We start from the raw sequence: 54,510 nt of genomic DNA on the forward strand, positions 1-54,510 counted from the left end.
TGCCCGCGCGTTCGTCTCCGAGCTGCGGGAGGCGCTCGAGCGTCCGGTCCACCCGAAGCCGCCCGCCGCGCCACCACGCGCCGCGCCAACTCGCGGCGCCGCCCCACCCACGAGCACGGCGCCCGCCCCCAGCAGCAGCGCGAGCACCAGCGCGATCCACTCCAGGCGCCGGACGTCCTGCGCCGTCTGCACCACGTCCAGCGGCAGCCCCGAGGTCGTGTCCGTCAGCGTCACCCGCAGCGTGTCCGGGATGCGCGCGGCGAGGTCGGGGCGCAATCGGTCCAGCGCGTCCGCGAGCAGCAGGCCGACGTCGGCGACGGTCAGCGTCACGGTCGTCGCGTTCGCGTCGAACGCGGAGCGGTGCACGTCGCGGACCGCGCCGCGCACGATCGCGCCGAACGCGCCCGACCGCACGACGCCCTCGGCCACGCTCAAGACCAGTGGCCGGATCGCCACCAGGTCCGGCTCGGCCCGTATGGCCGCGTCGGTCAGCCGCCGCGCGACCTCCTCGCTGACCGCCGGCGTGCGCAGCGCCTGCTCGGTGCGGGCGGCGAACCCGTTGGCGTCGAAGACCTCGCGGCCGGCGTACGCGGCGACCACCGCGGCCATCAGCGCGACGGCCGCGAGCACGGCCAGCGTCCAGGAGATCGCGCCACGCATCGCCCGTAACGCTACGGCTTCACTCCACCTGGACGATGTGCGCTCACCCAAACCGCGCGCATGATCCGCTTGTGGCTCTGCACATCGACATCCCCACGCCCGCGCAGCTCGCGACGCTGCTCGACACGCGGGCCCCCGACTGCGTCTCGATCTACCTGCCGACCAGCCCGCTGCCGCAGGACGCGGACGCCGCCCGGATCGAGTTCAAGAACCTGGTCGCCGAGGCGGGCACGAGCAACGAGCTGCTCACCGACCTGGCCGAGGACCCGATCGCGTGGCTCCTGCTCGCGCACAGCCTCGCGGTGTTCGCGACGCCCGGCTCGCTGCGCAGCTTCCGGCTGCCGAACCGGCTCACCAGCCTGGCGGTGGTGGCCGACCGCTTCCACATCAAGCCGCTCCTGCGCGCGGTCACGTTCCCGCAGGCCGCGCTCGTGCTCGCGCTCTCCCAGCACGACGTGCGCCTGATCGAGGTCGCGGGCGACGTGCCGCCGTCCGAGGTCGAGCTGCCGGAGCTGTTCCCGCTCGACACGGTCCACCTGCACCGCTACGCGCGCCAGATCGACCGCGCCCTGCGCCCCACGCTCGCCGGCCTCGGCCTCCCGCTGATCCTCGCCGCGACCGAGCCGCTGGACTCCTTCTACCGCTCGACCAACACGTACCCGGCCCTGCTCGACGAGGGCGTCCCCGGCAACCCCGAGCACATGACGCCGGCCGAGCTGGCCGCAGCCTCTCGCCCGATCCTCGACGCCCTCTACGCCGCCCAGCTCGACGCCGTGCGCGAGCGCTTCAAGGCCTGGCAGTCCCGCGGCCGCGCCGCCACCGACCTGTCCGACGTCGCCCGCGCGGCCACGTTCGGCGCGGTCGACACGCTGCTCGTCGACATCGACGACCTTGTCGAGGGCAGCATCGACGACAGCGGCACCATCAGCGACGGGGACGGTCAGGGCGTGGTGGACGAGATCGCCCGCCGCGTGATCGCCACCGGCGGCAAGGTCCTCGCCGTCCGCCGCGACGACATCCCGCACGGAAACACGGCGGCCGCACTGCTCCGGCATCCCGTCTAGAAGCTCCAGAACACCGGCACCAGCAGCACCGCGACGACCCCGAACAGCACCAGCAGCGGGAGCCCGAGCTTCCAGTAGTCGCCGAACCGGTAGCCGCCCGGTTCCATCACCATCAGGTTCGCGGGCGTCGCGACCGGGGTGAGGAACGCGGCGGCCGCCGACACCGTGACGGCCATCAGCACGGGCTCGGGCGCGATGCCCATCTCGGCCGCCGCCGACAGCGCGATCGGGATCACGATCAGCGCCGTCGCCATGTTCGAGATCAGCTGCCCGAGCAGCGCCGTCAGCAGGAAGAGGCCGAGCAGCAGCCAGCGCGGGCCGAGATCGCCGACGACCGACACGAGGCCGTCGGCGAGCTGCTCGGCCGCGCCGCTCGCGACCATCGCCGCCGACAGCGACATCATCCCGCCGACGAGCACGACCGTCGTCCACGAGATCCCGCGCTGCGCCTGCTCGACGCTCAGCACGCGCAACACGATCATGGCGCTCGCCGCGAGCAGCCCCGCGACGGCGGGCGGCACCGCGCCCGTCGCCAGCAACAGCACCATCACGGCCAGCACGGCGAGCGCCCGCTTCGCTCCCTCGCCCAAAGGCACCGCCGCGCGCCGCACGTCCTCCACCGGGTCGACCACGAGCACCTCGTCGAGCCCGCGGTCGAGCGCCGCCCACGTGCCCTGCAGCAGCAGCGTGTCGCCCTCCTCCAGGTCGGTCGCGCCCAGGTCCTCCCCGCCGCGCCGCACGGCCAGCACCGCGAGGTCCCCGCTCGGCGTGATCATGCCCGGGAAGACGCGGTCGCCGGCGAGGTCCGAGCGCGGCGGGATCACGACCTCGGCCACGCCCTTGCGCCGGTTCAGCAGCGCCTCCTCGGGGTGGTCGAGCTCGTACTGGGCGATCAGCGTCCGCGCGTGCCCGCTGAAGTCCGGGGCGATCGAGCGCGGCGTGCGCGAGGGCAGCAGCCGCTCCCCGAACAGCACGACGATCGCCACCGTCCCGATCGTCAGCGGTAGCCCGACCAGCGCGAACGAGAAGTACCCGAAGCCGTCCGGTGCCGCGTCCGCCACGATCACGTTCACCGGCGTCCCGGTCAGCGCGAGCAGCGAGCCGGCGTGCGCCGCGAACGCGAGCGGCAGCATCAGCTGCGAGGGCGAACGACCCGTGCGCACGGCGAGCAGAACCCCGACCGGCACCAAAGCCGCGACCGCACCGTTGACGTTGATCAGCGCCGTCAGCACGGCCACCAGCCCGAGCGTGTAGACGAGCAGCCGCACCCGGCTCTCCCCCACCCGCGCGACGAGCAGCTGCCCCACCCAGGCCGTCACGCCCGCGGCCTCCAGCGCCTCGCTCACCACGAACAGCGAGGCGATGAACAGCACGGCGGGATCGCCGAACCCGGCCAGTGCGTCCTCCAAAGACAGCACGCCGCACGCCCACAACGCCAGCGGCACCAGGATCGCGACGATCGCCACCGGCAGCCGGTCCACGACGAACAGGACCACGGCCGCGCCGAGCACGACGAACGTGATCGCGCTGTCGTCCATGACGGCCTACGGATGGACGGGCGAGCCCGGTCCCAACGGGACCCCGAGCAGATACCACACGACGAAGAACGCGGTCCACGCGATCGAGAGCACGACCACGAACGGCAGCATCAACGACACCACGGTGCCGATCCCCGCTTGCCGGTTGTAGCGCTGCACGAACACGACGATCAGCGGGAAGTACGCCATCAGCGGCGTCAGCACGTTCAGCGGCGAGTCGGCCACGCGGTAGGCGGCGAGCACGGTCTGCGGCGTCACGTCGAGCCGGATCAGCAGCGGGATGAAGATCGGCGCGAGGATCGCCCACTTCGCGATCGCCGCGGGCATGATCAGGTCCACGACCATCGTCACGAGCATGAAGCCGAGCAGCAGCCAGACGGCGCCGATGTCCATCTGCTCGAGCACGTCGCCCAGCGACACCGCGGCGACCTCGGCCATGTTCGAGTACGAGAAGTACGCGATGAACTGCGCGATCAGCAGGAACAGGAACAGCAGGCTCGCCATCCCCGCCCACGACTTCGTGATCGAGGCGAGGATCTCCGCGCTCGTCTTGATCGTGCCGGCGCCGCGCCCGTAGGCCAGGCCGGCGGCGAGGAAGATCACCGCGATGATCACGATCAGGCTGTCCATGAACGGCGAGTCGCCGATCACGCGGCCGGTCTCCGGGTCCTGCAGCGGTGCGCCCGGGATCGCGGTCAGCAGCGCGATCACGGCGACCACGGCCAGCGTCGCCCACAGCGCGTAGCGCAGCCCGCGCGCCTCGGCCACCTTGTCGACGACCGGCTCGTCCTCCGGCTGCTCCCCCGCCTGCGACGCGTCCCACGGCCCCATCCGCGACTCGACCATGCGCGAGGACACGAACGTCAGCACGATCGTGACGAACAGCGCCGAGACGATCCCGAAGTACAGGTTCGCGGCGAGGTCGATGTTCGCGTCGGGGTCGACGAGCGCGGACGCGTCGTTCGTGATCTCGGTCAGCACGCCGTCCAGCGGCGTGATCAGGAAGTTCACGCCGAACCCGGCGGCGACGCCCGCGAACGCGGCCGCGATGCCCGCCAGCGGGTTCCTCCCCACGCTCTTGAACGCGACCGCACCGAGGGGTATCAGCACGATGTACCCCGCGTCGGAGGCGACGCTGGAGATCATGCCCAGCAGCACGATGATGAACGTCAACGTGCTGCTCGAAGACACCGCGACGAGCTTGCGGATCAGCGCGCCGATGAGGCCCGCGGCCTCCGCGAGGCCGACGCCGATCATCACGACGAGGATGATCGCGACCGCCGCGAAGTTGCGGAAGTTGTCGACGAACGACGTGAACAGGAAGCGCACGCCGTCGCCGGTCAGCAGGCCCTCGACCTCGGTCGTCTTCTCACGCACCTGGTAGTCGTCGGCCGGCTCGTGCTCGGTCGGCCCGACGTACACGGAGTCGGTGGAGCCGCCGTAGTAGGTCTCCTCGGCGGTCGCGGGCGGCGGCTCGACGACCTGGTAGGTGGCGTCCACGTCCAGCCACGCGAGCAGCTGCGAGAGCACGATCACGCCCACGCACAGCCACAGGAACAGGATCGCCGGGTCGGGCATCTTGTTGCCCAGGCGCTCGATCCCGTCGAGCATGCGCTGCATGCGGGTGTGCGGCGGCGCCGACGGTGCCGGGCTCGCCAGGGTGTCAGCCACGCTGTGCGCTCCAGCGCTCGGCGAACTCGCCGAAGAACGCGGCTTCGAACGCCACCGCCCGCTCGAGCTCCTCGATCAGCACACGCTCGTCCGGCGCGTGGATGTTCGCGTAGCCGTCGGTCGCGCCGACGAGCAGGATCTCGGCCTCCGGGGACGCGGCGGAGAGGGCGTTGACGAGCGGGATGGAGCCGCCGCCCGCCGCCGTCACCGGCTCCTTGCCCCATGCCTTGACCATCGCCGCGCGGGCGGCCGCGTAGCCGGGCCCGGACGTCGCCGCCGCGAACCCGTTGCCGGTCGCGCCCGCGGACACGGTGAGCGAGATCCCGAACGGCGCCTGCCGCTCCAGGTGCGCCACGAGCGCCGCCTGCGCCTCGGCCGCGTCCTGCTCGGGATGGACCCGCAGGTTGATCACCGCCCGCGCGCCCGGCGAGACGGCGTTGAGCGCGTTGTCCACCGACGGCACGTCGATCCCGGTGACGGTGATCGCCGGCCCGGACCACACGCGCGAGCCGAGCCCGCCGCTGCCGATCAGCGGCACGCCCTCGCGGACCTCGGCGAGCTCGCGGAACTCGTCGTCGCTGTAGGACTCGCCCGCCCACTCCTCACGCCGCAGTCCGTCCACGGCCACGTCCCCGTTCTCGTCATGGAGCGAGGTGAGCGCGCGCAGCAGCGTCAGCAGCGCGTCGGGCGCGGCGCCGCCGAACTGGCCGCTGTGCTTGGCGCCGGCGAGCGTGGAGACCTCGACGGTGACCATCGCCATCCCGCGCAGCGCGACCGTCAGCGTCGGCACGCCCGGCCGCACGCTGCCCATGTCGCCGATGATCATCGCGTCGGCGCTGAACGCCTCCGGCGCGGTCGGCGGGTAGGTCGTCAGCGCGCCGCCGCCGACCTCCTCCTGGCCCTCGATCACGAGCCTGATGCCGACCGGCGGCTTGCCGTCCCAGGCGCGCAACGCGCCGACGTGGGCGACGATGTTCGCCTTCGAGTCGGCGCTCCCGCGGCCGTAGATCGCGCCGTCGCGCTCGACGGCCTCGAACGGCGGCGTGCTCCACAGCGTCTCGTCCCCGGGCGGGACGACGTCGTAGTGGCTGTACAGCAGCACGGTCGGCGCTCCGGGCGGCGCCGCGATCTCCCCGATCAGGACCGGGGCGGTGCCGGGCAGCTCCAGCACGTCGACGGTCACGCCGACGTTGCGGAACAGCGTCGCGACGAGGTCGTAGGCGTCCAGCAGCGGTTGCCGCGGCTCGGGGAAGTCCGGCGCGGAGATCGACGGGATGGCGACCAGAGCGGCGAGATCCCGCTTCAGACCCGAGAGCATGGCGGCGAGCGTCCGTGCGCCAGGGGTGAGTCGGCATCACCCATGCGGGATGATGCGCTTCAGCGTGTACGAGCTGTTGCGGCTGCAGAACCGGGACCGCGGGGAGACGACGGTCTACCTCGTCCGCCATCCGCTTCCCGCGACGCGCGTGTCGGTGCGGCATTTCGACCCGCCGACGCGGCTGGATCACTGGTGCGCGTCGACCGGCCATCCCGAGGCGATGGTCGGCGGGTTCTTCCTGCGCGATCCCTACCGGCCGCTCGGCGAGGTGTGGCGGGACGGCGTCGCGCTCGCGCACGAGCCGGTGGCGGAGCCGTGGGCGCGGCTCCGGGCGTGCGTGCACTTCAGCGGCGGTGTGCGTGTGGCCGCGCGCGAGGAGCTACCCGAGCAGCCGATCGGCGACCTCATCCAGGCCGGCCCGCTGCTCGTCCGCGACGGCGTGTCGGTGATCGACGGCACCGACGCCGAGGGCTTCAGCGCCGGCGCGGGCCAGTTCGACTCCGACATCACGGAGGGCCGCTACCCGCGCGCCGCGCTGGGCGTCAACGACGACGAGCTGCTGGCGGTGTGCTGCGACGGCCGGCGCTCGGGCGTGGACGCGGGGCTGGAGCTGGCCGAGCTGGCGCGGCTGCTGATCTCGTGCGGCGCGCGTGACGCGATCAACCTCGACGGCGGCGGCTCGGCGACGCTCGTGCACCGCGGCCATCTGCTCAACCGGCCGTACTCGAACACGGACCAGCCGGCGCCCGAGTCACGCCCGGTGGTCACCGCGCTCGTGTTCACGGCCTGAAGACCACGAGCGCCTCGGCGGGATGGCCGACCGCGCTGAGCGCGTGCGGCTCCCAGGTCGAGAACTCGGCCGAGTCGCCCTCGCGCAGCTCGCGCTCGCCCGCGCCGACGATCAGCCGGACGGTCCCGGAGAGCACGTGCAGCCACTGGTGGCCCTCGTGCTGGTGCCGCGCGGGCGCCTCGACCGGCACGACGATCCGATACACCCGCGGCCCGCTCGTCGACTCGTCGCCGACGGGCTGCCACACGCGCCCGTCACGCGCCGGCGACGGCTCCGCGTCGCTGGCCAGCAGCGCGTCGGTGGAGAGCTCCAACGCCGCCGCGAGCCGCTCCACCTGCGCGAGCGTCAGGCGGCGCGCGCCGGTCTCCAGTCGGCTGATGGTGGACGCCGTCAGCCCCGCGCGCTCGCCGAGCTCCGCCAGCGAGAGGCCGCGCTCGAAGCGCGCCTGCCGGAGCCGCGCGCGTACCTGTTCCTCGATTGCCATTCCGGCAACGAGGTTGGCAGCGGGTGCCGAGTCCCTCAAGCTCGAGGGCATGCTGATCGACGGACCCGCCGGACCCATCCACGCCGTCTCTGAAGGGGAAGGCCCGCTCGTGCTGCTCGTGCACGGCTTTCCCGAGGGCGCGTGGTCGTGGCGTCATCAGCTGCCGGTGCTGGCGCGAGCGGGCTACCGGGCGGTCGCGATCGACGTCCGCGGCTACGGGCAGTCGGTCGTGCCGGAGGGCGTCGAGGCGTACCGGATGGTCGCCCACGTCGCCGACAACGTGGCCGTGCTCGACGCGCTCGAAGCCGAGACCGCGGTGGTGATCGGGCACGACTGGGGCTCCCCGATCGCGGCGGCAAGTGCGCAGCTGCGGCCGGACCGCTTCCGTGCGGTCGGCCTGCTGGGCGTCCCGTACGCGCCGCGCGCCGACGCTCCCCCGCAGTTCCCGCCGGACTTCTACGTCGGCCACTTCCAGGAGCACGGCGAGGCGGAGATCGAAGCCGACGTGCGCGGCTGGCTCCAGCGCTTCTACGCGGCCCTGACCGACGGCACGCCGGGCTGGTTCGGCGTCCCGATGCAGCTCCCGGACGCGCCGCTCCCCGCCTGGGTGGACGGCTTCGACGCGATCGTCGCCGCCTTCGAGCGCAACGGCTTCGCGGGCCCGCTGAACCGCTACCGGAACTTCACCCGCGACTGGGAGGACCTGGCCGCGTTCGCCGAGCTCCGCGCGCCGTCGATCTTCATCACGGGCGAACGCGACAGCACCCGCCTGTGGATGCCCGACCCCGAGGGCGCCCACGTCATCCCCGGCGCGGGCCACTTCGCCCAGCTCCAGGCGCCGGACGCCGTCAACGCGCTCCTGCTCGACTTCCTACGAGCGCTTTAGCTGCGCGAGCCGCTCCGCCTCCTCCGGCGTGAGCTCCTCGGCGAGGATCCGGGTGATCGTCTTCAGCGGCGCGATCGCCTGGCGCCCGCGCGCGGTGACCTTCGACCCGTCGAGCAGCAGCACGCGGTGCTCGGACTGCTCGAGCATCGCCCGCTTGACCTCGGCCTCGAGCGCGTCGGCGTCCGTCATCACGCCCGACGGCGCGATCCCGGTCACGCTCAGGAACGCGCTGTCGGCGAAGTGGTCGCGCACCGCGCGGACCGCCGACGGGCCGACGTAGGAGCTCGTCAGCCGCCGGAACGTCCCGCCGATCGCGATCACCTCGATGTCGGACGCCTCGCTGCCGGACAGCTCGTGCAGGACGGGCAGGCTGTTGGTGACCACGCGCAGCGCGAGCTGACGCAGCGTGATCAGCCGCGCGAGGTAGTACGTGGTCGAGGAGGCGTCGAGGAACACGGTCTGGCCGGGCTCGAGCAGCGCGTAGGCCGCTTCCGCCAGGCGCGACTTGGCCTCCGAGTGCTCGCGCAGCCGGTGCGCGAAGGAGTCCTCCCCCGCCGCGATCGACGGCCGCACCGCCCCGCCGTGCGTGCGCCGCGCGACGCCACGGTCGGCCAGGATCGTCAGGTCCCGCCGCGCCGTCATCGGCGAGACGCCGAAGCGCTCCTGCAGCTCCGCCACCGTCACCGCGCCGCTCGCCTGCAGCAGCTCCGCGATCTGCGTCCGCCGCGCCTCGCTCAACGCGGGCAGCTCCACCACCGTGTCGACCCCCATTGGCGGGAGGTCTATCGGGCCGGGCGGTCGTTCGCGTCGGGGATTCCCCTACGGTTTGCGCGCTTCGCATAAGGGTCGCGGTCGTCTTCGCGTCCGCATTGCGTCCAATTTCTGCGTTTCACCCGGGTGGCTGCCGACGACATAGGGCATGCGCCTGTTCGTCGCGTCAGTCGTGGGTCTCTTCGCCGTAGCGTTCGCTCCCGCGAGCGCCGGCGCGGCCCAGCGGTGGGCCTCCCCCACCAGCGCGCAGACGTCCGGCGCGTGCCTCGCGGTCGACCCGTGCACCCTCTTCACCGCCCTCGACGGAGCCACGACGGGCGACGAGGTGGTGCTCGAGTCGGGCCGTTACGTGATGGCGGCGCCGCTCACGGCCCGCGCGCGGGTCACGCTGCGCGGCGCGGGCCCGGCGCGCCCGGTGATCGTCGGGTACGAGCTCTCCGAGGACGACGCGGTGCTGACCTTCCGGACCGGCGGGACGCTGCGCCACCTCGAGATTCAGGCCGCCCGCGGCCAGCAGGACGCGCTCGAGCTGCAGGGCGGCGTCGCCGAGGACCTCGTGCTGACCGCGGCCGGCGGCAACGGCGCGCGGATCTTCACCTCCGGTGGCGGGACCGTCGTGCGGGACGTGCTCGCGCGCTCCGCGGTCCAGAACGACAGCGACCGCGCCGCGCTGCGCCTCAAGCAGTCCGGTGGGCCGGGCGAGATCACGTTGCACAACGTCACGGCGCTCGCGCCCGGCGCGAACGGCATCCGCTGCGAGGTCAACAACGGCACCGTGACGATCGTCAACACGCTCGCGCGCGGCGCCAAGGACATCAAGGCGGCGGCCTCCAGCCACTGCACCGCGAGCTTCTCGAACTTCCGCACGGCGCTGTCCCCCAACCTCGTCGCGGGCACGGGCAACCAGCACGGTGACCCGCTCCTCGACGCCGACGGGCACCCGCTGGTCGGCTCGCCGACGATCGACGCCGGCACCACGGATTCCTCCCTCGGCACGACCGACCTCGCGGGCTGCCCGCGGACGCTCGGCGGCGCGCCGGACATCGGCGCCTACGAGTACACGCCCGGCGCGTGCGCCGAGCCCCCGGTCGAGGAGGCGCCGCCGGTCGGGGAGGCGCCGCCGGCCGCTCCCGTTCCCCCGGTGACCGCCATCACCACGACTTCGGCGCCCGCGCCCGACACCGTCGCCGAGCTCCCGCCCGGCGTGCCCGCGCCGACCCAGGGTTCCTCGATGGTCGTCAGCCCTCAGGGGACGGTGCGCGTCCGCCAGCCCGGCACGAACCGCTTCGTCGAGCTCGAGGCCGGCGCGCAGATCCCGCTCGGCAGCGAGATCGACGCGACCAAGGGCCGCGTCACGCTCGTCACCGCCGTCGCCGGCGGGCTGCAGGACGGCACGTTCTGGGGCGGGCGCTTCGCCGTGCGCCAGGACGCCAAGGGTGAGGGCATGACGTCGCTCGTGCTCAAGGGCGGGAGCTTCAAGGGCTGTCCGAAGACCGAGCGGGCGAGCGCGGCGGCTTCATCCAAGAAGAAGAAGCCGGTCCGCAAGCTCTGGTCCAAGGACAAGAACGGGCGCTTCCGCACCCACGGGCACAACAGCGTCGCCACCGCGCGCGGCACCAACTGGCTGACCGAGGACACGTGCGCGGGCACCCGCACGCGCGTGCTCGAGGGCGCCGTCGCCGTCCGCAACCTGAAGACCACGCGCACCACGCTCGTCAAGGCCGGCCAGTCCTTCCTCGTGCGCCGTCGATGAGCACCGCCCGCATCCGCCTCGTCCTCGTCGCCGGGCTGCTCTCCGCCGTGCTCGCGGTCGCCGCGCTGCTCTCCGGCGTGTTCGGGGACCTCGAGCACACCACCGTCGATCAGCGCTTCCGCGTGCGTGGCGCCGAGCCGGAACGCCAGCTGGTCGTGGTCGCGGTCGACGACGTCACCTTCTCCGAGCTGGGCGAGGCGTGGCCACTCCCCCGTTCGCTGTACGGCAAGGCCGTGGACGAGCTGCACGACGCGGGCGCCCGCGAGATCGTCCTCGACGTCCAGTTCACCGAACCGACCGAGGAGCGCGAGGACATGGCGCTCTACGAGGCGATCGAGCGCGCCGGCGGCGCCGTCATGGCCACGACCGAGAGCGACGGGCACGGCCACACGAACGTGCTCGGCGGGGACGAGAATCTTGCCGCGATCGGCGCGCAGGCCGGCGCCAGCAACCTGCCGGGCGAGCGTGAGGGCGTGCTCCGCCGGTTCGCCCACGACGTCGTCGGGCTCAAGACGCTCGCGGTCGTCGTCGCCGAGCGTCAGGGCCGACCGGTCGACGAGGGTCGGTTCCCCGCCGATGGCGCGTACATCGACTTCGCCGGGCCGCCCGGCACGGTCCCGACCTATTCGCTGTCGGCCCTGTTGGCGGGCGACGTCCCGGCTTCCGCCCTGCGCGGCAAGACGGTCGTGATCGGCGCCGGTGCTCCGACCCTGCAGGACCAGCAGGTCACGGCCGCTTCCGACGAGCCGATGTCCGGTCCGGAGATCCAGGCGAACGCGATCTCCACCCAGCTGCGTGACCAGCCGCTGCGTGACGCGCCGATCTTGCTCGGCGTGTTGGCGACCGCGCTGATGGCGTTCATGCTGCCGCTGCTCGCGCTTCGTTTGAGGCCGCTGCTCGCCGCGCTCGCCGGCCCGGTCATCGGCATCGCCTACGTGGGCATCGCGCAGCTCGCGTTCAACGGGGGCATGGTCCTGCCGGTGGTCGCGCCCTTGTTCGGGCTCGCGTTCGCGACCGTGGCGACCGTCGCCGCCTCCCACCTGCTCGAGACGCTCGCCCGTCAGCGCATGGGCGTGCGCAACGTCGAGCTGCGCCAGGAAGTGGCCGACGCCGAGCTGGAGATCATCGAGCGCCTCGGCCGAGCGGTCGAGTCGCGCGACGAGGAGACCGGCGACCACATCGACCGCATCGGCGACCTCGCCCACTCGTTGGGGTTGGCCGCGGGTCTCGATGTGGAGACGGCCGAGCGCCTGCGACGGGCCAGCGCCATGCACGACGTCGGCAAGGTCGCGATCCCCGACAGCATCCTGCGCAAGCCCGGTCGTCTGACCGACGAGGAGCGCGCCGTCATGCAGACCCACACGACGATCGGCGCCGGGCTTCTGGCCGGCTCCCGTTCCCCGCTGGTGCAGATGGCCGAGGTGATCGCCTTGACGCACCACGAGCGCTGGGACGGCAGCGGCTACCCGAACGGGATAGCGGGCGAGGACATACCCTTCATGGGCCGGATCACCGCGATCTGCGACGTCTTCGACGCGTTGATTTCACCGCGCGTGTACAAGAACGCCTGGACCGTCGAGGACGCGCTGGACGAGATCGAGCGCGAGAGCGGGCATCACTTCGACCCGGAGTTGGCGACGCTCTTCCTCGCGCTGCACCGGGGTGCTGCTACGGAATCAGGGCGCCTGCGGCAGCTTGTGTGACCCGCGCTTGGCGGGCTTCGCCGAAGGCGGCGGCACCATCGGGCCGATGTCGCCGTCGGGCGCCTCGTCCAGGTCGAGGATCACGGGTGCGTGGTCGCTCGGACCGGACCCCTTACGTGCGAGTCGATCCACCCAGGCGGCTTTGCGGCGCTCCGCCACTGGCTCGCTCGCGAGGATCAGGTCGATCCGCATGCCCAGGTCCTTGTGGAACATGCCGGCCCGATAGTCCCAGTACGTGAACACGCGTTCCTCGGGCCAGCGTTCCCTGACCACGTCGCGGAGCGCCTTGGCGTCTTGGAGTGCGGTCAGCGCGTTCCGCTCCGCGGGCGTCACGTGCGTCGAGCCGACGTACGCCTCGGGGTCGAACACGTCCTCGTCCGTCGGAGCGATGTTCACGTCTCCGAGCACGATGGCCGCGTCGGGTCCGCTCGCGACCATCTCTTTGAGCGCTTCGAGCCACTTGAGCTTGTACTCGTAGTGCTCCGAATCGGGCTGGCGCCCGTTCGGGACGTACACGCACGTGGTCCTGATGCCGCCGGTCGTGGCCGTGACGGCGCGCGCCTCCTGATGCGGGAATCCAGGGCCGTTTGGAATGCCCTTGACGACGTCGTCGAGGCCGACCTTGGAGAGGATCGCGACGCCGTTCCACGCCGCCTCCCCATGAGCCGCAACCTCGTACCCACGCGCGCTGAGCTCGTCGCTGAGGAGGTCCGTGAAGGCCTCGTCGGTGAGCTTCGTCTCCTGCAGACACACCACGTCGGGCTTGCGCTCGTCCAACCACGGCAGCAGCCGAGGCACCCGCTGCTTGACCGAGTTCACGTTCCAGGTCGCGATTCGCACGTCCTTCAGCCTACGGCGGACGTCTGACGAGTAGACCTTTGCCGTGCGAGTCGGCCCGCGTCGGCACCTCCCTGCGCTCGCCCCCGAACCCTTGTCGGCGGGCTGTCTGGTTTGCGGGGCTCTTAAGTGCGCTGGGAGGTACCGCCGCGTGCCGCCCAGAATCGTGGGCTGGCGAACGTGGCGCCTTCTCTTTGACGGGGCGTGCGGAGGGAGGCTCCGAAAGATGCCGTGGCCTTTCGCCTCCTTGGCTTCCCGGAGATCAAGTCAGCCCCCCGCTTGATCGCCACGGCGTCCCTCCGGAACCTGACCCTCGGGCGGGCATTCCCTGACATCTCCGGTCCTTCGGAGCACTCGAGCGCGCCCCTGGTGGCATAGACCCAAGCTGGCAGGCACCGGCGCTACGACACGGGCCCGCCTCGCGCAGATGAGCGGTCGGGACGTTGCGCCAAGTCGAGTGCGACGACGCGGCGGCCACTGTCGCTATCACGCGAAAGGAGCAGTGCGACCGTACGCACGCCCGGCGTCGAAGCGTGAATCAGATCGCTAGGCGGCGTGACGCTTGACAAGCGGAATGATCTCCGCCAGCGCCGGTTCGCTGGATTTGACCTTAGGCCCTTCCCGGGTCCAGCCTTCAAAGTCGTGGACAATCGTCTTGTCGCCGGGCTCGCGCGGCGCCAACTTGCGTGCGAGGATGTCCGCGTATCGCCGATCGTGAGTTGTGACGATCAGCTGTCGTCTCCCGCGGAGTCGGCGAAACAGGTCTCCGAAACCGAGCACCGCGACGGTGTCGAGGGACTGCAGCGGATCGTCGAGAATAAGGAATGGCAGCATCGCGTCGTGAGCGTTGAGCGCCATCCCGAGGAAGTACGAGAGCGCGACGACGTTCACCTGTCCCTCGCTGAAAACAAGCAGTGGGTTGGCTTCGAGTTCACGAATTGGGTCGTACACGACGGGCTTGACCTGATTCGCCTTTCTGAAGACATCCTGTCGCGAGCGCAGCTCAGTGAACGCCGGATTTGGATTCAAGCGGTCGAAGACTTCGGCGAAGCTTGGCTGTAGCTTCGCAAGCGCGCCGGCGATGATCCGTTCAGCGGCCGCGTGGGCACTGTCGTCGAGCGCCTTGGCGCTCTCGTAGCTGCGGTCGAGAGCCGAGAGCTCTGTAGTCATCGCGGCCAACTCGGTTTCGAGCGCGTTGGCCTCGGCGTCTAGCCGCTCTAGGTGAGCCGCGGCACTAGCCTGCCGCAGTTCGCGCCAAAGGATTCGCGACTCTCCAAGTGTTCGCTCGAAGCCGTCGACGGCGGATTGAAGCTCATCGGGATCGTCCGGAACCTCGGCGAGCCGCATCCCGCTCTCGGCGGCGACGGCTTCGCGAAGCGCGGCGCGCGCCGTCGCAGTCTCGTGAGCGATGCGCTGTGCCTCTTCGAGCCCCAGACGCGCGGCGGACAGCCGTGACGACGACGAGGCAAGTGCGTCATTCGCCTCCTGTACAGCCGACACCAACTCGCTTGACATGGCGACGGTCTCCCGAAGACGGTCGGCGAGCGTTGTTCGGTCGACGGACTGACCGCACACAGGACAGGTGTCGTCGGCAAGCAGCGAGAGCGCCGCTTCGGCGAGTCGTATTGCAGCGGGACCGCGGCGGGTTGCCTCGTCGAGGCGTTCGCGGGCTTCCGTGACCTCGCGCTCGATCGACTCGATGCCGGCCGCGTCCACCGCTGGGGCACGCGTGCCCTTGACCCGCAGGTCACGCAGCACCACGAGCGCCTCGCTGACGTTTCGGAGCGCGCGGCCGAACGCTGTGACGTCCGTTGCTGTAGGGACGTCGTAGACAAAACCTCGCGGAAGCTTCCGGCTCAGCCGATCAAGCGACGCGCGAACGGCATCATCGCCGGATGTCGCCGGAACCTCCGCTCGGGCAACCCGCGCACGCTCAACCGCTTCCTGACGGCGATGCTTGAGTGCTTCGAAGGCACGGTTGGAGGCTGTCCGCCGTGTGAGGAGATCACGCGCGGCCTGCTTCGTCGCGGATGAGAACGCAGTGACCCGCTCCAGGCCCACGATGGCGGCAATCCGGTCGTGCATCGCCGCCCCAGCGTCAAGCGTCGCACGCACGGCGTCTTGGCGGAGGATCCCCCACGTGTTCACGCTGACGGCGAGCGCTTCCGCGTCAGTGTGCCCGAACACCTCCGCCAGAATCCGTTCTGCCCCGGGCTGCTGCCGACCATTGCGCACGGCGGTGAGCGTCGACGCGCGGTGTCTACCGGATCGAGTGAACACATACGGCTCGTCGTCGGCGGTTAACTCGATCACCACGCGGGCCTCACCGCCGGCGTACCGACTCACAACCGGATCGTGGTCCTTCCGCATCCCTTTTACCCGCTGGTCGAGGTACTCGAGGTCGCCCGACAGGAGCCACAGGAACCCGTCGACGAGGGATGTCTTGCCCGATCCGTTGTTCCCGCGCACGAGCACGACGTCGGCGTCGAGGTCGAGCGACTGCGCGCGGGTGAATCCTCGGAACCCTTCGAGTTGGATGGACGTGAACTGAACGGACATCAGGGGATTTTCACCTCGCCGGTTGCCTCGAACGAGCGCATCGCGGCCTTGACTAGAGCCTCGTCTTGCCCGTCTGCAAGCAGGGCCTGGCGCACCGCGTCGAGCGGGTTCTCGAGGCTGATGCTCTCCGTCGCGCGCAGGGGCAGCAATGGGAGCAACGCTCGCGTGACTGCCTCGTCTTCTTCGATCGCGGGTCCCGCAAGGATGAGTTTGCGCGCATACCGCGTGTCGTGCTCAAGCTGTTCCCGGATGAGATCGTTCGCAGCGTCAGCCGCCGTCCGGATCGCGACGATGACGTAGAGGTCCCAGCTTCGCGGAGATGGTTCGCGACCGGCGATCTCGGTGAGAGTCGCCTGCGCGTCTTCAACCGTCTGAACGACGGTGTCCCACTCTGCCTCGGTGACGAGCACAAGCGCGTGTGGGGTTTCGGCCAGGAGCGTTGCGCCGAGCCTCTGCAGCGCACGCGTCTCGACAGCGAAGCCTCCTGTCTCAAGAACCCGACCGATTGATGCAAGTTCTTCCCGCAGCTTGTTCATGCCGCTAGCGCCCCTGCCACAGCGTCTTCGGCACGCACCAGGCGAACGTCCCCGACAGTCTCGCTTCCAACGTCGCCGACGGCGACGTCTTCCGCCGCAATGTCGGGCGGAGCGCTGGGTGACGGAAAGCTGCCGCGACCGCCGTGAACCACCGCAGCAACGGATAGGCCTGGCCGAAGACGACCCACGTTTCGACCACGCCGTACGCGCTCGCGCACCTTCCGATCGATATCTGCGAATGTCAACTCAGGCATAGACGCGATCTCGAGATACCGGTACTCCGACCGCACCGTCAGATGCTCTTCGCCGCCGGTGACGTGAACCGTTCCTCCGTCGTGGGAGGCCATCAGCGACACCGCCATCAACGTTTCGCGGCCGCGCTCGTCCAGCACGAACGCACGGCCGTCTTGATCCGATGTCACCCCGTCACGCCACCACCGGAGAATGCCGTTCGCGGGGGCCTGTTCGAACGCGGCACGCACGGTCTCAAAGCCAGCAAGCATGCGCTTCGTCCACTCCGCCTCGTCCACCAACTCGCGAACAGCGGCTCCGGTCCTCGACAATGCGTCGGCCACCAGCGCGCGGAGGAGATCATCGAGAAATGCGTCGGCACCCATCACAATCTCGACGTCGGCCGCCGCTTCGCCCAATGTCTTCTTCCAAGCATCCGACACGCCGAACAGGTCGACCACTCGTACGGTGGCACCGTCGAGCGCCCACAACTCGACGATGTCCTTGATGGGCTCGGTGACGTACATGCCGACTGTTCCGAGGCCGAGGAACACCACCATGCCGGCGGCGACGGCGCGCGCAACCTCAGCCTTCGCCCAGCCTTGCGGCGCGTCGACCTCGGCTTTCGTGACCGCGAGCGTTTGCGGTCGTTTCGCACATCCGTGGACCTTGTAGAGCCGCAGCGCCTGGCGAGGTTGAAGGCGTTCCTGTTGGCTGGCGACCGCTTCAATCTCGAGGTCGATTCGGCGCGCCGCATTCTCGATTCCGCGATCCCAATTGACCGACACGCCGGTAATGACGCCTTCGCGCATGAGGAGTGCAACAGCCTGATGTCCATAGTTGGGCTCCATGGTTCGGAACTCCGCGGCTTCGGAGGCTCGAACCTTGAAATCCGCCATGCGACCGGGCGCCTCACGCGCCACTCGGGCCGCAAGCGATTCGAGATCAGGCTCAGTGACGTCCGTTGTCCGCGCGTTGACAAGCTCCGCGACGAAAGGTCTGAGCTTGTCGGCAACTTGTGTGCCCTTCGGCCCGCAGGACGGATGCGCGATACTCAGCCCAGCGCCCATGTAGAACACCACCGGTTGGTCCTGCGCCGCCCGAAGGATCTCGTAGATCGAGACATCCGGTGGAACCGAGAGCGGTTCCGGAGAATGGCGGGATGACGGCGGTCGGCTCGGCGTGGCGGCGTTCTGCGGAGGGTTGTCCGGTGCAACCTTCCTGCTCAACGGGGAAGTGGGCGTACCCTTAGCGTTCTCCGCTCGTCCATCGCTCGACCGTACCGAATCCATGGCCGCGCAACCCTTTCAGATCGGGCATGGGAACTGCAACCTCGTGCTCCGAACGGCGACGCATGCCGCGACGTTCCGAACGGACCGAGCCCACAACGCCCTGCACCTCCCGCGCGAACGGAGCTGTCTCAGACCTGTCGTGTGCGAGCCGCTGGATGTACGTCGTCTTGAGGCGCCCCCGCGTTATGCGACCTCACCTCCGACCACGCGCAAGGACAGATGCTGCGCGAGCGGCCGCCCGAGCGATACCGTCGCTCTGGTGCACGCAACCGGATCATTTCGTTGGTCGCTGGAATCGCATTGACCGATCACCCTTTGCGCGTCGCCATGCGGGAGATGACAGCCCAGCTTTCGAGCGCGCTCGCAGCCAGCGCCGCCATCGCCCACAACGCCAGCATCGGCGCCGCGCGCGAAACCGTGGTGCGGGAGTTGCTTGCACCCTATTTGCCGGCACGGTTTCAAACGGCAACCGGTACGGCCGTGAATAAGGTCGGGGAAAGGAGTGATCAGCTCGATGTGATGATCGTCGATGGCACTGCCGGAAGGCCGTTCGTGAACGTGGGCGGCCAGAGTGTTGTGCCAGTCGAGCTCATCTACGCCTGCCTGCAGATCAAGACTTATCTGGCGCCGTCGACTGTCGCCGGGGCGGTCGAAAACCTTGCTTCGCTGCTGCGACTGTTTCCGCCCGGTGACGAAGCTGGTGGGGCCGAAGAGCGACCGTTCACCGCGATCGTCACCTACAAGGCGACCCGTGACGAGCGCGAGCTGTTCGAAGCCTTCGTCGAGGCCAACCTTCGGCTGCCTCCTGAAGAGCACGTGAACTGCCTACTCGTTCTCAACAAGTTCGTCACAGTGATGTCCGAGCGGGAGGAAGATCCGGCCAATCCGCACGGCAACTACCACCCGGTGCCGCGTTACGCGGCTGACCATTGGTCTACTGCTTCGTTTGGCGAAGATTCGACGCTCGCGTTTTACGTCCTGCTGAGCACTGAGCTAGCTGGGTACCGTCCGCCGGACTTCAGCCCGTGGACGTACGTGACGACCGCTGAACTATTGCCTTCCGGAACACTGGCCCGCTACTGGGGCCGCTACGACGACCCCGACGAACTGGCCGAACGGCGCAGAAGTCGCCACCCCCGCAAGAGACGGAAGCGGCGCGCCGACTGACCAGATGAGGTCGACGGTGCAGACACCGCTCAGTCGCGACGTCAAGCGGCTCGTAGCCACTCTCATTCCTTCTTGCGGCGATTCGTCGCCTGCGTTTCCTTCGACGTTCGCGGGCGTACAGTGACGTTCGGGGCGTCTCTGCTCGCAACTCGGCTCGTGTATTTCTCTTTGCGCCCCGGCTACGGTTCCGCTTATGGCAAAGGACGAGCAACTCAAGGCACTGCGAGAGGCGACCGTGGCAGAGAGCGAGATGATGTCGCCGCCGTACAGCCTCGAAGAAGCGAGGCGGGCGGATGGCTCACGAAAACCTCCTAACACGACAGGCGCACGCGGCGGCGCGTCACTGACGGAGCTCGTCGAGGGCGACACATCGCGTCTCGTCTCTGACCGGATCGACGCGACGATCAACAAACACGGGCTCTGAAGCTCGCTCACCGCTTCGCCGATGGAGGAGTCCTCCCGAACACACCTGATCCGTCAGCGGAGCGCGCGGCTGATGCGAGACGCATAGTTTCATTGCCGCCTTGCGCGGCGTGCGGTGGTCTCTGCCAAGCTGATGGCGACAACAGCTCAGCGGGTGGTGAGAGCGGTAGATTCGAGAGCGGGAGGCTCGAGCCAAGGCAGCACTGGTAACTGGCGAAACGGAATAGCCCCCTCGGCAGTCTTGAGGGCAATCTCTGAACTCGCTTTTCACGAGGCGCTTTGCGCGGACGGTGTCCCGCAGACGCCGGCCTGCCGTTCAGCTGTCCGTCGTGCGCAGCTTAACTACCCGGGCCTGTACGACTCCTCGTATGCCGTCTCGAATGGTGATGAGGCCGACTAGAGCCGCGGCGAGCGCACCGCCTAGAAGTACGGTTGTCTCGTCGGACGTGAGTGTCTCGAACGCTCCTTCTGGGCCCTCGAGACCTATCTGTCCCTGCGCCAACATGACGAACAGTCGGATCGCGGCCGTGAGGGCGTTGCAGCCGAACCACACGAGCAGACTCGGGCCGATCTCCGGTATCTGCCAGCGGTTCGGCGTACTCCATTCGTGTGGGCCGATCGCGCACGCGAAGAGGATGACAATAGCCAGGATGGTGCCGGCGGCGACCCACGGATCCATATGTCAGGCCGCCGGTTTACGCCAACGTCGAAGGCGAGGTATCGCAAAGCCGGCGATTACACCGACGAGTGCGCCCGCGATCGCGGTCTCCGGCCCGGCAATGCCGGCTGCAATGCTGGCGAGCCCAATAGCGGAGCCGAGAACCGTGCCACCGGTATTGATGAGGCTTCCCTCAATATCATCGACCTTGGCCGCCAGCCGAAGGTCCGCTTCCAGCGCAGGATCGGGATCGGGCGTCGACTCGGGCACCTTCTGACAGATTATCCGCCGAAGCTGACGCGATCAACACGATCAGGCACCAACGTGGCCCGCCTCCAGGAGGGAAGACGTTGCACGTGACGGGAGCGATACCGAAGGGCGACTCGGCTACGGGGTTTCCATTGAGGGTCGCCGAAGTGCTCGCAAGGCAACGATGCCTTGACCACCACGGCCTAACTGCCGGGGCCAAGAAGACTCGGGCGAGTGCCGTGTGACCGCCGCTGCTTTGCGCGAAGCGCGAGGACGAAGCTCGGCCAAACCTGGCCGCCTATCACGGGTGAAGTGCTCACCTATCCGAACAGCGCGGCGCTCGTCGCTAAGTGCTCTCGCGTGCGGAGATACAAGTGTCCGGGCCCACCGGACCGTGCCGCCTCCCTGACCGGTAGATCTTGGGTGATGACAACGTCGCCACTCGATCCCGCCACTGCGGAACGCACTACGAGACTTCGAGGGATGCTCAGGGATGCTCAAGCGCGGGCCGGCGATCGGTCAGTGCTTGGCCAGCATCTCGCCGTGGTCGCGCTGGATGGAGTCGCCGAACTCGCGATGCACCTTTGCGCTTACGAACTATCGCTGCAGCCGGCACGCGAGTGGCTGAAGCTGCTCAAACAGTTGCGCGATGAGCTTGGGTCAAAATGGGACGGCGCTGGAGCTCAGGGAGCGGATGAGCTTCATCGATCACGAAACCTCGTCCAACACGCAGGAGTGCTTCCCCACCCGGACCAGTTGGCTCGATGGGCGGCCGATGTTGAGCGGTTCGTCCGAGGCCTAACTTCCGCTGCGCTCGGAATCGATCTCGCCCACGCTACGTCCGGGCTTGCGATCAAGGATACGGAGCTGAGACGCCTAATTGATGAGGCAGAAGGGCTCCTCCTCGCTGGCGACGCACCCGGCGCATTTGCGTTGACGTGCAACGCTCTGGACGCAGCTCGACGGGCGTGGTCGTCTCGTGGCGGGAGCGCTGACGACCCCTTCGGTGGACCTTTTGGTCGGTCCCCCCAATTCGACGAGTTCCGACAGGCGAACGCGGCGTTCCAGGAGGTCTACGACCGTCTCGATGTGGCGACCTTCACCTCTGATCTCGGTGAGTGGATCTGGCTGCGGCAACAACTCGAGGAAAGCCGCAAGCGGTCGCCGCCGACCGCCGAAGACGCGCAGCGCGCTCTCGCCTTCGTCGTCGGCTGGATCCTCCGATACGAGAGCTATGTCACCCGGTATCCCGAAGAACGGTGGCGTGCTTGGCGGGATTCCCAGCGAGCTCCAACGACGGGCGTGCCCGGAGGGCCTCACATCACCGTGCTCGACGTTCAGCCATGGCGCGCGACGCAGGCTTCAGGAGTCGAGTGGACGTTCGCGTTGTCTGACCTTCCCGCGCCGGACGACATCTTCTCATGGGCGGTGTCCGTGGCGTCAGGCGATCTGCGATCAGCCGGAGAAGCGGGCAGCGCATACCTCGGGCTGCGAGGGGAACTCAAGGTTCGAGTTCCTCCCGACACCACTGAAACGAGAGTCCTCGCGATCGTGCGCAACCTTCTCGCTGACGCCGGGATCGCTCTTCGGCGTCGCGACGAAAGGCTTCGCCAGGAGGAGGAAGACATTGCAGCGCTCGCAGCTCCCTTTGCGTCCGCCCTCAAAGGCTCGGCGCTCCCCGTCAACGCGATCAGCGCACGCGTCGCGGACCCGAAGCATCCACAGCGGTCTCCAGCGGCCGTGAGCGTCGAGTTGGAGCTCGACGACGCACTCAACCGCGAACTACCGGAAGCTCTATCCATCGTCGCAAACGAAATCGGCCTTGCCATGACATCGCCTCCGATGGCGTGGGGCGGAACAGTGTGGTTCGCACCAGAATTGTCTCCCGAGTCTGTAGTGCGCTGGCTTAGTCTCGGTCTCGAGCGCGCCCGCGCGGCGGGCGAGGAACGCGAACGAGTCGCGGCAGAAGGCGAACAGCGGCGGATCGCGACACTGGCGTCGATGCGTCGCCTTCTCGAGATTCAGGAACCACAGTGACCCGCCGCCCGAGCCGTCCACGGCAATCTCTCGCGAACGTGCGGGCTGGTGGAACTCCGCGCAGGGACCTGTCGAGGGACTGATCTCCCGGCCAGACCGACTATCGCTTTGCGCGACGTCCAGCCGCGAATCGGAAGGCGTCAGCGTGTGGTGCGTACGGGGATCATGGGTGCGCGTCGGGCGTGGACGGTGTCGATGATCTCGGCGTTGTCGATTCCTTGGAGGTAGATCGAGGTGATGCCGAGGTTGCTGTGGCCGAGCTGTCGTTGAATCACGATCAGCGGGACGCCTTCGTGAGCCATCTCGACTGCGTGGGCGTGGCGAAGCTGGTGCGGTGCGAAGCGCCTGCGGACTCTCGCCGCGGCTGCGGCGTGCCGTAACTCGTTGCGCGCGGCTGCGGTTGTCCAGCGTGGTCCGCGGGTCGGGCCGGTGATGATGCAGAACAGCGGTCCGACTGGGAGCTCGAGCCGGCTGACGAGCCACGGTTGGAGTTCTTGCCAGGCCCAGTCGTCCCATGCCGACCTCGCGACGGCGACCGCCTTTGCCGCGGCGAACCAGGACCGCCCCGCGGCGCGTCCAGGTCGGACTCAGCGAGCGCGAGGGCTTCGCTGATCCGAAGCCCCGCGCGCCAGAGCACGGCGATCAGCCCGCGCAGCCGCTGACCGTGCAGCGATCACCGGCGGCGCGCATGACCGAGACGATCTCCTCCACTGTGGGCGGATCGGCCGGGTAGCGCAGGCCCTTGTTCCGTGGCGGGCGGCCGGCATGAAAGCCGGGCATCGTGGCCGGCGAACGGCGGCGACCGGCGACATCGAGCATCTGCGACATCGTGTCCTCCCTTGGACCGTTGCGATCCGCCGAGGATGCCGATGGGGCTGGCGGTCCGTCACGGAAGCAACAGTCCGGCGAGGGTGGAACACGCCGGGATCGCACCGACCCTGAGCATGGGAAGCGATAGTCGGATCGCGCGGGCGCCGCGGGCCTTGCGATCACCCGCGTCACATGCAGGTATACAGCGGGCTGTTACGCGACGGCCGGCCCCCTCGTGTTGGGGCACGACGTGACGCGTCCGGCGGACTCTACGCGCCACCAACCTTCAGACGCCCGACGACATCGTAGTTCTCGGCGATGAAAGACGCGAAGAAAGGATCAAGGAGTTCCTTAGCCGCGGGGCCTGGAGAGGTGGCTAGATCCCAGCTGCGAAAAAGACCGGTAGCGGCGTACTCCGTGTCGGCGACCTTGGGCATGTTGTCGTGTGCGGTGCGCCCTCGAGATGCGTGAAACGACACCGAACCGTCGAGGCCTTCGATGCGAACACCGCATCGCAGAATGCCAGCGGTCGCAGTTTTGGAGAAGAAGTGGCCCGCGAACGCGAGTTGCCCCATCAGCTCGGAAGCCCACTGGTGCTCGAACGCACAAAAGCCTATGCCGGATTCCGTGAGCAACGGGCGAGTCGTTACAAACGAGAATCCGGAGGAATACCGAAGTGCAGCAGCCACAAACACGTTGTCCTTGAGCCGCTCGACGTCCTCGGCGACGTATCCCGCTTTCCAGCCGGTCGAGCCGAGAGGCGTCCAGTTGACGAGCCAGTCGAAGGTATTGGGTTGAAGATGCACGTCTATCTGCACAGGTACGAGTTCGCCCGCTGCGGCCCGCACCGATTCCGCGAGGGGGCGGCTGAGCCACGGCGCCGCCGGGTGTCGTGCTTCGTTAAGGGGCAGGATCTGAAGTCGCATACGCCCGATGCCCCGATAGCTGCTATTGCCGGCGTCTGGTGGCCACGTGAACTCGTCCATCGGGTCGCGCTCATCCGCAAGGTGCAGCATCGAGCGCCGTCGGTCATACAGCCGTTCCAGCTCTGGCTCTTCGAGGTATCGCGTCGTCGTCTCGGCTCTCGCGGGGAAGCGGTTCTCGACCATGTGCGGCGCCCACGGTGAGGGCGGCACTTCGAGGACCAGGAGACCATTCGAATCGCCTCTCGTCTTGGTCAGTGCCTCAAGTTCGAAATGCAAAGGCGGCCGCACGCGGCTCGAGATGATCTGCGAGAGCCTCTCGGCGGCGCCTTTCAGTGGGATGGGCGTTGCTTGCGTGGCGAGGCCGTTGACTTCGTCCATACCGATCAAGATCACTCCGCCGTCGATGCTCATCGCGGCAGCGTCCTTTGCGAGATCCTTGGGGTTCGCGGCAAGGTCGCGCTTGAAATCCAGGTCTGAAGCCTCTTCAAGTGCTCCGATCGCGGCGAGCGCCTCACCATATGTCCGTGGTCTCCACACATCAGGAAGCCTCTCAAACCACGAGCGTCACTGCTCCAGCTTCGGTCGTCACGCGGCGGCGGGCATGCGTCGTTCCGGCGTCGCACGGGCGAGAGGGCGAAAGCGCTTCTCACCGACGAAACGGCTGGCGCGGCGGATCACTTTCCCAAGGAGTGCTCGGCTCTCTCATACGCCGGCCCTAGTCCGCCGACGACACGTGAGCAATGCCAACACGGGCGACCTCGGCCCTGTTTGGCGGGGTGGCTGGCTGCTCCTACCGACGATGGGGAGCGGTCCGCGCCGGCGCGGACGTCGCTATCGCTTTGCGCGAGAACCGCCAGCGTTGAAGTGCCCGTCGGCGTTTCATAACCGGAGCGGAGCATCGATGCGCCTGCACGCGCTCGCGGAGACATACGAGGCGACTGGTGGCGGGCTTCGACGTCGCTCGCCCTCCGCGCATCGCGTGCGCGGAGGAGCGCGGCGCAAAAGCTAACGCTGTCCGAGTGCTACGGCGCTTACGGAGTTGAGGCGACGCCCAGGACCCAGGTCACTCCGAAACGGTCGGTGAGCATCCCGAATCCTGCGCTCCACGCCGATGCGGCGAGGGGCTCGACGATCGCCGATCCGGCGGAGAGCTTGTCCCAGTAGCCCTGCACCTCGGTGAGGGATTCGCCTTCGACGGAGACGAAGAACGGCTGGTCGGTGATGGTGACGCCGTTCTCGCGGCGGGTGGCGCCCGCGTTGGCCGGCGAGCCGTCGGTCTTTCCGGGGATGTCGTAGGCGAAGCCGGCGTCGCTCTCGACCTTGCCGAAGACGACGCGATCGGCGCCGGGCGCGTCCTTGGGCATGCCGAAGTCGCCGTAGGTGGCGATTACGGGCAGTCCGCCGAAGACGGACGCGTAGAACTCCAGCGCCGCGCGGGCGTCGCCGTGGAAGTTCAGGTGGGGAGTCGCGTTGATCCTCATGCCTCCACTGTCACATCCATGTAGGACCGTTTTGGTCCTAGACTTGGACTAGATTTGGGTGATGTCGTCGACGACCTCGCGCCTGCTCAGCCTGCTGTCGCTGCTGCAGGCCCGGCGTGACTGGTCTGGCGCTGTGCTCGCCGAGCGGCTGGGCATCAGCCATCGCACGGTCCGCCGCGACATCGACCGGTTGCGCGAGATGGGCTACAGCATCCGGGCCACGATGGGCCCGGACGGCGGATACCGCCTCGACGCGGGCAGCGAGTTGCCACCGCTGCTGTTCGACGATGATCAGGTGATCGCGCTCGCCGTCGCGCTGCAGTCGGCGACCGCCAGCGGCGCGGAGATCGGCGAAGCGGCGGTACGGGCCCTGGCCACCGTGCGTCAGGTGATGCCCTCCCGGGTGCGCCACCGGCTCGATGCGTTGTCGTTCACGACGGTGCCCGCTCGACCAGGGACCGGAGTGGCTGATCCAGAGGTGCTTGTCGCGTTGTCGACCGCGGCGCGCGCCCGCGAAGTGCTGCGCTTCGACTACGCGAGCCGTGAACCGGGCGGCGAGGAGACCTCGAGCCTGCCGCGCAAGGTTGAACCGCACCACCTCGTCACGTCCCACGGTCGGTGGTACCTCGTGGCGTGGGACCTCACGCTCGACGACTGGCGCATCTTCCGCGCTGATCGCATCACCCCGCGTGCCTTCACCGGTCCGCGATTCGTGCCTCGCGAGATCCCGGGCGGTGACGTGGCCGAGTACGTGTCCGCCCGTTTCAAGGGCTCTGATCGGATCAACCGGTGGCCGTGCACAGGACGGGCCATCCTCGGCCGACCGGCCCGCGACGTCCTCCCGTTCGCCGGTGATGGCGTTGTCGAGGATCTCGGCGACGATCGGTGCATCCTCGAGCTTGGTGCATGGTCCTGGATCGGCGTCGCCGCTTCGCTCAACCGCTTCGACACCGATGTCGAAGTGATCGGCCCGCCCGAACTCAGAGTGGCGTTCGAGAAGCTCGCCACGCGGAACGCTGCGACGGCCAAAGGTTCGTGATCCTCTGGGGCTTAGCGCGTGGCGAGCAGGATCACATGCAGCTCTGACACAGGGCCGCACTCTCGCCGGTCGCCTGCTCGGCGAAGTCCGTCAGAGCCTTGCGTTTACGCGCGCAGCGCCGCGGGTTGGTCGTCAGGGTGAATTGACCCGGCGTCAGGTCCAGATGTCCGCAGCGAGATTGGTGGAGCATGAAACTTCCACTCCGCTCAACCAGGACGTATCCAATGTTGCGCCGGACCCATTCCTCGTAGGCAGCGTCGTCGCCTTTGCTGAACATCTGAATCTCCGCTGACATGACGCTCCTCCTGGGCTTCCAGCTGTCGGACATCTGGGTCGATCTAGTCGTCGAGATCCTTGCGGAGGCGGGCGTGATCGACCGGGGGCGCACCGGCAAAGACGGCAAGCACGGCGTCGCGATCGACGACTTGACGCGAGCGAGTAGGGCTCAGCTCCCCGACCGGGACGCCGTTGCAGGTCACCGTGAAGCTCTCCCCCCGGTTGAGCGCGCGCATGATCTCGCCACTCTGGTTCCGGAGCTCGCGCTGCGTGATCGCTCGTCCCACGGACCCAACGTACACAGCGTGCGTGATTCCGTGTACCTTCGGCCGATGTCGTCGCGTATGGAGCAGGCTGAGCCGGACGCCGAGCAGATCGTCGCGCTGTTGGACGCCATCCCGGAAGCACACGCGCGGACACAAGAAGGCATCGCGCAAGCGCGCCGCGGCGAGGGCATTCCGCTCGATCGACTGGCCTGACGGCCACGAGGACTCCGCGCCCCAGAGGGCGCTTTGCGGACCTCAACTCTCCCCACCCGGCGGTCGATCACTAGAGCGTGAAGTTGTCGGTCATCGGGTGCGTCGGCGCCGTCGTGCTGGTCATCGTCGCGATGCTCGTCGGGCTGCTCAGCACGCTCGACGACCTGGAGTCGACGGGGGCCACGCAACGACAGGCGGGCGCGTGGAATCGGAACTCGCTCGAGGTCGAGCGCGGGATCGTCGCGCTCGAGGCGTGGGCGCGGACCGAGACGGTCACGCGCGGGCACGCGGACAAGACCGTCTTCCGGCTGGCCTGCGAGGAGCTGGAGCGCCGCATCGACAAGCTGGTTGCGACCAGCGAGCCGTGGCAGCGTCCGGAGCTCGAGGAGGTCCGGCGCCTGGTGGACGCGTACGTGACCGAGCACGTCACGCCGCTGCTCGCGCGACAGTCCGTGAAGAGCCGCGCGGAAGCCCCTGAAGCGTCGGCTGAAGGCACGCGGCGGCTGACCGCGATGAACACGCTGCTCGTCTCGCAGGAGCGCCGGCAGCGGGTGCTGGTCGCGGAGCGCTACGCGGAGTCGACCCGGCTGCGCACCAGGCTGGGGAACGTCGCCAAGGGCGGGGCGATGGGCGCGGTCGCGCTGCTGTTCGTGTTCGCGTTCGGGGCGTGGCGGTTCGCGCTGGTGCCGATCCGCGGCGTGGCGGACTCGGCCGGGGAAGTCGCCCGCGGCCGGTTGGACGTGCGCGCGCCGACGACCGGCGCGGGCGAGGTCCGCCGCTTGGGCGAGGCGTTCAACGCGATGGCCGCGGCGCTGGAGACTCGCGACGAGGATCTGCGGGTCCAGACCGACCGGTTGCACGGGTTGATGGAGCACACGAGCGCGACCGTTTCTGTCAAGGATCTGGAAGGCCGGTACGTGCTGGTCAACCGCCAGTGGCGGGAGGCGTCGCACCTGGTGGACGCGGACGTGATCGGGCGCACCGACGCGGAGCTGTTCCCGGCCGACATGGTGCCCGAGGTCATGGAGTCGGATCGGCAGACCGCGCTCGCGACGGCGCCCGTGGAGTTCGAGCGGGACATCATCGACGGCCGCACGTTCCGCATGATCAAGTTCGCGCTGCGGGACCCGGACGGCGCGGTGTACGGGATCGCGACGATGGGCACGGACGTCACCGAGCTCAAGCGCGTGGCGGCGGAGGCGGTCGCGGCGTCCGAGTCCAAGTCGGAGTTCCTGGCCAACATGAGCCACGAGATCCGCACGCCGCTCAATGGCGTGATCGGCATGACCGAGCTGCTGCTCGACACCGAGCTCACGCCGCTCCAGCGCGACTACGCGACGACCGCCGGCACGGCCGGAGAGGCACTGCTGCAGGTGGTCAACGACGTCTTGGACTTCTCGAAGATCGAGGCCGGCAAGCTCGAACTGGACGCGTCCGACTTCGATCTGCGCACCGCCGTCGAGGACGCGTGCGACCTGCTCGCGCCGCAGGCCCACAGCAAGGGACTCAAGCTCCGGGCATGGATGGACAGCGACGTGCCCAACTACGTCAACGGCGACCGCGGACGGATCACTCAGGTCCTGATCAACCTGCTCTCCAACGCCGTCAAGTTCACCGAGACCGGCGAGGTGCTCGTCCGCGTGGTCAACGACGGTGACCGCGTCCGGTTCGCGGTCAGGGACACGGGCATCGGGATCGCGCGGAACGTGCAGTCCACGCTCTTCGAGGCGTTCACCCAGGCCGAGAGCTCGACCACCCGCCGGTTCGGCGGCACCGGGCTGGGGCTGGCGATCTCCGGCCGGCTGGTCGCGCTGATGGGCGGCGGCATCGACATCGACTCGCGGGAGGGAGAGGGCAGCACGTTCGCGTTCGCCGTCCGGTTCGACGTCGCGACGACCCAGCCGCCGGTGCCGGTGACGCTGCCGGCGGGAACCCGGGTGCTCGTCGTCGAGCGAGACGCCACCAACCGGGCGATCCTGGAGGCGCACGTGCGCGCGACCGGCGCGCGGGTCGACGCCGTGCCGTCGCTCACCTCCCTGCCCGTGGATGCCTATGACGCCGTCGTGCTCGACGCGACCCTCTGGAGCCAGGGGAAGGCGATCTCCGTGCCGGTCGTCCCCGTGCAGGGGCCCGTCCGGCACCGGCGGCTCGTCGAGGCGCTCCGTGACGCGATCGACGGCGTCCGTCCCGACGAGCCCTCCGCGCCGGCGAACGTGCCGGAACGCGCGCCGCAGTCGGTGGATCCGATCCTCGTCGTGGAGGACAACGCGGTCAACCAACGCGTGATCGAAGCGATGCTGATCCAGCGCGGCCACCGTGTCGAGATCGCCCACAACGGACGCGTCGCGCTCGACATGCTGGCCGAGACGCGGTACGCGCTGATCTTCATGGATTGCCAGATGCCGGAGATGGACGGGTACGCGGCCACCGCGGCCATCCGCGCCGGGGACCTGCCCGCCCGCACGATGCCGATCGTCGCGATGACCGCCAACGCCATCCGCGGTGACCGCGAACGGTGCCTCGCCGTCGGGATGGACGACTACCTGACCAAGCCGCTGCGGCCCGAGGCGCTCGACGCCGCGCTCGACCACTGGCTCCCCGAGCCCCTCGAGTCAGCGCCCGCGTCCGCCCCACTCGAACGCCTGATCGACGACGCTCGCGTGCAGCTGCTCCGCACGCAGTTCGGCGCGGCCTTCGGGGAGTTCGTGAGCCTGTTCGGCTCGTCCACCCCGCCGATCTTGGCCGATCTGCGCGCCGCCGCCGCGACGGAGGATCGCGACCGCGTCCGCCGCGTCGCCCATTCACTCAAGGGCGCGTGCATGAACGTGGGCGCCGACGCGCTCGCCCGCTTCGCGCTCGACCTCGAGCGCGCGCAGCACGCGAGCGAGGAGGAGCTCGACGCGCTCGACCAGCTGTTCGAGCAGACCCACGCGTCGCTCGCCGCCGCCTGACCGAATTGTCGATCAGCGCGAGCGCCGGCGCTCGGCGAGTTCGTTGCGAATTGCGCCCAAGGTCACGACGTCACCGCGATTGAGCTCGGCGAGTCCTGCTTCGATCGCGTCGAGCGCGTCTGGGTCGGACAGGATCTCGTCGCTGTCCTCGCGCGCCTGGTACTGGTCGATCGGGACATGCCGAGCCACCTCGCGAATGTACACGGTTCACCACGCACCGCTCAGCAGCCACGTACCGACGGCGGCGAACACCAATCCGAACAACATCAAGAAGATGATTCGCCCGATGCCGAACGCCGCCCGATCGATCCGCGCGTGCTCGGGATTCTTGGGGTCATAGAGCACGCGGACAGCGGCGCCGTCGCGGTACATGGGCGGAGACGATCCAAGCTGACCCTCGACCTCAAGGACTCGCCCGTCGGGCGTCTGGAACTGGATGACCGGATACGCCCTACTTCCGCTCCAGCGCAAGCGGGTCACGACCCCGTCGGTCCGCTCCCCGACCGCTCGCAGGTGTCGTTCCTTACGCCACTCGAGAAGCGCGGCCACGATCGCAAATGCCCCGATCGCGAGGGACATGGCCACAGCGATCACGACGTCGTGGTCGGCCATCAGGTAGCCCCGTAGGGGAAGCGCGTGGAGTTCATGGCCCTACTAGGCGGCCACGGCTAGAACTCGCCCCCCGACGCGCGACTTCAGCGGTCCGAGAGTTCTCGGTCCTGCTTGAGCCAGTCGATGCCCGCCGGAGTGAGCGCCCAGGTCCCGTCGGGAAGCGGTGCGGCGCGGCCGTCCTCGTTCAGCGACTGCAGGTTGAGCGGCGTGCGCATGTCCCTGCGGCCACGGCCGATCGCGATGTCGAGGTCGCTGACACTCATCCCGACGTTCGGGCGTCCGCCGGACGCCGTCCAGAGGGCATCGAGGATGTGGACCAGGTCGCGTCGACTCACGGACGGATCGTTACAGGCTCAACCGTGCAGGGTCGGGCGGTAGATGAGCTCCTGGATGTGACCGTCGAACGTGCGGGTCTCGAGCAGCTCGAGGTCGAAGTCCGCCGCGCCTTGGAAGATGGGGAACGCGCCGGTCTGGCCGGTGAGCACTGGGAAGATCGTCAGCTGGACGAAGTCGACGAGGCCGGCGGCCATCAGCGCGCGGTTCATCGAGAGGCTGCCGTGTGAGCGCAGCGGCACGTCGGACTGCTGCTTGAGCCGGGTGACGACGTCGACGGCGTCGCCGCTCTCGAGGGTCGGGTCCGGCCAGTCGAGCGGGCCTTCCAGCGTCGTCGAGATCACCGTCGTCGGCATCGTCTTCATCCGGCGGTTCACGGGGTCGAGCTCGGAGTCGTCGATCCCGCCGAGCAGCCCGACCCACTGCCGGAAGGTGTTGGCCCCGAGGACCATCCGCTGATCCGGCTCGAGCAGGGTGCGCCGGCGCTCGAGGAACTCAGGGCCCTGCTTGCTCCAGTACCCGCCCCAGTCTCCGTCTTCGTTGTACGAACCGAAACCGTCGAGGGTGGAGAAGACGTCAAAGGTGTACGTGGCAGCCATAGTGGAGGCACAGACGAAGTGCCGCCGTGAAACTCATCGCGACGCTCAGGAGTCAGCGCCTGAGCTGGTCGTCCGCTGGTGCGGCGGGCCGCCGTGCCAGTCGAAGCACAGTGCGGTCGCGTCGTCTCTGAGCTGACCGTTGGTGGCCTCGATGATCACGTGCGAGAGGTGCTGGACCGCTTCGCGCGGGTGCAGGTCGCGGTCGGCCGCGATGATCGACGGGATGTCGACGCGCTCGGCGTTTCGCTCCAACATGCCGTCGGTGAGGAACACGATGCGGTCGCCCGGCTCGAGCGGGAGGGTCTGGACGCGGTAGTCGTAGTCGCCGAGGATCCCGAACGGCGGATCGGCCTCGAGTTCGAGGGGTTCGACGCGACCGTCGCGGAGGCGCAGCGGCGGCGGATGGCCGGCGTTGACGATCGTCGCCGTCTGTGCGCGAAGGTCCACTCGACCCAGCTGACCGGTGACGAAGCCGCCTCGGTCCGCGAAGCTCGCGAGCCCGGTGTTGGCGCGGCTCGCCTGCTCCGCCAGATCGGCGCCGGCGCGGCGGGCGTTGCGAAGGGCTCCGACCAGCACGGTCGCGAGGACGGCCGCCTCGACCTCGTGCCCCATGGCGTCGGTCATGGACAGGTGCAACGTGTCGCGCTCCAACGCGAAGTCGAACGTGTCACCACCCACGTTGCCGGCCGGCTCCAACCATGCCGCGAGCGTGAACTGGCCCGCCTCACACGTGTAAGAGCCCGGCAGCAGACGGTGTTGGATCTCCGCCGCGAGCGACAGTGGAACCGAGCGCTGGCCCCACGAGAAGAGGTCAGTGAAGCGACGGTTGGCGATCACCACGTACGCGAGGGTGTGCGCGGCCAAGGCGATGTCGGCCACCGTCCCCTCGTCCGGGGTCTCGAGCAGGTTCACCTCGAGCACGCCGATCGCCTCACCGCGATTGGTCACGGGCGCGAACACGCGGGTCTCGCTCGCACCACGTTCGACCTCGACCGTCTGCGTGGCGATCACGCGACCGTGCGGGCTCCCCGCCAGCGGCACGCGCTCGGCGGTCTCTCGCCCTTGCGTTCGCGCCGTTGTCCCATCCGTGGCGTGCCCGAGCCGTACCAACGCTTGCCCGCTGAAGTCCGCGATGAGGAAGGACGCCTCGCGCGCGCCCACCGCCTCTGCCAGTCGGGCACCGAGCACCTCGACCGCAGACACCGGTGGGGCGTCCTCGACCGCAGCGATCAATCGCCCGAAATCCAGCCCTGCCGAGCGTCGCATCGCCATCGCTAAAGACTACGGGTCCGGGACCGTGCTCACCGAAATGGACGCACTCAACGGTCAGGCCTGTCAGGAGCTCACCCGATTGTGCAACGTCACGTTGATGCGCTGATGCGGTAGCATCAACCCGTGCGAACGACGCTCGATATCGATGACGACGTGGTGGCCGCCGCGAAGGAGCTCGCGGCAATCGAGCGTCGCTCCCTTGGCTCAGTCGTATCCGAGCTCGCGCGACGCGGGTTGACGCCGGCGAAGGTCGACGTCGCGGGAGAGCTGCCGGTCATACGCGTGCCGGCGAACACACCGCCGATCACGCCCGAGATGGTCCGGCGCGCGCTCGACGAGGACTGACCCTGTGGCGCTGCTGGACGTCAATGCGCTGGTCGCTTTGGTGTGGGACTCCCACGTCCACCATTCCCGCATGCGCTCATGGTTTGCGACCAACGGTCAAGCCGGATGGGCGACGTGTCCGATCAGCGAGAGTGGCTTCGTCCGTGTGTCTTCGAACCCGAAGGTGCTTCCGAGCCCGATCGGGGTCACGGCGGCGCGCGCTGTGTTGGCCTCGTTGCGGAGCGCCGGATCGCATGAGTTCCTCGCGGATGACGTGTCGTTGACCGACGACGATGTCCCAGCCATCGCGGGGCACCGGCAGGTGACGGACGCGCACCTGCTCACGCTGGCGCGACGCCGCGCGGTGCGGTTGGTCACGTTCGATGCTGGCCTTGCGAGTCTCGGCGGAGCGGGTGACGTCGAGTTGCTGACCGCCTGATCGCCCGCTATCGCGTGGCGAGGTCGAGCGTCACACCCAGTTGCGAAGCGAGCGACGCGCTGTCCCAGAACGTGCGTTGGGACGCGATGGCGCCGCGGTGGAACTCGACGATCACGATCGCCGTCACCGATGCGCGGCGACCGGTCGGCGGGATGCCCGGGATCAGCCAGGGCAGCTCGGAGTCGTGGAGGAACGAGACCGTGAGCTCGTCGACGAGGCGGAAGCGGTCGACGGTGCGCGAGCGGCGCGTCCACTGCAGCTCGCTCGGCAGGTGCGGAAGGAACGTGTCGCGGTAGAAGGCGGCGAGCGCTTCACGGCCTTCGGCTCCGGTCGACGTCGGGAAGTGGCGGACCGACGGCGCGGCCGTCATGGACGACATCGCGGCCTCGACGTCGCCGCGCGTGATCAGCGCTTCCAGGTGCTCGTCCCAGAGGTGCTCGAGCTTGCGCATGAACTGGGCGATCTCGGTCGTCATGCCGGGCACCAGTCTCTCAAGTGGGAATAGGACGCCCGGGTCCAGGCGTCCGGGCAAGCACATGCTCGTCTCCCCCACCGCCGCCGTGCGCCCGATGCGGGCCGGCGAAGAAGCCGTCGTCGCCCGAATGCTGGCCGCCGCGCTCGCCGACGATCCGTTCATCCGCTGGATCGCCGGCACAGACCCCGACCGCGCGACGGCGTGGATGCTCGCCGGCCTCAAGATGGCCGAGCGGCACGGACTCGTGCTGGTCGACGAGACACTCGACGGCGCGGCCGTGCTGATGCGGCCCGGCTCGATGCCGTTGCCCGTGCGCGAGAACCTGAAGCTGCTCCCCTCACTCGTGCGAGCTGTCGGCGTGCGCCGCGTGCCCGGCGTCCTGCGCGCGCTCACGGCTCTCGAGCACGCACACCCCGATGAACCTCACTGGACGGGCCTCGTGCTCGGTGTGCACCCGGCAGCGCAAGGGACGGGCGTCGGCCGGCGCGTGATCGCGGCCGCACTCGACGTCGTGAACGACGAGCCCGCCTATCTCGAGGTCTGCGAAGGCGGCCCGATCACGCTCTATGCGCGCTTCGGCTTCGCCACACACGCGCGCGTCACACCCGGGCACGGTGCGCCGCGGATGACGACGATGTGGCGGGACGCGATCACCCGACGCGGGTGAGGATCGGTCACGCCGCCGGTTGAAACGCTGGCAAGCATGACGGCACGGGTCGAGGATCCGCAGACACGGCTTGACGAGCTGACGGCGCTGGCGGCGGAGGCGTTCATCTACGGGTTCCCGCTCGTCTTCGACCTGCAGGAGGTCGACCGCTTCGCGCGGGCGGGGATGGGCTCGCTGGCGGCGTCGCCGCTGAACGTGTTCTCGCACGCGACGGGGCTCGCCGGGCCGAAGGACACGTTCGTGTCGGTCAACAACGACTCGATCTACTCGATCGCGAACGTCGATACCAGCGGCGGGCCGGTGCGACTCGAGGTTCCGGACACGGATGGCCGCTACTACGTGCTGCAGTTCGTCGACGCGTGGACGAACAACTTCGCGTACGTCGGCCGGCGCGCGACCGGGACGACCGCGGGCGTGTTCCTGCTCGTCCCGCCCGGGTGGGACGGCGCCGACCCCGATGACGCGACGGTGATCCGCTTCCCGACCGCGATCGCGAGCATCGTCGGACGGTGGGCCGTCGACGGCGAGCATGACCTCCCAGCCGTTCAGGCCCTCCAGCGGCAACTCACGCTGGTCGCGAGCGGCGCGGGTGCCGGGCTTCCGGAGCCGACGCCCGAGCTGCCCGAGGCGCTCGCGTTCTTCGAGCGCATGCGCCTGTGGATGCAGGCCTTCCCTCCGGCGGCGCGTGACCTCGACCACCAGCAGCGCTTCGAGCCGCTCTGGGCGGACCGGAGCGAAGCGCTCACCACCGCGCTGCGCAACGGCTACGCGGCCGGCCGCGAGCGCCTGGAACAAGCGCTCAAGAGCGGCGGGAGCCCGCAGCAGAATGGGTGGAGCCTCACCTACCACGCCTTCGACTACAACCTCGACTTCTTCGAGGTCGGCGCGCTCGACGAGGAGCGGTGGAAGCTGCCCGACGACGCCACGCGGTACCTGTTGCGCGCCATGTCCGCCCGGGCGGGGCTGTGGGGCAATCACGCCTACGAAGCCGCGTACGCGATGGTCTACGACGACGGCGCCGGCGAGCCGCTCGACGGCGCCCACCGCTACGAGCTGCGGTTCGCCAAGACGCCGCCCGTCGGGGCGTTCTGGTCGGTGACGATGTACGACACGCCCGACTTCTTCCTGGTCGACAACCCCGCCTCCCGCTACTCGATCGGCGACCGCACCCCCGGGCTGCGCTACGCCGACGACGGCTCGCTGACGCTCGTGCTTCAGCACGACGAGCCCGCCGAGCCCGAACGCGCCGCGAACTGGCTGCCCACCCCGGCGGGACCGTTCCGCCCGATCCTGCGCATGTACGAGCCGGCGGACGCCGTGTTCGACGGGACCTACGTGCTGCCGCCGATCGAGCGTCAGCCGGTCACGCAGCCGTCGAGCGCCACTGGGGGCGCATCCGCCAAGGGTCCCGCGAACACGCACGACCCGGTGGCGAACGCGAGCGTCGCGCCGTCGTAGGCGAGCGCGCCGACCCCGCCGGGAAGGCTCGGCGTGAGCGCGCGGACGCTGCCGTCCTGCTTGACGAGAGCCGCTTGCGCGCCGTCCGTCCCGACCCGCGAGACGACGATGCCGCCCGGGCCGACGGCGAACTCGTACGGCTGGGCTCGCATGCGGGCCACCATGCGTGGGCGCGGACGAGTCCGTGACGCGGTCATCACGCCACGGTCGTGGCTGACGAACCACAGGCGACCGTTGGAAGCGACCCCGTACCCGGTGCTGCGCGACGGCGTGCGCACGCGGTAGTGCTCGCGCCCCGTGGCGAGGTTGACCACCACCGTCGTCTCGCGGCCGGTCGCGAAGTTGGTCGCGTAGGCGGCGTACCGGCCGGCGGCGGTGACGATCGCGACGCGGGTGCCGCGGACGTTGATCCGGCGCACCTTGCCGGTGCGGACGTCGCGGAGCTCCAGGCGACCACGGTCCTCGGGCCGGCGGTGCAGCGACACGACGGTGTCGCCGGTCACGTCGACATCGACCCAGGTGCGCGGCAGGCGCCGGAGCGGGCCGCCGACCGGCCCGTAGTACCCGGCCGACCCGCCGGTCGACGTCTGCGTGAGCAGCGCGAGTGCCGACGTCGATGCCTGGAGCTCCTCGACGAACCGTGCCGGCTGCGGGATGGAGACCGGGCGGATGCTGCCGTCCAAGCCGTGCAGCGCAAGCGCCGACCGCCCGCCCTTGGGCGTCGAGCCGACCGCCACGGCAGCGCCCGTCAGCGCGATGTCGTCGTCCGGCGCGACGGTCGCGACACGGGCGTAGTCGGCAACGGCCGGCTGCGCTCCGGTCAGCAGACCGCACAGGACGACCGCGCCGACACCGAGGAATCTCATCGCGCGATCGACGCGCGCAGCGTCGCGACCGTGCGGAAGCCCAGCCGTTCGTAGACGCCGTATCCGTCCGGGCTCGCCTGGAGCGTGGCCGTGACGATCCCATCGGCGCGGGCCTCGGCCAGCGCGCCGGTGAGCAGTCGCGCCGCCAGGCCTCGACGGCGGAACCGCGCGTCGGTCGCGACGTACTGCACGCTGACGTCGTCGTCCACCCGCAACGTCACCGCCACGCACGCCCACTCGCCGTCGACGCGCAGCCCGTGCGTGCGCACGCGGGAGTCGTCGATCGCGGCGATCAGCGGGCCGAGCCGCTCCTCCTGGCCGTACGCGCGATCGTTCAATGCGCCGACGACGTCCAGCGGCGGCGACTCGACCGCGGGCGCCGCACCGTCCTCGAGCACGAGCCCCATGCACGGCATCGCGATCTCGGTGAGCTCAGTCCGACCGTCGGGAACACCGACGCTCCACACGCAGTGCGGAACGTCCACGAGCGACGCACCGTCTTCGGCCACGACCGCGTCCACCCAGTGGTTGTCCGCCGCCCACGGCACGCGCGCGCCGACCACGCCGGGTGTTCGCACCTCCGCCGCGCCGCCCACGCCCGTCCGCCCCAGGCACGCGAGGGTCTCCGCGAAGCCGGTGATCGAGCGCTGTGCCAGGTCCTGCACACGGTCAGCCTACGGATGCGTGGTCACATTCTGCGGAGCTGCGCAAGATGCAGGTAGATGAGCGACGACGAACTGCTGGCCGCGGCGGCGCGGGGTGACGGGGACGCGTTCGCGGCGTTCTACCGTCGCCACGCGGCGCTGGTGCTCGGGTACCTGCGCCGGCGGGTGGCGGAGCCCGAGACGGCCTTCGACCTCGCGGCCGAGACGTTCGCCGCCGCGCTGCTGAGCGCCGGGCGGTACGAGGCGAACGGGCCGGCCGTGGCGTGGCTGCTCGGGATCGCGCAGAACAAGCTGCTCGAGAGCCTGCGGCGCGGACGCGTCGAAGCGGCCGCCCGGCGCAAGCTGCGGCTGGAGCCGATCGTGGTCGAGGACACGGACCTGATCGCGGTCGAGGAGCGCGCCGCGGCAGGCTCCGCACAGCTCGCGGCACTGCTGGCGGAGCTGCCCGAGGAGCAGCGGCGAGCGGTGCTCGCGCGGGTGGTCGACGAGCGTGACTACGACGAGATCGCCGCCGAGCTCAGCTGCTCGGAGCAGGTGGTGCGCAAGCGCGTGTCGCGCGGGCTGCGCGCACTGCGAACGCGACTGGAGGAACGGACATGAACGCCTTCGACGTGCTCGAGCGACAGCTGCACGACGCGACCACCCGGCGCCGGCGACGCCGACGCGCGGCCCGGCCGGTGCTGGCGATCGCGTTCGCCACCGCCGTCGCGATCCTGGCGCTCGTCCTGCTCGACGGCGGGAGCGGCACGCAGACGCCGCCGGCGGACGAGCACGAGGTCACCGCGCCCACCCCCGCGCCGCAGCCCGTCGACGACGAGGTCGCGTTCTTCTCCCCCGACCCGGACAAGATCGTCTACGTCCGCGCGACCTCGGTCGACCAGGACGGGCTGCCCCTCGTGACCGAGGACTGGCACCGCGGGAAGGAGACGCACCGGCTCGTGCGCTGGACCGACAAGGGCGGCAAGGAGTGGGCGCTCGACCACGTGATCAGCGCCGACGGCGTCATGCGGCAGATCAACGAGGAAGGCGGGTACCGCGTCATCCGCCGCTCCGACATGGAGGACGCCCGGAACGCCATCAACCAGGAGCAGGCGGGCTTCCTCGCCGACTTCCAGCGGCGCTTCGAGGAGGGCTCGCTGGACCCCGTGCAGCGGGAGTTCGCCGGCCGGCCCGCGCTCCGCTACCACGTCCCGCACGACCCGAAGCGCGTCGGCCCGGTCGGCCCCGACCAGTCCTACTACGTGGATAGTGAGACGGGCAAGCCGCTGGGGTTCACGAGCGCGATGCGGATCAACCCGGACCAGACCATGGAGACCACCCAGACCGTCGACGCGATCGAAGTGCTCGAGCCCACGCCCGAGAACCTGGACAAGCTGCGCACGCTCACCCTCCAGCGCAGGCGATGAGTTTCGGGCGCCCGGCGCGTCCTGGCTCCATGTCCACAACGCTGATGGTCGACTTCATCATCTCGCTCGACGGGTACGGCGGCGCGGAGGGCTGGCCCGGCTTCTGGGGCATGGAGGGTCCCGAGTACCTCGCGTGGATCGGCGAGGGCTCGGAGACCGAGCACACGACGCTGATGGGCGCGAAGACGTACCGGCTGATGTCCGGATTCGCCGCCGAGCTGCCCGACGATCCCGGCATGGCCGCGATGGCCGACCTGCCCAAGGTGGTGTTCTCCTCCACCCTGAAGGAGCCGCTCTCGTGGGCGAACACGACCCTCGTCTCCGGCGACGCGGTCGAGGCGGTGCGCGAGATGAAGGAGCAGGGCGACCGCCCGCTGCGCACGCTCGGCAGCGTCAGCCTGTGCCGCTCGCTGCTCAAGGCGGGCCTGGTGGACCGCTACCGCGTGGTCGTGTTCCCCGTCATCACCGGCGCGACCGGCAACGACCGCATCTTCGACGGCTACCCCGACGTCGCGCTCGAGCTGGTCGAGCACCGCCTGTTCGACGGCAAGCTGCAGCTCCTGGAGTACATCCCCACCGTGTTGGACGGCCCGCCACGACCGTAATTGATCGATTACGTCATTTCTCATCACCGACTTGACACAAAACGATCAAAATGATCCACTCCTCACGAGGTCAACGAGAGGAGAGACGTGTTGCACCGATGGACGCGAGCGGCCCTGGCCGCTTCGCTGGTCATCGCCCTTTCGCCTGCGGCGGCCCACGCCGCGACGCTGTCAGTCAGCGGGTTGCGGATGGACGACCGGGCCGACCAGCCACTGGGCGTGGACGACACGACGCCGACCTTCAGCTGGACGCTGAACGGGACGGGCGCCGCCGCCCGGCAGACCGCGTACCAGGTGCGCGTGACCGACGCGTCCGGCGCGTCGCTGTGGGACTCCGGGAAGGTCGCCGGCACCGCCGGCCGCGCCGCCTACCAGGGCGCGCCGCTCGCCTCGCGCACGAAGGTCGAGTGGCAGGTCCGGGCGTGGGACGGCAACGGCGACGCCACCGACTGGAGCGCCACCTCGTCCTTCGAGATGGGCCTCGTGCAGCCGTCCGACTGGGGCACGGCGAAGTGGATCCACCTCCCGCCGCCACCGCTGAACCGCGGCGTCACGTACGACGTCGGGAACGCCGAGGGTCGCTACGTGCGCCTCGACGTGACCAAGCTCGGCCTGGGCGTCTACGAGTCTTCCTACAGCGCGGTCGTGAACCGCATCCAGCTCGTCGAGATGCAGGTGCTCGCGCCCGACGGCACCAACCTCGCGCTCAACAAGAGCGTGTCCGCGTTCGACCAGTTCAGCTCGCAGGGCTGGGGCACGAAGCTCCTCACCGACGGCAAGATCATCAGCCCCGGCTACATGAGCCGCCACCTGTTCTCCCAGGACGCGAGCGCGCAGTCCAAGTGGGTGCAGATCGACCTCGGGTCGGTGCAGAAGTTCAGCAAGATCGTGCTGTTCCCGCGCAGCGACTCGCGCACGCCGGACGGCCAGATCCCGAACTACCCGGTCGACTTCACGCTGCGCACCGGCACGACCTCGACGCCGTCCACGGTGATGAAGACGGTCACGAGCGAGCCGAACCCGCAGGGCCCTGATCTCAGCAACCCGCTGCCGATCTTCGCCAAGCCGTTCACCGCCGCCAAGCCGGTGGCCAAGGCGCGCCTGTACCTGGCCGGCCTCGGCTACGCGGACGCCACGATCAACGGCCAGCGCGTCACGGACACCGTCCTGCCCGGCGTCAGCAACCCGCTCAAGTCGGTCGAGTACGGCGCCTACGACGTCACGAGCCTCCTCAAGAACGGCGACAACACGCTCGGCGTCGCGCTCGGCAACGGGCAGACGAACGTGAACCCGCAGGCCAACGCGGACGCGGGCCGCACCGACGTCTACACGAAGTTCAACTCGATCCCCGTCCCCCAGGGCACGCTGCTCAGCCCCGTGGCCGCCGGCGCGACCACGCTCACGCTCGACAGCGTCACCGGCTACGCGGTGGGTGACAGCGTCAACGTGGACACGCTCGACGGCGGCTCCCGCCTGGAGTCGCGCAAGGTCACCGCGATCGGCACGAACACGCTGACGATCGACGCCCCGCTCACCCACGATCACCCCGCCGGGATCGAGGTCCTGGGCAGCGGCGCGCGCACGGCGATGGCGGTCACGCCACGCCTGATCGGCCGCCTCGAGCTCACCTACGCCGACGGCACGACGGACACGATCGTCACCGACCCGAGCTTCAAGACCAAGCATGGTCCGACGATCACCGAGAACTACTACGCGGGTGTCGATTACGACGCGCGCAAGGCTCAGCCGGGCTGGGACGAGCCGAACCCGGACCTGTCCGGCTGGGAGGCGGCCAGCATCACCTCGCCCCCGTCGCTCGACACCAAGCTCGTGTGGCGCGAGGCGCCGCCGGTCCGCATCCAGCGCACGTTCAAGGCGACGCAGATCAAGAAGGTCGCGACTGGCTCGTACTCCTTCAACCTCGGTCAGAACTTCGCGGGCATCCCCAAGCTGACGCTCAAGAACGTCCCCGCCGGCACGGTGATCAAGATCGTCCCGGGTGAGTCGTGGGCCGGGAACGGCGCGGTGAGCACCGCCTCCTCCGGCTCCCCCACCGGCATCTTCAACACCTACACCACGAGCGGCGCGCCCACCGAGACCTTCGCGCCGACCTCGATGTACCACGGCTTCCAGTACGTGCAGATCAGCGGCCTGCCCGCCGACTACGTGCCCGACGAGACCACCCTCGTCGGCGAGGCCACCAACGCCGATGTGCCGGATGGCGGCTCGGTCACCACCGACAGCGACCTGATCAACACCGTGCACCGCATGGCGGAGTGGTCGATCCGCTCGAACATGCAGTCGACGTTCACGGACTGCCCGCACCGCGAGAAGCTCGCGTGGCTCGCGGACATGATCCAGTCGATGGGCTCTATCAGCGCCCAGTTCGACGTGGCGGGCTACCTGCGGGGGATGCAGCGCCACATGCTCGAGGCGCAGCTGCCGGACGGGCTGGTGCCGGGCACGGCACCCGAGTTCCCGATCTTCGGTGGCGGCTACCGCGACGACGTCAACTGGGGCGGCGCGTTCATCATCACGCCGTACACGCTGTGGCAGACCTACGGCGACACGCGCACGATGCGCGAGTACTACGCGCCGATGCAGGCCTACCTCGCCTACGTGCGCAAGCAGGTCGGCGCGAACGGACTGCTGATCAGCGGTCTGAAGGACTGGATCGCCGGCGACACGACGACCACCGCCGAGGCGACCGGCACGTACGGGCTGTACGTGATCGCCGACCAGATGGCGCAGATGGCGGGCGAGCTCGGCAAGAGCGCCGACGCGGCCGACTACCGCGCGCTCGCCACCAGCCTCGCGACCGCGTTCAACACCGCGTTCTACGACCCGGCGACGAAGACCTATCCGGGCTCGCAGGCGATGGCGGCGCTCCCGCTCGCGATGGGGATCGTGCCCGCGGGTGCGGAGGCGACCGTCCTGCAGTCGCTCGTCGACCGCATCTACGCCTACCACCCGGGCGGGTCCGGTCCGCACATGAGCGGCGGGACGGTCTCGCTGCAGGCGACGTATCGCGTGCTGATGGACCACGACCGCGGCGACGTGCTGTGGGACGTGCTGCAGGAGCCGAGCGCGCCGAGCTACGCGAACTTCTTCAACCAGGGACGCACGACGATCCCCGAGTCGTGGGACTTCGCGGGCTCGCAGAACCACATGATCCTGCTGCAGATCGACGAGTGGTTCAGCAAGGGCCTGACCGGCATCCGCCAGGCCCCGGGCTCGGTCGGCTACGAGCGCGTGATCGTCAAGCCGCAGGCGGTCGGGAACCTCGGCCACGTGTCCGGCTCCTACAACACGCCGCGCGGCACCATCACGAGCGAGTGGACCAAGGGCGCGTACGGCGTGACCTCGATGAAGGTCACGGTGCCCGCGGGCACGGCGGCGACGGTCTACGTGCCCGCCGCGGCGACGCAGTCGTTCGTCGCCACCACCGGAAAGGCCACCCCGAAGGGCCGCGTCGACGGCTACCAGGTGTTCGAGATCGAGCCCGGCGCGGTGGAGTTCCGCCAGGGCACTTCGAGCGAAGGCACGGTCGGCGGTTCCGTCCCGGCGACGCTCTCCCTCAGCCTCGGCGCGCCCGCCACGTTCGGCACGTTCACGCCCGGCCTCGCGAAGGAGTACACGGCGACCACCAAGGCCACCGTGATCTCCACCGCCGGGGACGCGGCGCTGAGCGTGAGCGAGCCCGGCCACCTGACCAACGGCGCGTTCAGCCTGCCCGAGCCGCTGCGGGTGTCGCTCAGCAAGTCGGCGTGGACCGCGCCAGTGTCCAACGACACGGTGGACGTCGACTTCAAGCAGACGATCAAGGCCGACGACGCGCTGCGCACCGGCAGCTACGCGAAGACCTTGACCTTCACGCTGTCGACGACGACGCCCTAAGCGAGCGCCGCGTGCGAGATCGGCTCGGCGGTGGCGCCGAGCCGGTCGAGCACGCGGCACAGCGCGTCGACGACGTGCGCGTCGAACTGCGTGCCGGCGCCGCGCCGGAGCTCCTCGACGGCGAACGCCTGGCCGGGCGCGGTGCGGTACGGGCGGTCGGAGGTCATGGCCTCGTAGGCGTCGGCGACGAGGATGATCCGCGACTCGAGCGGGATCGCGTCACCGACGAGCCCGTCCGGGTAGCCGCGGCCGTCGACGCGCTCGTGGTGGTGGCGGACCCACTGCGCCTCCTGCGGGAGGCCGGCGGCCTGCACGATCTCGTAGCCGAGGACGGCGTGCTCCTGCATGACCTCGTACTCGTCGTCGGTCAGGCCGGCGGGCTTGTTGAGGATGCTGTCCGGGACGCCGATCTTCCCGACGTCGTGCAGCAGGCCGGCGAGCCGCATGCGAGCGAGCCGGTCCCCCGCGAAGCCGAGCTCGGTGGCGATCAGCGCGGCGAGCTGCGAGACGGTCTGGCAGTGGCTGCGGGTGTAGGAGTCCTTCGCGTCCACCGCGCGGGCGAGCGCGGAGGCGAGCGTCTGAGTGTGCCGCTCGTCGACGCGCGGCGCGTCGCCGCGCGGTTCCATCTCGCGCGTGTAGATCGCGGCGTGCTGGCGCAGCGCCTTGGCGCGCAGCAGGGCCATGTCGGCTTCGCGGATGAGCTCGTCGCGCGGCCGCAGCGCCTCGGCCTCGGCGATCCCCGCCGTGGCGGTGAAGCCGGGCAGCTCGGCGCGCAACCGCTGCGCGAACTCGAGCGCGCCCCAGGCGCGCGTGTCCGGCAGGATCACGGCGAACTCGTCCCCGCCGATGCGGTACGCCTGGTCCGCGCCGCGCATCGTCGCGCGCAGCGTGTCGGCCAGCGCGCGGATGCGCTCGTCGCCCGCCTGGTGCCCCTGCGTGTCGTTGAGCGTCTTGAGGTCGTCGAGGTCGACCAGCGCCAGGGCCAGCGGCAGGCCGGTGCGCGCGGCGTGCTGCAGCTCGCGAGCGAGGTCCTCGTGGAACACGCGGTGGTTGCGCAGGCCCGTGAGCGGGTCCGTGCTGGCCATCTTCGCGAGGCGCTCGAGCTCCTCGGCACGGGCGGCGTTCAGTCGGCGCCGCTGCGTGCGCAGCAGCAGGCCGAGCAGGGTGAAGATGCCCGCCGCGGCCACGATCACGATCATCGCGCCGCGGATGACCCGGTCCAGCTTCGCGCTGGCCTGCTCGCCGAGGCCACGCGCGCCGTCGGTGGCGTCGTCGGCCTCACGGGCGATCGTGTTGCCGATGTACGCGGACAGGGCGCGCGCGACATCCGCGCTCGCGGTGTCCGCGAACACCTGGCCGGCGAAGCGGCGATACGTCATGTGCTCGGCGCGCAGGCTCTTCGCGTCGGGGCCGACCTCGGCCAGCGCCGCGTCCACGTCGGCCACGGCACGCACGTGCGCGGTCGCGTCGCGGGTGAGCAGTGCGCTCTGCTCGCGGCCGTGGGCGACGTACGCCTCGCGGTACGCGTCGCTGATCCGGTCGCTCGCCGACGCGTGGCGGGACGCCTCAGCGGCGTCGCGGGCGCCGATCACGAGCCCGCAGGCCATCACCAGGACGGCGAGTACGCCGCCCCAGACGGCGATCGTAAAGAGAGCGGTTGGCCGGTGCACCGTGCACAGGACATCGTCCGGCGTCAACGGAACTTGAGCGGTGAGCACGATGACGGACGGTCGTCCTGTCATCGTTGGCTCCGTGGCGAGGATCGTGATCACGGGAGCGAGCGACGGGATCGGCGCCGCGGGCGCGCGCCGCCTCGCCGCCGACGGCCACGAGGTGGTCGTGGTCGGGCGCTCGCGGGCCAAGACCGAGGCGGTCGCGGCCGAGCTCGGCGCGCCGCTGCATCTCGCCGACTTCTCCCGGCTCGACGACGTCCGCCGGCTGGCCGCGGAGCTCGAGCGCTACGAGCGCATCGACGTGCTCGTCAACAACGCCGGCGGCGTCATGGGCCGGCGCGAGGTCACCGAGGACGGCTTCGAGAAGACCTTCCAGGTCAACCACCTCGCGCCGTTCCTGCTGACGACGCTCCTGCTCCCCCGGCTGGTCGCCGCCCGGGCGAAGGTCATCCAGACGGCGAGCGCGGCCGCCAACCACTTCGGCGGCGACTTCGACCTCGACGACCTCAACCATGAGCGCCGGTACGCGCCGATGAAGGCCTACGGCGACGCCAAGCTCGCCAACGTCCTCTTCACGCGGGAGCTGGACCGCCGGCACCGCGCCGACGGCATCGCGGCCGTCGCGTTCCACCCGGGCGTGGTGCGCTCGAACTTCGCGAGCGAGACCGGTCTCGCGATGCGCGTCCTCTACCACTCGCCGCTGAAGTACCTGTTCATGATCAGCGCGGAGACGAGCGCGAAGCGGCTCAGCTGGCTCGTCGACGGCGAGGACTGGGAGCCCGGCGGCTTCTACGGCGACCGGACGCCGATCGCCCTCAAGCTGCAAGACGACGGCGCGATCGCGCGTGAGCTGTGGGACCGCAGCGAGCGGATGCTCGCCGCGGTCGACACGCAGCTCAGCTAGTGGCCGTGCCCACGGTCCTTGCCGTGGCCCTTGCCCTTGTCCTTGCCGTGGCCCTTGCCCTTGTCGCTGCCCTTGCCCGAGAACTTGACCTTCTGGAGGTACTTGAAGCCGACCTCGGCCGCCTCGAACGGGTTGAACGTGGCGTCGCCGAAGCGCGGGTCGTGCTCGACGACGTAGTACGCGATCTGGCCCTTGGCAGCGGCGAAGATCTTCGCGAAGTCGATCTGGCCGCGGCCGACGATCTCGATCCGGCCGTCGCTCGGACGGCGGTCCTTGACGTGGAGGAGCTGGATCCGCTTGCCGTACTTCTTCAGCAGCGCGATCGGGTCCTGGCCGGCCTGGACCACCCAGTAGAGGTCGAGCTGGAAGGCGACGTTCTTCTTGGACGTGTTGGCCTGGAGGAGGTCATAGGCCGTGCGGCCGTTGTAGACCTTCTTGAACTCCCAGTCGTGGTTGTGGACCATCAGCTGCTGGCCGGCCTGACGCGCCTTCGCGCCGACGCCGTCCAGGTACTTGGCGTACGCGACCCAGTCCGCCTCGGTGACGAGCTTGTCGTTGGGCGTGGCGCCCGAGGAGAAGTACTTGATGCCGAGGACCTTGTTCTCGGCGATGATCTGGTCGACGTTCGCGGGCGCCGTCGGGTCACCGACGTCGACGTGGCGTGACGGCGACTTCAGGCCGTACTTGCGCAGGAGGTCGCGGTAGGCCTCCGGAGTCAGACCGCTGAGCGTGAACGGCTCGACGTTCTTGTAGCCGTAGGCCTTGAGCTTGGCGAACACCTCTTCGGTGCGCGTGATGGTGGCGGCGTCGGTGCCGAAGCCGATGTACTCGGCGAACGTGAACAGCTGGACAGAGACCTGCTGGACCGGGACGCCGCGGCCTCCATGGCCCTTCTTACCTGTGGCCATGGCGGAGTCGGCGACGCCGGCGCTCATGCCGATGGCGAGCGCGGCGGCGACGAGGCCGCGGGTGAATGACTGCTTCATGGAGTGTTCTCTGCCCTCGCGCTCTCATGAGAAAACCCTGCTCGTCCCGCGGGCTTGACGCTAACGTCCGGGCGATGGGTCGCTGGTGGACGTTGCTCGCGGTGTGCCTCGGCACGTTCATGCTCCTCGTCGACGTGACGATCGTCAACGTCGCGTTGCCGGCGATCGAGAGCGACCTGCACTCGGCGTTCGACGACCTGCAGTGGGTCATCGACGCGTACGCGCTGACGCTCGCCGCCGCGCTGCTCGCGGGCGGGTCGCTGGCCGACCGGATCGGGCGCCGCAAGATCTACGTGATCGGCGTCGGGATCTTCACGGGCGCCTCGCTGCTGTGCGGGCTCGCGGGGTCGCCGCTGATGCTCAACCTGGCGCGCGGCGTGCAGGGTGTGGGCGCCGGCCTGATGTTCGCCTGCTCGCTCGCGCTGCTCGCCAGCACGTACCGCGGCAAGGATCGCGGGACGGCGTTCGGCGTCTGGGGCGCGACGACCGGCGCGGCCGTCGCGGTCGGCCCGCTGGCCGGCGGCGTCCTCACCGAGCTCATCGGCTGGGAGGCGATCTTCTTCGTCAACCTGCCGATCGGCGCGCTCGTGATCTTCCTCACGCTGCGCTACGTCGCCGAGACGCGCAACGAGCACGCGGGGCCGCTGGACGTCCCCGGGCTCGTGCTGTTCTCGGCCGCGCTCGCCGCGTTGGTGCTCGGGCTGATCCGCGGCAACGACGAGGGCTTCACCTCGCCGCTGATCCTCACGCTCCTGATCGGCGCGGGCGTGCTGCTGGTGGCGTTCGTGCTCGTGCAGCGGTCGGTCGCCTCGCCGACGTTCGACCTGACGTTATTCCGCGTGCCGACGTTCGTCGGCGGGCTGGTCGCGGCGTTCGTGCTCAGCGCGGCGATGTTCGCGTCGTTCCTGTACCTGACGCTCTACATGCAGAACCAGCTCGGCTACTCCGCGCTGGAGGCCGGCCTGCGCTTCCTGCCGATCTCGCTGCTGTCGTTCGTCGTCGCGCCGATCTCCGGCAAGCTCGCCGAGCGCGTCGGCGTGCGCTGGTTCATCGGCGCCGGCCTCGTCTGCGTCGGCTTCGCCTTGATCCTGCTCGGCGGCGTGGACGTCGGCGACGACTGGACCGCGCTGCTGCCCGGCATGATCCTCGGCGGGATCGGCATCGGCATGGTCAACGCGCCGCTCGCCACGACCGCGGTCGGCGTCGTCGAGCCCCAGCGCGCCGGCATGGCGTCCGGGATCAACTCGACCGCCCGCCAGGTCGGCATCGCCACCGGCACCGCGCTCTACGGCGCAATCGTCGCGGGCGTGATCGACGGGCGCGCGCAGGCCTTCCGGGAGGCTGTCGGCGGCCAGGTTCCGGGCGACGCGCAGGGCTCGTTCTCGGACTTCATCGTCTTCGGCGCCTACAAGCAGCTGGGCGAGCGGGCGGTGGAGCCGGGCCGCGCCGCGTTCCTCGAAGGCCTCAACGAGATCCTGCTGATCGGCGGGATCGTCGCGCTGGTCGGCGCGGTGGTGTGCTTCGTGCTGATCCGCCCGCGGGACTTCGTCGAGCACGCCCACGCCTGAGGTGTAGCCGCGCGTCCACCCTTGGGGGTTGGGACCCGGCGCGCCGCGGGCGACGGTGGTGCCATGCGCTGGATCGGAATCATCATCGCCGCCGTCGCGCTCGTCGCGTGTGGCGGGAAGGCCGCGCCGGTCAAGGCGACCGTGACGCCGACACCGACCGAGATCGTCGCGACGCCGACGCCAAGCGGCCCGTGGACGGTGGCACCGAGCGACACCCGGACACCGCTCCGCTGCCCCGCGTCGAGCGCACGCGCCGGCTGGCCGAGTCGCGTGCTCGCGCTCGGCGATGACACGTACGTGAAGCTCTGGGGCCGCCGTCCACGGCTCGCCACCGTCGACGCACGCGGACACCTGCTCAGCCAGAAGGAGCTCGGCGCGAAGGCTCCCGCGGATGAGCGCGCGCTCGCGTGCGGCCGCGGCGGAGCGACCGCGGCGGCCTGGACCGAGTACGTCAAGCCCAGCACGGAAGGGCTCGACGGCGATTTCCGGGTGGTCGTCGACGGCCGCACGGTCGACACCGCGAAGACGCCGTTCAGCCCGCCGAACCTGGCCGTCGCGTTCGCGCCCGACGGTGCCGTGCTCGTCGCCTACTCGGTCCCGAAGGCCGTCCGCGCCGTCCTCATCCCCCGAGACGGGAAGCCGGGCAAGCCGATCGAGCTCGGCCCCGCGTCCGACGTGAGCGCCGTGGCCGCGGACATCGGCTCAGGCGGCCGCGCGATCGTCGCCTGGAGCACGACCGACGGCGGCGAGGAGCGCAACGAGCACCGTCGCGTCTACGCGGTCTCCGGTCGCGCCGGTCGCTTCGGCCACGCTCAGCGCGTCGACCGCGCCGCGCACCGCAACAGCATGGAGTTCTCGACCACCCAGATCCGCCTCGCCGTGGCCCCGAATGGCCGCGCGCTGCTGATGTGGTCCACCATCGCGAACGAGGACGACCAGGACCGCGACACCGTCCGCGTCGCCCAGGCCGGGACGAGCGGCCGCTTCGGCAAGCCACGCCAGCTCACCGACGACGGCACGGTCGGTGACGTCGCGATCCGCTCCAACGGCGACACCCTCACCGTCTGGAGGACGCCGGCCGGCCTGTTCGCCGCCCCCGGTGAGCAGATCACCGACAAGGCCACCGAGCCCCGCGCGTCCTTCCGCGACGGCAAGCCGTACGTCGAGTGGCGCGGAGGCTCAGCCACCCGCAGCGGCTAGACACCCCTATGTAGATCAGCTACATTGCCACGCATGCGGCTCTCGCTGCAGACGCTCAAGCTGCTCAACGCGTTCCTCGAAGCGCCGTCCGAGCCGCGCTACGGGCTCGAGCTCATGGGCCACACGGGCCTCAAGAGCGGCACGATCTACCCCGCTCTGCACCGGCTCGAGTCCGAGGGCTGGCTGCGCAGTTGGAGTGAAGAGCTGGACGCGTCGGAGGCGGGCCGCCCGCCGCGCCGCCTGTACGAGCTCACGCCGAACGGCACGGCGGCGGCGCTCGCGGCGGTCGAGCCGTTCCGCGCTCCCCCGCCCGTCGTCCTGAAGCCGAGGCCCGCATGACCTTGCTGATCGCGGTGGTCACCGAGACGCTCCTGCGCCGCGCGCTCGCCGCCCTCCCGCCGACGTTGCGCGCCCGGTACGAAGAGGAGTGGCGCGCCGACCTCGCCGCGCTGACGGGTCGACGCCTCGCCGTGCTGTCGTGGGCGCTCGGCCTGCGCCGAGCCTCGCGCCAGCTGAGCCGGCAGGCCGGAGCTCCGCGCCGCCTCTCGCGCGCCGCCCTCCCCTCTCTCGCGTTCGACACGCTCACGCTCGGCGGCGCCTACTACGCGGCGTTCACGCTGCGTTTCGGCGGCAACGTGCCGGTCGCCTACTGGTCGCTGTTCGAGCGCACCCTTCCGGCCGTGATCGTCGCCGGCGTCGTCTCGCTCGCGATCGTCGGCGCCTACACCGCGGGCCGCGGCGGCTTGCTGAGCGTCGGCAAGGGCGTCGGCCTTGCGACGCTGCTGGTCGTGGCCTACGTGACGGTCGTCCAACCGATCCTCATCACCAGCCAGCAGGGCCTCGTGCCGCTCAACGTGCCGGCGGGCGTCTGCTTGCTGTTCGCGGCGGGCGCCTTCTCGCTCATGGCCTGCACGCGCGCCGGTGTCGCGGTCGTGCGGGTGGCGCGCTCATGAGCGCGTGAACAAGTAGCACTCGCCGGCGGTCGCGATCACGATCGCCTTCCCGCTGAGCGAGAAACCCACCGCGCGCACCTCGAAGAAGTCGTCGTTGTGGATCAGCCGCGAGCTTCCGTCCGGAGCCGTCAGCTCCACGCGCCCTTCGTCCTCGTGCGCGACCGACCAGTCGTCGCCCGTCGTCAGCGGGAACCCACCGCCCGAGAGCCCCACGATCGGCACGCGCACGCCTTCCAGCGGCCCGATGCCTTGCGCCGTGAGCGCGCGAGCGTCGTGCCATGTGTCATCCAACCCGGTGTCGTCGCGGGCGACTCGATTCCCGTCGAAGTCGAACACGCCCCGCCCGTTGTGACTCACGACGAGCAGGAACTCCTGGCCATCGCTCTCAGCGAACCCGACGTCGGTCAGCCCACCGACGTGGAACGACGGCAGCGCGCGCCACGGCGCGGGAACCGGCACCACCTTCTCCTTGTCGACCATCGCGGGCTGCGTACCCCGTGGGCGAGGTTCAGTAATCGGCTACGGAGGATGCGGCCCGCGGCGGCCGTGATCTTGAGGACATGCTCCCCCTCAAACGCATCCTCATCGGCTTCTGGGCCATGTACTTCTCGATCGTCGCGCTGTCGAACGCGATCGACCTGCTCGACTCGATTGGCGCCCTGCACTGGACGTTCCTGGACTCGACCAACTACGACTTCATGCGCGGCATCGTGAAGATCTACGACGTCGGTCCGACTTTGACGAAGCTGCTGCTGCTCGGCGCGTTCGCCGTCGAGACGGTCGGCGCCGTGCTGTTCTGGCAGGCGCTGCTCGGCGGCCGCCGCGTCCGCGAGGCCCTCGCCTGGAGCGCGCTCGTCTGGACGGCGTTCGTCTTCATGACCGAGTTCTTCATCGCGTACACGTCTGAGTCGACGTTCCGCGAACTCCTCATGCTGACGATCGGCACGGCACTGGCGGTCGAGCTACTGCCCGACTGATCCGCCCGAGCCACATCCGTTCCGGGCTCACCCCACCCAACCTAGTCGCAACCCATTGGTCCGCGTTGGACGAGAGCGAAGTGATTCTGCTCGACGAAAGGACGTCCTGCCGCGCGCTGACGATGAACTCGCGACGTCTTGGCAGGGCGTCAGTCGAAGACCTGATGGCGCAGCATCTGCAGACCAGAGATGTCGCCCAGAGCGTGCTGCAGTTCCCGAGACCGGTCGGTTCCGCTGACGTACAGAAGCGTCCGAAACTGCGCGAAGTCCGGTTCCACAAGCTCGCCGTCGGCATCGACACTCGAGCGGATCTGGAAGTGCTCGTTGCCGGGAAGTCCGGAACCGGCGTAGTCCCCGATGTAGTCGCTCGTTCGGTCTGCGAATCGCACCGGTAGCGCGCGCTCAACAAAGCGCTGAAGCTCAGCCATCTCGTGCACTTCAGATCCGTAGAGATCGTACGCCGGCATTGGGACCAGTATGGGGGTTGCGCTCATCGCCGCCCGCGGCGGCGGAAGACCGGGCGCTCCGCGCGTTACTCGGGGCGCTCGAGCCCGATGGTGATCGGGACGAGGCGGTCGATTCAGCATATTGGGCGGAGGATTTTCTCACCGACCCAAAGCTCGAGATGCGCGTTGCGGAGGCACAGGAGTTCGACGCCGCGGCGAGTGGCGCGCCAATCCCGATCGGTCGTGATGCTGGTGATCGCGCCCAGCAGGGCTGGTTCGGGTTCCAACGAGACCAATCACGCCGACGCGGTCACTGGTGGAGGCGTCGCGACCGGTCGGGGCCGCGTCCGAAATAGCCCCTTTCGACGATCCGCCACTCCGTGCGACGATCCCGTCCGCCCCAGCCTTGCCGAGAGTCCCGACGGCTTCCACGGAACGCGCCCACATGACATCAAGCACCGACTTCAAACTTCGCTCGTCCTCGACCGTGCGGTTCTCCGACGACGGCGCCTACCTGATCACCCTCGGCGAGCGGATCATTCTCTGGGATGTCTCCGAAAGACGCCGAACCGCCTCAGCACGGTTCTCGCATGCCTCAAGTGCGGACTTCAGCCCCGACGGAACCTTGCTCGCGGTCAAGAACACCTCCGGCGACGTTCTCGTGCTGAGCGTCCCGGACCTTGAAGAGGTCACACGCCTCTCCGGTGCCCGGCTCGGAGAAGGCACCCCGGTTCGCTTCGCCGCAGACGGCACGCACATCGTCGACGCCACCTGGGGCGGCGCTCTCATGATCCGCAGCGCGCTCGACGGAACCCTCGCCTGGTCTGAGATGGGCGACCGCATCTTCCGACTCGAACGCTCCAGAGACCGAGCCGTGTGGACCTACGACCGCCCCATGCCGCACGTACGCAGATGGCCGTTCGACGCGCACAAGCCAGAACCCATCGGCTTCTACGGCGGGCCGTTCTCGGTGGCGCTCTCCGACGACGGCACCCGCATCGCCGGCATCAGCGCCGGACTCGAGGTCTCCGAGCGACAGGCCGACGGCACCTGGAGCTCGCCTGAGCAAGTGTTCCCAGCACCCTGGGACGGCTCCGCGCACGGACTCTGCTGGGGCCCCAACGACGAGCTGATCCACGCGCACCATTCCACCGTTCGCGTCTTCGACGACCTCCACAGCGCACCTCGCCTCATGCGCCTGCCCTTCCTCGCTCGCGATGTCGCAATCTCCCCAACCGCCAAGGCCACGGCCTTCGGCGGGCCAGACCAAGGACTCGTCCTCGACTGGCCGCTCGTGCTCACCAGCGAGATCCCCGACGCACCACCAAACGAGCACGAGGACCGCATCACAGAGATCGTCAACCAGGCACGGCAGCGCATCGAGCAGGCACGGCAGCGCAAGGACGATCCGCCAGCCCCGAATTAGCGCTTCTCGACGGAAGCATGCTCCGCGAGACGCTCGCGGAAGAGCGCAGCCGCTCGTCTTTGGACGAGACGCAGAAGTAGCCCTTCGCGGCGTTTCAGCGACTTCGCGCGCGGCACCAGCGCTCCTTCACCGCATCACGGCGAGAGTCGAGTCAAGTCACAGCACGCACG

General features: G+C 69.5%; 54 protein-coding genes and 1 pseudogene. 26 read left to right on the forward strand and 29 right to left on the reverse strand.

What is annotated here, in order from left to right; all coding sequences use genetic code 11:
- Positions 1-660 (reverse strand): annotated as a pseudogene (locus OJ997_RS22785) (hypothetical protein); the annotation flags it as partial.
- Positions 661-731: 71 nt separating this feature from the next.
- On the opposite strand from OJ997_RS22785, the gene OJ997_RS22790 reads away from it, so the two are divergent.
- Positions 732-1,724, forward strand: coding sequence for a baeRF11 domain-containing protein (locus OJ997_RS22790; RefSeq protein WP_270027557.1), 993 nt, complete (start codon positions 732-734; stop codon positions 1,722-1,724).
- Here the strand turns inward: OJ997_RS22790 and OJ997_RS22795 are convergent.
- The 3 genes from OJ997_RS22795 to OJ997_RS22805 are packed head-to-tail and all read right to left on the reverse strand — an operon-like array spanning position 1,721 to position 6,251.
- The gene (locus tag OJ997_RS22795; RefSeq protein WP_270027558.1) at positions 1,721-3,262 is read right to left on the reverse strand and encodes an SLC13 family permease; all 1,542 of its coding nucleotides are present in this window, start codon (positions 3,260-3,262) and stop codon (positions 1,721-1,723) included. The genes OJ997_RS22790 and OJ997_RS22795 overlap by 4 nt on opposite strands.
- A 6-nt stretch (positions 3,263-3,268) precedes the next feature.
- The gene (locus tag OJ997_RS22800) at positions 3,269-4,933 is read right to left on the reverse strand and encodes an AbgT family transporter (RefSeq protein ID WP_270027560.1); all 1,665 of its coding nucleotides are present in this window, start codon (positions 4,931-4,933) and stop codon (positions 3,269-3,271) included.
- The gene (locus OJ997_RS22805) at positions 4,926-6,251 is read right to left on the reverse strand and encodes a M20/M25/M40 family metallo-hydrolase (RefSeq protein WP_270027561.1); all 1,326 of its coding nucleotides are present in this window, start codon (positions 6,249-6,251) and stop codon (positions 4,926-4,928) included. Before OJ997_RS22805 ends, OJ997_RS22800 begins: the two co-directional genes overlap by 8 nt.
- 64 nt (positions 6,252-6,315) lie before the next feature.
- On the opposite strand from OJ997_RS22805, the gene OJ997_RS22810 reads away from it, so the two are divergent.
- Positions 6,316-7,041 carry a phosphodiester glycosidase family protein gene (locus OJ997_RS22810; RefSeq protein WP_270027562.1) on the forward strand — a complete coding sequence of 242 codons (726 nt, stop codon included), beginning with the start codon at positions 6,316-6,318 and terminating at the stop codon, positions 7,039-7,041.
- Here OJ997_RS22810 and OJ997_RS22815 read toward each other — a convergent pair.
- A complete protein-coding gene (locus OJ997_RS22815) occupies positions 7,031-7,525 on the reverse strand; it encodes a helix-turn-helix domain-containing protein (protein WP_270027563.1) in 495 nt (164 codons plus the stop codon). The two genes, OJ997_RS22810 and OJ997_RS22815, sit on opposite strands and share 11 nt — an antisense overlap.
- 49 nt (positions 7,526-7,574) lie before the next feature.
- Between OJ997_RS22815 and OJ997_RS22820 the strand changes: the two genes are divergently transcribed.
- Positions 7,575-8,411: an alpha/beta fold hydrolase gene (locus tag OJ997_RS22820; protein WP_270027564.1), complete on the forward strand. Its 837-nt coding sequence runs from the start codon at positions 7,575-7,577 to the stop codon at positions 8,409-8,411.
- Here OJ997_RS22820 and OJ997_RS22825 read toward each other — a convergent pair.
- Positions 8,397-9,182 (reverse strand): DeoR/GlpR family DNA-binding transcription regulator, encoded by a 786-nt coding sequence (locus OJ997_RS22825; protein WP_270027565.1) that lies wholly within the window; start codon positions 9,180-9,182, stop codon positions 8,397-8,399. The genes OJ997_RS22820 and OJ997_RS22825 overlap by 15 nt on opposite strands.
- 148 nt (positions 9,183-9,330) lie before the next feature.
- Here OJ997_RS22825 and OJ997_RS22830 point away from each other — a divergent pair, with 148 nt between their 5' ends.
- On the forward strand, positions 9,331-10,935 hold the full coding sequence (locus OJ997_RS22830) for a choice-of-anchor Q domain-containing protein (protein ID WP_270027566.1): 1,605 nt from the start codon (positions 9,331-9,333) through the stop codon (positions 10,933-10,935).
- Positions 10,932-12,638, forward strand: a complete 1,707-nt coding sequence (locus OJ997_RS22835; RefSeq protein ID WP_270027567.1) for a CHASE2 domain-containing protein — start codon at positions 10,932-10,934, stop codon at positions 12,636-12,638. The genes OJ997_RS22830 and OJ997_RS22835 overlap by 4 nt, the downstream gene beginning before the upstream one ends.
- Here the strand turns inward: OJ997_RS22835 and OJ997_RS22840 are convergent.
- The 4 genes from OJ997_RS22840 to OJ997_RS22855 all read right to left on the reverse strand — a co-directional run bounded on the left by OJ997_RS22840 (position 12,612) and on the right by OJ997_RS22855 (position 18,030).
- Entirely contained in the window at positions 12,612-13,478 is an 867-nt protein-coding gene (locus tag OJ997_RS22840) for an exodeoxyribonuclease III (RefSeq protein ID WP_270027568.1), read from the reverse strand. The two genes, OJ997_RS22835 and OJ997_RS22840, sit on opposite strands and share 27 nt — an antisense overlap.
- Before the next feature lie 543 nt (positions 13,479-14,021).
- Complete coding sequence (locus tag OJ997_RS22845) at positions 14,022-16,034, reverse strand: AAA family ATPase (RefSeq protein ID WP_270027569.1); 2,013 nt, start codon at positions 16,032-16,034, stop codon at positions 14,022-14,024.
- On the reverse strand, positions 16,034-16,570 hold the full coding sequence (locus OJ997_RS22850) for an ABC-three component system middle component 1 (protein ID WP_270027570.1): 537 nt from the start codon (positions 16,568-16,570) through the stop codon (positions 16,034-16,036). The genes OJ997_RS22845 and OJ997_RS22850 overlap by 1 nt, the downstream gene beginning before the upstream one ends.
- Positions 16,567-18,030, reverse strand: coding sequence for an SIR2 family protein (locus OJ997_RS22855; protein ID WP_270027571.1), 1,464 nt, complete (start codon positions 18,028-18,030; stop codon positions 16,567-16,569). The genes OJ997_RS22850 and OJ997_RS22855 overlap by 4 nt, the downstream gene beginning before the upstream one ends.
- Positions 18,031-18,312: 282 nt before the next feature.
- Here OJ997_RS22855 and OJ997_RS22860 point away from each other — a divergent pair, with 282 nt between their 5' ends.
- Both OJ997_RS22860 and OJ997_RS22865 read left to right on the forward strand, forming a co-directional pair.
- Positions 18,313-19,260, forward strand: coding sequence for a DUF6602 domain-containing protein (locus OJ997_RS22860; RefSeq protein WP_270027572.1), 948 nt, complete (start codon positions 18,313-18,315; stop codon positions 19,258-19,260).
- Between the two features lie 193 nt (positions 19,261-19,453).
- Positions 19,454-19,684, forward strand: coding sequence for a hypothetical protein (locus OJ997_RS22865; protein ID WP_270027573.1), 231 nt, complete (start codon positions 19,454-19,456; stop codon positions 19,682-19,684).
- 315 nt (positions 19,685-19,999) lie between these two features.
- Here the strand turns inward: OJ997_RS22865 and OJ997_RS22870 are convergent, their stop codons facing one another.
- Together OJ997_RS22870 and OJ997_RS22875 are read right to left on the reverse strand one after the other, a co-directional pair.
- Entirely contained in the window at positions 20,000-20,362 is a 363-nt protein-coding gene (locus OJ997_RS22870) for a hypothetical protein (protein ID WP_270027574.1), read from the reverse strand.
- 3 nt (positions 20,363-20,365) lie between these two features.
- Positions 20,366-20,611 carry a hypothetical protein gene (locus tag OJ997_RS22875; protein ID WP_270027575.1) on the reverse strand — a complete coding sequence of 82 codons (246 nt, stop codon included), beginning with the start codon at positions 20,609-20,611 and terminating at the stop codon, positions 20,366-20,368.
- A gap of 462 nt (positions 20,612-21,073) precedes the next feature.
- Between OJ997_RS22875 and OJ997_RS22880 the strand changes: the two genes are divergently transcribed.
- Positions 21,074-22,627 (forward strand): hypothetical protein, encoded by a 1,554-nt coding sequence (locus OJ997_RS22880; RefSeq protein WP_270027576.1) that lies wholly within the window; start codon positions 21,074-21,076, stop codon positions 22,625-22,627.
- Positions 22,628-22,767: 140 nt separating this feature from the next.
- On the opposite strand, the gene OJ997_RS22885 is transcribed toward OJ997_RS22880, so the two are convergent.
- From OJ997_RS22885 to OJ997_RS22900, 4 genes are all read right to left on the reverse strand, one after another.
- Positions 22,768-23,073: a tyrosine-type recombinase/integrase gene (locus OJ997_RS22885; RefSeq protein ID WP_272600159.1), complete on the reverse strand. Its 306-nt coding sequence runs from the start codon at positions 23,071-23,073 to the stop codon at positions 22,768-22,770.
- A 196-nt stretch (positions 23,074-23,269) separates the two neighbouring features.
- On the reverse strand, positions 23,270-23,455 hold the full coding sequence (locus tag OJ997_RS22890; RefSeq protein WP_270027577.1) for a hypothetical protein: 186 nt from the start codon (positions 23,453-23,455) through the stop codon (positions 23,270-23,272).
- Positions 23,456-23,706: 251 nt separating this feature from the next.
- A complete protein-coding gene (locus OJ997_RS22895; protein ID WP_270027578.1) occupies positions 23,707-24,900 on the reverse strand; it encodes an AlbA family DNA-binding domain-containing protein in 1,194 nt (397 codons plus the stop codon).
- Between the two features lie 494 nt (positions 24,901-25,394).
- On the reverse strand, positions 25,395-25,844 hold the full coding sequence (locus tag OJ997_RS22900; RefSeq protein WP_270027579.1) for a VOC family protein: 450 nt from the start codon (positions 25,842-25,844) through the stop codon (positions 25,395-25,397).
- Between the two features lie 61 nt (positions 25,845-25,905).
- Here OJ997_RS22900 and OJ997_RS22905 point away from each other — a divergent pair, with 61 nt between their 5' ends.
- Positions 25,906-26,883, forward strand: a complete 978-nt coding sequence (locus OJ997_RS22905; protein ID WP_270027580.1) for a helix-turn-helix transcriptional regulator — start codon at positions 25,906-25,908, stop codon at positions 26,881-26,883.
- A gap of 31 nt (positions 26,884-26,914) precedes the next feature.
- On the opposite strand, the gene OJ997_RS22910 is transcribed toward OJ997_RS22905, so the two are convergent.
- Positions 26,915-27,178: a hypothetical protein gene (locus tag OJ997_RS22910; RefSeq protein ID WP_270027581.1), complete on the reverse strand. Its 264-nt coding sequence runs from the start codon at positions 27,176-27,178 to the stop codon at positions 26,915-26,917.
- On the opposite strand from OJ997_RS22910, the gene OJ997_RS22915 reads away from it, so the two are divergent.
- Together OJ997_RS22915 and OJ997_RS22920 are read left to right on the forward strand one after the other, a co-directional pair.
- On the forward strand, positions 27,177-27,638 hold the full coding sequence (locus tag OJ997_RS22915) for a hypothetical protein (RefSeq protein ID WP_270027582.1): 462 nt from the start codon (positions 27,177-27,179) through the stop codon (positions 27,636-27,638). The two genes, OJ997_RS22910 and OJ997_RS22915, sit on opposite strands and share 2 nt — an antisense overlap.
- A 77-nt stretch (positions 27,639-27,715) precedes the next feature.
- Positions 27,716-30,589, forward strand: a complete 2,874-nt coding sequence (locus OJ997_RS22920) for a hybrid sensor histidine kinase/response regulator (protein WP_270027583.1) — start codon at positions 27,716-27,718, stop codon at positions 30,587-30,589.
- A gap of 12 nt (positions 30,590-30,601) precedes the next feature.
- On the opposite strand, the gene OJ997_RS22925 is transcribed toward OJ997_RS22920, so the two are convergent.
- From OJ997_RS22925 to OJ997_RS22945, 5 genes are all read right to left on the reverse strand, one after another.
- Complete coding sequence (locus tag OJ997_RS22925) at positions 30,602-30,793, reverse strand: hypothetical protein (protein ID WP_270027584.1); 192 nt, start codon at positions 30,791-30,793, stop codon at positions 30,602-30,604.
- A 3-nt stretch (positions 30,794-30,796) separates the two neighbouring features.
- Positions 30,797-31,201: a DUF3592 domain-containing protein gene (locus tag OJ997_RS22930; protein WP_270027585.1), complete on the reverse strand. Its 405-nt coding sequence runs from the start codon at positions 31,199-31,201 to the stop codon at positions 30,797-30,799.
- Between the two features lie 83 nt (positions 31,202-31,284).
- Positions 31,285-31,536, reverse strand: a complete 252-nt coding sequence (locus OJ997_RS22935; RefSeq protein WP_270027586.1) for a hypothetical protein — start codon at positions 31,534-31,536, stop codon at positions 31,285-31,287.
- 18 nt (positions 31,537-31,554) lie between these two features.
- Positions 31,555-32,133 (reverse strand): dihydrofolate reductase family protein, encoded by a 579-nt coding sequence (locus OJ997_RS22940; RefSeq protein ID WP_270027587.1) that lies wholly within the window; start codon positions 32,131-32,133, stop codon positions 31,555-31,557.
- 45 nt (positions 32,134-32,178) lie between these two features.
- Positions 32,179-33,336, reverse strand: a complete 1,158-nt coding sequence (locus OJ997_RS22945; protein ID WP_270027588.1) for a PP2C family protein-serine/threonine phosphatase — start codon at positions 33,334-33,336, stop codon at positions 32,179-32,181.
- A 192-nt stretch (positions 33,337-33,528) separates the two neighbouring features.
- Between OJ997_RS22945 and OJ997_RS22950 the strand changes: the two genes are divergently transcribed.
- Both OJ997_RS22950 and OJ997_RS22955 read left to right on the forward strand, forming a co-directional pair.
- Positions 33,529-33,750, forward strand: coding sequence for an antitoxin (locus tag OJ997_RS22950; RefSeq protein WP_270027589.1), 222 nt, complete (start codon positions 33,529-33,531; stop codon positions 33,748-33,750).
- Between the two features lie 4 nt (positions 33,751-33,754).
- Positions 33,755-34,168, forward strand: a complete 414-nt coding sequence (locus OJ997_RS22955; RefSeq protein ID WP_270027590.1) for a type II toxin-antitoxin system VapC family toxin — start codon at positions 33,755-33,757, stop codon at positions 34,166-34,168.
- Between the two features lie 7 nt (positions 34,169-34,175).
- On the opposite strand, the gene OJ997_RS22960 is transcribed toward OJ997_RS22955, so the two are convergent.
- Entirely contained in the window at positions 34,176-34,643 is a 468-nt protein-coding gene (locus tag OJ997_RS22960) for an ester cyclase (RefSeq protein WP_270027591.1), read from the reverse strand.
- Positions 34,644-34,704: 61 nt separating this feature from the next.
- Here OJ997_RS22960 and OJ997_RS22965 point away from each other — a divergent pair, with 61 nt between their 5' ends.
- Together OJ997_RS22965 and OJ997_RS22970 are read left to right on the forward strand one after the other, a co-directional pair.
- Entirely contained in the window at positions 34,705-35,310 is a 606-nt protein-coding gene (locus OJ997_RS22965) for a GNAT family N-acetyltransferase (protein WP_270027592.1), read from the forward strand.
- 36 nt (positions 35,311-35,346) lie between these two features.
- Positions 35,347-36,768 carry a DUF1254 domain-containing protein gene (locus OJ997_RS22970; protein WP_270027593.1) on the forward strand — a complete coding sequence of 474 codons (1,422 nt, stop codon included), beginning with the start codon at positions 35,347-35,349 and terminating at the stop codon, positions 36,766-36,768.
- Here the strand turns inward: OJ997_RS22970 and OJ997_RS22975 are convergent.
- Positions 36,666-37,634, reverse strand: a complete 969-nt coding sequence (locus OJ997_RS22975) for a hypothetical protein (RefSeq protein ID WP_270027594.1) — start codon at positions 37,632-37,634, stop codon at positions 36,666-36,668. The two genes, OJ997_RS22970 and OJ997_RS22975, sit on opposite strands and share 103 nt — an antisense overlap.
- On the reverse strand, positions 37,631-38,299 hold the full coding sequence (locus OJ997_RS22980; RefSeq protein WP_270027595.1) for a GNAT family N-acetyltransferase: 669 nt from the start codon (positions 38,297-38,299) through the stop codon (positions 37,631-37,633). Before OJ997_RS22980 ends, OJ997_RS22975 begins: the two co-directional genes overlap by 4 nt.
- A 57-nt stretch (positions 38,300-38,356) precedes the next feature.
- On the opposite strand from OJ997_RS22980, the gene OJ997_RS22985 reads away from it, so the two are divergent.
- The 4 genes from OJ997_RS22985 to OJ997_RS23000 all read left to right on the forward strand — a co-directional run bounded on the left by OJ997_RS22985 (position 38,357) and on the right by OJ997_RS23000 (position 44,207).
- Positions 38,357-38,899, forward strand: a complete 543-nt coding sequence (locus OJ997_RS22985; protein ID WP_270027596.1) for an RNA polymerase sigma factor — start codon at positions 38,357-38,359, stop codon at positions 38,897-38,899.
- A complete protein-coding gene (locus tag OJ997_RS22990) occupies positions 38,896-39,705 on the forward strand; it encodes a hypothetical protein (protein WP_270027597.1) in 810 nt (269 codons plus the stop codon). Before OJ997_RS22985 ends, OJ997_RS22990 begins: the two co-directional genes overlap by 4 nt.
- Before the next feature lie 29 nt (positions 39,706-39,734).
- A complete protein-coding gene (locus tag OJ997_RS22995; RefSeq protein ID WP_270027598.1) occupies positions 39,735-40,310 on the forward strand; it encodes a dihydrofolate reductase family protein in 576 nt (191 codons plus the stop codon).
- Positions 40,311-40,400: 90 nt separating this feature from the next.
- The gene (locus OJ997_RS23000; RefSeq protein WP_270027599.1) at positions 40,401-44,207 is read left to right on the forward strand and encodes a family 78 glycoside hydrolase catalytic domain; all 3,807 of its coding nucleotides are present in this window, start codon (positions 40,401-40,403) and stop codon (positions 44,205-44,207) included.
- Here the strand turns inward: OJ997_RS23000 and OJ997_RS37770 are convergent.
- A complete protein-coding gene (locus OJ997_RS37770; protein ID WP_270027600.1) occupies positions 44,204-45,925 on the reverse strand; it encodes a bifunctional diguanylate cyclase/phosphohydrolase in 1,722 nt (573 codons plus the stop codon). The two genes, OJ997_RS23000 and OJ997_RS37770, sit on opposite strands and share 4 nt — an antisense overlap.
- Positions 45,926-45,959: 34 nt before the next feature.
- Here OJ997_RS37770 and OJ997_RS23010 point away from each other — a divergent pair, with 34 nt between their 5' ends.
- Positions 45,960-46,784, forward strand: a complete 825-nt coding sequence (locus OJ997_RS23010) for an SDR family NAD(P)-dependent oxidoreductase (protein WP_270027601.1) — start codon at positions 45,960-45,962, stop codon at positions 46,782-46,784.
- Here the strand turns inward: OJ997_RS23010 and OJ997_RS23015 are convergent.
- Positions 46,781-47,770 (reverse strand): sugar phosphate isomerase/epimerase family protein, encoded by a 990-nt coding sequence (locus OJ997_RS23015; RefSeq protein ID WP_270027602.1) that lies wholly within the window; start codon positions 47,768-47,770, stop codon positions 46,781-46,783. The two genes, OJ997_RS23010 and OJ997_RS23015, sit on opposite strands and share 4 nt — an antisense overlap.
- 74 nt (positions 47,771-47,844) lie before the next feature.
- Between OJ997_RS23015 and OJ997_RS23020 the strand changes: the two genes are divergently transcribed.
- From OJ997_RS23020 to OJ997_RS23035, 4 genes are all read left to right on the forward strand, one after another.
- Positions 47,845-49,338 carry an MFS transporter gene (locus OJ997_RS23020; protein WP_270027603.1) on the forward strand — a complete coding sequence of 498 codons (1,494 nt, stop codon included), beginning with the start codon at positions 47,845-47,847 and terminating at the stop codon, positions 49,336-49,338.
- 63 nt (positions 49,339-49,401) lie between these two features.
- Positions 49,402-50,538, forward strand: a complete 1,137-nt coding sequence (locus OJ997_RS23025; protein WP_270027604.1) for a hypothetical protein — start codon at positions 49,402-49,404, stop codon at positions 50,536-50,538.
- Positions 50,539-50,571: 33 nt separating this feature from the next.
- Complete coding sequence (locus tag OJ997_RS23030; RefSeq protein ID WP_270027605.1) at positions 50,572-50,877, forward strand: PadR family transcriptional regulator; 306 nt, start codon at positions 50,572-50,574, stop codon at positions 50,875-50,877.
- The gene (locus OJ997_RS23035) at positions 50,874-51,491 is read left to right on the forward strand and encodes a hypothetical protein (RefSeq protein WP_270027606.1); all 618 of its coding nucleotides are present in this window, start codon (positions 50,874-50,876) and stop codon (positions 51,489-51,491) included. The genes OJ997_RS23030 and OJ997_RS23035 overlap by 4 nt, the downstream gene beginning before the upstream one ends.
- Here the strand turns inward: OJ997_RS23035 and OJ997_RS23040 are convergent.
- Entirely contained in the window at positions 51,486-51,971 is a 486-nt protein-coding gene (locus tag OJ997_RS23040; RefSeq protein ID WP_270027607.1) for a hypothetical protein, read from the reverse strand. The two genes, OJ997_RS23035 and OJ997_RS23040, sit on opposite strands and share 6 nt — an antisense overlap.
- A gap of 80 nt (positions 51,972-52,051) precedes the next feature.
- Here OJ997_RS23040 and OJ997_RS23045 point away from each other — a divergent pair, with 80 nt between their 5' ends.
- Positions 52,052-52,468, forward strand: a complete 417-nt coding sequence (locus OJ997_RS23045) for a hypothetical protein (RefSeq protein WP_270027608.1) — start codon at positions 52,052-52,054, stop codon at positions 52,466-52,468.
- Positions 52,469-52,617: 149 nt separating this feature from the next.
- Here the strand turns inward: OJ997_RS23045 and OJ997_RS23050 are convergent, their stop codons facing one another.
- The gene (locus tag OJ997_RS23050) at positions 52,618-52,935 is read right to left on the reverse strand and encodes a hypothetical protein (protein ID WP_270027609.1); all 318 of its coding nucleotides are present in this window, start codon (positions 52,933-52,935) and stop codon (positions 52,618-52,620) included.
- 466 nt (positions 52,936-53,401) lie between these two features.
- On the opposite strand from OJ997_RS23050, the gene OJ997_RS23055 reads away from it, so the two are divergent.
- Positions 53,402-54,340, forward strand: a complete 939-nt coding sequence (locus OJ997_RS23055; protein ID WP_270027610.1) for a WD40 repeat domain-containing protein — start codon at positions 53,402-53,404, stop codon at positions 54,338-54,340.
- Positions 54,341-54,510: the final 170 nt, after the last annotated feature.

The organism is Solirubrobacter phytolaccae, from assembly GCF_027587195.1.
In the GTDB taxonomy this organism is placed as follows: domain Bacteria; phylum Actinomycetota; class Thermoleophilia; order Solirubrobacterales; family Solirubrobacteraceae; genus Solirubrobacter; species Solirubrobacter phytolaccae.

What these genes read in the sequence shown, in the direction of transcription:
- OJ997_RS22870 (WP_270027574.1), bottom strand. Translation starts at nt 20,362, where the DNA reads ATGGATCCGTGGGTCGCCGCCGGCACCATCCTGGCTATTGTCATCCTC.
- OJ997_RS22795 (WP_270027558.1), bottom strand. Translation starts at nt 3,262, where the DNA reads ATGGACGACAGCGCGATCACGTTCGTCGTGCTCGGCGCGGCCGTGGTC.
- OJ997_RS22880 (WP_270027576.1), top strand. Translation starts at nt 21,074, where the DNA reads ATGCTCAGGGATGCTCAAGCGCGGGCCGGCGATCGGTCAGTGCTTGGC.
- OJ997_RS22910 (WP_270027581.1), bottom strand. Translation starts at nt 27,178, where the DNA reads ATGTCAGCGGAGATTCAGATGTTCAGCAAAGGCGACGACGCTGCCTAC.
- OJ997_RS22890 (WP_270027577.1), bottom strand. Translation starts at nt 23,455, where the DNA reads ATGTCGCAGATGCTCGATGTCGCCGGTCGCCGCCGTTCGCCGGCCACG.
- OJ997_RS22850 (WP_270027570.1), bottom strand. Translation starts at nt 16,570, where the DNA reads ATGAACAAGCTGCGGGAAGAACTTGCATCAATCGGTCGGGTTCTTGAG.
- OJ997_RS23045 (WP_270027608.1), top strand. Translation starts at nt 52,052, where the DNA reads ATGCTCCCCCTCAAACGCATCCTCATCGGCTTCTGGGCCATGTACTTC.
- OJ997_RS22865 (WP_270027573.1), top strand. Translation starts at nt 19,454, where the DNA reads ATGGCAAAGGACGAGCAACTCAAGGCACTGCGAGAGGCGACCGTGGCA.
- OJ997_RS22820 (WP_270027564.1), top strand. Translation starts at nt 7,575, where the DNA reads ATGCTGATCGACGGACCCGCCGGACCCATCCACGCCGTCTCTGAAGGG.
- OJ997_RS22995 (WP_270027598.1), top strand. Translation starts at nt 39,735, where the DNA reads ATGTCCACAACGCTGATGGTCGACTTCATCATCTCGCTCGACGGGTAC.
- OJ997_RS22860 (WP_270027572.1), top strand. Translation starts at nt 18,313, where the DNA reads ATGCTGCGCGAGCGGCCGCCCGAGCGATACCGTCGCTCTGGTGCACGC.
- OJ997_RS22830 (WP_270027566.1), top strand. Translation starts at nt 9,331, where the DNA reads ATGCGCCTGTTCGTCGCGTCAGTCGTGGGTCTCTTCGCCGTAGCGTTC.
- OJ997_RS22930 (WP_270027585.1), bottom strand. Translation starts at nt 31,201, where the DNA reads ATGGCCGACCACGACGTCGTGATCGCTGTGGCCATGTCCCTCGCGATC.
- OJ997_RS22985 (WP_270027596.1), top strand. Translation starts at nt 38,357, where the DNA reads ATGAGCGACGACGAACTGCTGGCCGCGGCGGCGCGGGGTGACGGGGAC.
- OJ997_RS22975 (WP_270027594.1), bottom strand. Translation starts at nt 37,634, where the DNA reads ATGAGATTCCTCGGTGTCGGCGCGGTCGTCCTGTGCGGTCTGCTGACC.
- OJ997_RS22970 (WP_270027593.1), top strand. Translation starts at nt 35,347, where the DNA reads ATGACGGCACGGGTCGAGGATCCGCAGACACGGCTTGACGAGCTGACG.
- OJ997_RS23025 (WP_270027604.1), top strand. Translation starts at nt 49,402, where the DNA reads ATGCGCTGGATCGGAATCATCATCGCCGCCGTCGCGCTCGTCGCGTGT.
- OJ997_RS22845 (WP_270027569.1), bottom strand. Translation starts at nt 16,034, where the DNA reads ATGTCCGTTCAGTTCACGTCCATCCAACTCGAAGGGTTCCGAGGATTC.
- OJ997_RS22915 (WP_270027582.1), top strand. Translation starts at nt 27,177, where the DNA reads ATGACGCTCCTCCTGGGCTTCCAGCTGTCGGACATCTGGGTCGATCTA.
- OJ997_RS22835 (WP_270027567.1), top strand. Translation starts at nt 10,932, where the DNA reads ATGAGCACCGCCCGCATCCGCCTCGTCCTCGTCGCCGGGCTGCTCTCC.
- OJ997_RS23050 (WP_270027609.1), bottom strand. Translation starts at nt 52,935, where the DNA reads ATGCCGGCGTACGATCTCTACGGATCTGAAGTGCACGAGATGGCTGAG.
- OJ997_RS22990 (WP_270027597.1), top strand. Translation starts at nt 38,896, where the DNA reads ATGAACGCCTTCGACGTGCTCGAGCGACAGCTGCACGACGCGACCACC.
- OJ997_RS22900 (WP_270027579.1), bottom strand. Translation starts at nt 25,844, where the DNA reads ATGAGGATCAACGCGACTCCCCACCTGAACTTCCACGGCGACGCCCGC.
- OJ997_RS22905 (WP_270027580.1), top strand. Translation starts at nt 25,906, where the DNA reads ATGTCGTCGACGACCTCGCGCCTGCTCAGCCTGCTGTCGCTGCTGCAG.
- OJ997_RS22940 (WP_270027587.1), bottom strand. Translation starts at nt 32,133, where the DNA reads ATGGCTGCCACGTACACCTTTGACGTCTTCTCCACCCTCGACGGTTTC.
- OJ997_RS22960 (WP_270027591.1), bottom strand. Translation starts at nt 34,643, where the DNA reads ATGACGACCGAGATCGCCCAGTTCATGCGCAAGCTCGAGCACCTCTGG.
- OJ997_RS23035 (WP_270027606.1), top strand. Translation starts at nt 50,874, where the DNA reads ATGACCTTGCTGATCGCGGTGGTCACCGAGACGCTCCTGCGCCGCGCG.
- OJ997_RS23040 (WP_270027607.1), bottom strand. Translation starts at nt 51,971, where the DNA reads ATGGTCGACAAGGAGAAGGTGGTGCCGGTTCCCGCGCCGTGGCGCGCG.
- OJ997_RS22815 (WP_270027563.1), bottom strand. Translation starts at nt 7,525, where the DNA reads ATGGCAATCGAGGAACAGGTACGCGCGCGGCTCCGGCAGGCGCGCTTC.
- OJ997_RS22805 (WP_270027561.1), bottom strand. Translation starts at nt 6,251, where the DNA reads ATGCTCTCGGGTCTGAAGCGGGATCTCGCCGCTCTGGTCGCCATCCCG.
- OJ997_RS23030 (WP_270027605.1), top strand. Translation starts at nt 50,572, where the DNA reads ATGCGGCTCTCGCTGCAGACGCTCAAGCTGCTCAACGCGTTCCTCGAA.
- OJ997_RS23015 (WP_270027602.1), bottom strand. Translation starts at nt 47,770, where the DNA reads ATGAAGCAGTCATTCACCCGCGGCCTCGTCGCCGCCGCGCTCGCCATC.
- OJ997_RS22965 (WP_270027592.1), top strand. Translation starts at nt 34,705, where the DNA reads ATGCTCGTCTCCCCCACCGCCGCCGTGCGCCCGATGCGGGCCGGCGAA.
- OJ997_RS22825 (WP_270027565.1), bottom strand. Translation starts at nt 9,182, where the DNA reads ATGGGGGTCGACACGGTGGTGGAGCTGCCCGCGTTGAGCGAGGCGCGG.
- OJ997_RS23020 (WP_270027603.1), top strand. Translation starts at nt 47,845, where the DNA reads ATGGGTCGCTGGTGGACGTTGCTCGCGGTGTGCCTCGGCACGTTCATG.